General features: G+C 48.4%; 55 protein-coding genes (2 of these 55 only partly in view). 21 read left to right on the top strand and 34 right to left on the bottom strand.

Annotation, left to right across the window (positions count from 1 at the left end; all coding sequences use genetic code 11):
• Positions 1-497, top strand: the end of a protein-coding gene (locus LHL18_RS04490) for an HPP family protein (protein ID WP_226765935.1). The gene continues 658 nt to the left of window position 1, outside the view; the window shows 497 of its 1155 coding nt (coding positions 659-1155); the start codon falls outside the window, past its left edge; its stop codon occupies positions 495-497.
• Between the two features lie 3 nt (positions 498-500).
• Here the strand turns inward: LHL18_RS04490 and LHL18_RS04495 are convergent, their stop codons facing one another.
• Positions 501-2462 (bottom strand): methyl-accepting chemotaxis protein, encoded by a 1962-nt coding sequence (locus LHL18_RS04495; protein WP_226765936.1) that lies wholly within the window; start codon positions 2460-2462, stop codon positions 501-503.
• A 185-nt stretch (positions 2463-2647) separates the two neighbouring features.
• Between LHL18_RS04495 and LHL18_RS04500 the strand changes: the two genes are divergently transcribed.
• Together LHL18_RS04500 and LHL18_RS04505 are read left to right on the top strand one after the other, a co-directional pair.
• The gene (locus LHL18_RS04500) at positions 2648-3052 is read left to right on the top strand and encodes a ribonucleotide reductase subunit alpha (RefSeq protein WP_226765937.1); all 405 of its coding nucleotides are present in this window, start codon (positions 2648-2650) and stop codon (positions 3050-3052) included.
• Between the two features lie 416 nt (positions 3053-3468).
• Complete coding sequence (locus LHL18_RS04505) at positions 3469-4161, top strand: hypothetical protein (RefSeq protein ID WP_226765938.1); 693 nt, start codon at positions 3469-3471, stop codon at positions 4159-4161.
• Positions 4162-4259: 98 nt separating this feature from the next.
• Here LHL18_RS04505 and hemN read toward each other — a convergent pair whose 3' ends face one another.
• Together hemN and ubiT are read right to left on the bottom strand one after the other, a co-directional pair.
• Positions 4260-5621 carry an oxygen-independent coproporphyrinogen III oxidase gene (gene hemN, locus LHL18_RS04510; RefSeq protein ID WP_226765939.1) on the bottom strand — a complete coding sequence of 454 codons (1362 nt, stop codon included), beginning with the start codon at positions 5619-5621 and terminating at the stop codon, positions 4260-4262.
• Between the two features lie 153 nt (positions 5622-5774).
• Entirely contained in the window at positions 5775-6266 is a 492-nt protein-coding gene (gene ubiT / locus LHL18_RS04515; RefSeq protein ID WP_226765940.1) for a ubiquinone anaerobic biosynthesis accessory factor UbiT, read from the bottom strand.
• 113 nt (positions 6267-6379) lie between these two features.
• Between ubiT and ubiU the strand changes: the two genes are divergently transcribed.
• From ubiU to mog, 3 genes are all read left to right on the top strand, one after another.
• Entirely contained in the window at positions 6380-7372 is a 993-nt protein-coding gene (gene ubiU, locus LHL18_RS04520; protein ID WP_226765941.1) for a ubiquinone anaerobic biosynthesis protein UbiU, read from the top strand.
• A gap of 4 nt (positions 7373-7376) precedes the next feature.
• Positions 7377-8249 carry a U32 family peptidase gene (locus tag LHL18_RS04525; protein WP_226765942.1) on the top strand — a complete coding sequence of 291 codons (873 nt, stop codon included), beginning with the start codon at positions 7377-7379 and terminating at the stop codon, positions 8247-8249.
• Between the two features lie 236 nt (positions 8250-8485).
• Positions 8486-9022, top strand: coding sequence for a molybdopterin adenylyltransferase (gene mog / locus LHL18_RS04530; protein ID WP_226765943.1), 537 nt, complete (start codon positions 8486-8488; stop codon positions 9020-9022).
• A gap of 2 nt (positions 9023-9024) precedes the next feature.
• On the opposite strand, the gene LHL18_RS04535 is transcribed toward mog, so the two are convergent.
• Entirely contained in the window at positions 9025-10761 is a 1737-nt protein-coding gene (locus tag LHL18_RS04535; protein WP_226765944.1) for a protein kinase domain-containing protein, read from the bottom strand.
• 29 nt (positions 10762-10790) lie between these two features.
• A complete protein-coding gene (locus LHL18_RS04540) occupies positions 10791-12287 on the bottom strand; it encodes a NarK family nitrate/nitrite MFS transporter (protein WP_226765945.1) in 1497 nt (498 codons plus the stop codon).
• A 307-nt stretch (positions 12288-12594) separates the two neighbouring features.
• Here LHL18_RS04540 and LHL18_RS04545 point away from each other — a divergent pair, with 307 nt between their 5' ends.
• The 3 genes from LHL18_RS04545 (at position 12595) to LHL18_RS04555 (ending at position 15613) form a co-directional block, all read left to right on the top strand.
• The gene (locus tag LHL18_RS04545; RefSeq protein ID WP_226765946.1) at positions 12595-13908 is read left to right on the top strand and encodes an MFS transporter; all 1314 of its coding nucleotides are present in this window, start codon (positions 12595-12597) and stop codon (positions 13906-13908) included.
• Positions 13908-15110 carry an NnrS family protein gene (locus LHL18_RS04550; RefSeq protein ID WP_226765947.1) on the top strand — a complete coding sequence of 401 codons (1203 nt, stop codon included), beginning with the start codon at positions 13908-13910 and terminating at the stop codon, positions 15108-15110. The genes LHL18_RS04545 and LHL18_RS04550 overlap by 1 nt, the downstream gene beginning before the upstream one ends.
• A gap of 113 nt (positions 15111-15223) precedes the next feature.
• On the top strand, positions 15224-15613 hold the full coding sequence (locus LHL18_RS04555; protein ID WP_226765948.1) for a putative zinc-binding protein: 390 nt from the start codon (positions 15224-15226) through the stop codon (positions 15611-15613).
• On the opposite strand, the gene moeB is transcribed toward LHL18_RS04555, so the two are convergent.
• Positions 15610-16404 carry a molybdopterin-synthase adenylyltransferase MoeB gene (gene moeB / locus LHL18_RS04560; RefSeq protein ID WP_226765949.1) on the bottom strand — a complete coding sequence of 265 codons (795 nt, stop codon included), beginning with the start codon at positions 16402-16404 and terminating at the stop codon, positions 15610-15612. The genes LHL18_RS04555 and moeB overlap by 4 nt on opposite strands.
• Before the next feature lie 53 nt (positions 16405-16457).
• Positions 16458-17984 (bottom strand): nitric oxide reductase transcriptional regulator NorR, encoded by a 1527-nt coding sequence (norR, locus tag LHL18_RS04565; RefSeq protein ID WP_226765950.1) that lies wholly within the window; start codon positions 17982-17984, stop codon positions 16458-16460.
• 186 nt (positions 17985-18170) lie between these two features.
• Between norR and ytfE the strand changes: the two genes are divergently transcribed.
• Both ytfE and LHL18_RS04575 read left to right on the top strand, forming a co-directional pair.
• Positions 18171-18887 (top strand): iron-sulfur cluster repair protein YtfE, encoded by a 717-nt coding sequence (ytfE, locus tag LHL18_RS04570; RefSeq protein WP_226765951.1) that lies wholly within the window; start codon positions 18171-18173, stop codon positions 18885-18887.
• 387 nt (positions 18888-19274) lie between these two features.
• A complete protein-coding gene (locus LHL18_RS04575; RefSeq protein WP_226765952.1) occupies positions 19275-19526 on the top strand; it encodes a hypothetical protein in 252 nt (83 codons plus the stop codon).
• A 386-nt stretch (positions 19527-19912) separates the two neighbouring features.
• On the opposite strand, the gene LHL18_RS04580 is transcribed toward LHL18_RS04575, so the two are convergent.
• The 10 genes from LHL18_RS04580 to rppH all read right to left on the bottom strand — a co-directional run bounded on the left by LHL18_RS04580 (position 19913) and on the right by rppH (position 28770).
• Positions 19913-20503 (bottom strand): DUF1989 domain-containing protein, encoded by a 591-nt coding sequence (locus LHL18_RS04580; protein ID WP_226765953.1) that lies wholly within the window; start codon positions 20501-20503, stop codon positions 19913-19915.
• The gene (gene gntA / locus LHL18_RS04585; protein ID WP_226765954.1) at positions 20496-21164 is read right to left on the bottom strand and encodes a guanitoxin biosynthesis heme-dependent pre-guanitoxin N-hydroxylase GntA; all 669 of its coding nucleotides are present in this window, start codon (positions 21162-21164) and stop codon (positions 20496-20498) included. The genes LHL18_RS04580 and gntA overlap by 8 nt, the downstream gene beginning before the upstream one ends.
• Positions 21165-21433: 269 nt before the next feature.
• Entirely contained in the window at positions 21434-22078 is a 645-nt protein-coding gene (locus LHL18_RS04590) for a FlgO family outer membrane protein (protein ID WP_226765955.1), read from the bottom strand.
• 65 nt (positions 22079-22143) lie between these two features.
• Positions 22144-22773 carry a FlgO family outer membrane protein gene (locus tag LHL18_RS04595; RefSeq protein ID WP_226765956.1) on the bottom strand — a complete coding sequence of 210 codons (630 nt, stop codon included), beginning with the start codon at positions 22771-22773 and terminating at the stop codon, positions 22144-22146.
• Complete coding sequence (locus tag LHL18_RS04600; protein WP_226765957.1) at positions 22770-23378, bottom strand: FlgO family outer membrane protein; 609 nt, start codon at positions 23376-23378, stop codon at positions 22770-22772. The genes LHL18_RS04595 and LHL18_RS04600 overlap by 4 nt, the downstream gene beginning before the upstream one ends.
• Positions 23379-23449: 71 nt before the next feature.
• Positions 23450-24283, bottom strand: coding sequence for a thymidylate synthase (locus LHL18_RS04605; protein WP_226765958.1), 834 nt, complete (start codon positions 24281-24283; stop codon positions 23450-23452).
• The gene (gene lgt / locus LHL18_RS04610; protein WP_226765959.1) at positions 24280-25098 is read right to left on the bottom strand and encodes a prolipoprotein diacylglyceryl transferase; all 819 of its coding nucleotides are present in this window, start codon (positions 25096-25098) and stop codon (positions 24280-24282) included. Before lgt ends, LHL18_RS04605 begins: the two co-directional genes overlap by 4 nt.
• A gap of 8 nt (positions 25099-25106) precedes the next feature.
• Positions 25107-25901: a sulfite exporter TauE/SafE family protein gene (locus LHL18_RS04615; protein ID WP_226765960.1), complete on the bottom strand. Its 795-nt coding sequence runs from the start codon at positions 25899-25901 to the stop codon at positions 25107-25109.
• Positions 25902-25964: 63 nt separating this feature from the next.
• The gene (ptsP, locus tag LHL18_RS04620; protein WP_134059455.1) at positions 25965-28223 is read right to left on the bottom strand and encodes a phosphoenolpyruvate--protein phosphotransferase; all 2259 of its coding nucleotides are present in this window, start codon (positions 28221-28223) and stop codon (positions 25965-25967) included.
• Between the two features lie 43 nt (positions 28224-28266).
• On the bottom strand, positions 28267-28770 hold the full coding sequence (gene rppH, locus LHL18_RS04625; protein ID WP_134059457.1) for an RNA pyrophosphohydrolase: 504 nt from the start codon (positions 28768-28770) through the stop codon (positions 28267-28269).
• Between the two features lie 379 nt (positions 28771-29149).
• On the opposite strand from rppH, the gene mutH reads away from it, so the two are divergent.
• Positions 29150-29821 carry a DNA mismatch repair endonuclease MutH gene (mutH, locus tag LHL18_RS04630; protein WP_226765961.1) on the top strand — a complete coding sequence of 224 codons (672 nt, stop codon included), beginning with the start codon at positions 29150-29152 and terminating at the stop codon, positions 29819-29821.
• Here mutH and LHL18_RS04635 read toward each other — a convergent pair.
• The 4 genes from LHL18_RS04635 to LHL18_RS04650 all read right to left on the bottom strand — a co-directional run bounded on the left by LHL18_RS04635 (position 29818) and on the right by LHL18_RS04650 (position 32835).
• A complete protein-coding gene (locus LHL18_RS04635; RefSeq protein WP_134059461.1) occupies positions 29818-30648 on the bottom strand; it encodes a substrate-binding periplasmic protein in 831 nt (276 codons plus the stop codon). The two genes, mutH and LHL18_RS04635, sit on opposite strands and share 4 nt — an antisense overlap.
• Positions 30649-30741: 93 nt before the next feature.
• The gene (locus tag LHL18_RS04640; RefSeq protein ID WP_226765962.1) at positions 30742-31611 is read right to left on the bottom strand and encodes a sterol desaturase family protein; all 870 of its coding nucleotides are present in this window, start codon (positions 31609-31611) and stop codon (positions 30742-30744) included.
• An 89-nt stretch (positions 31612-31700) separates the two neighbouring features.
• A complete protein-coding gene (folE, locus tag LHL18_RS04645) occupies positions 31701-32384 on the bottom strand; it encodes a GTP cyclohydrolase I FolE (protein WP_226765963.1) in 684 nt (227 codons plus the stop codon).
• A gap of 97 nt (positions 32385-32481) precedes the next feature.
• A complete protein-coding gene (locus LHL18_RS04650) occupies positions 32482-32835 on the bottom strand; it encodes a DUF2750 domain-containing protein (RefSeq protein ID WP_134059465.1) in 354 nt (117 codons plus the stop codon).
• A gap of 156 nt (positions 32836-32991) precedes the next feature.
• On the opposite strand from LHL18_RS04650, the gene ettA reads away from it, so the two are divergent.
• Positions 32992-34653 (top strand): energy-dependent translational throttle protein EttA, encoded by a 1662-nt coding sequence (ettA, locus tag LHL18_RS04655; protein WP_134059467.1) that lies wholly within the window; start codon positions 32992-32994, stop codon positions 34651-34653.
• Positions 34654-34701: 48 nt separating this feature from the next.
• Here ettA and LHL18_RS04660 read toward each other — a convergent pair whose 3' ends face one another.
• Positions 34702-35445 carry a substrate-binding periplasmic protein gene (locus LHL18_RS04660; RefSeq protein ID WP_226765964.1) on the bottom strand — a complete coding sequence of 248 codons (744 nt, stop codon included), beginning with the start codon at positions 35443-35445 and terminating at the stop codon, positions 34702-34704.
• A 264-nt stretch (positions 35446-35709) separates the two neighbouring features.
• Here LHL18_RS04660 and LHL18_RS04665 point away from each other — a divergent pair, with 264 nt between their 5' ends.
• Complete coding sequence (locus LHL18_RS04665) at positions 35710-35967, top strand: hypothetical protein (protein WP_134059473.1); 258 nt, start codon at positions 35710-35712, stop codon at positions 35965-35967.
• 64 nt (positions 35968-36031) lie between these two features.
• Here LHL18_RS04665 and LHL18_RS04670 read toward each other — a convergent pair whose 3' ends face one another.
• Entirely contained in the window at positions 36032-36385 is a 354-nt protein-coding gene (locus LHL18_RS04670; protein ID WP_134059475.1) for a VOC family protein, read from the bottom strand.
• 128 nt (positions 36386-36513) lie between these two features.
• Entirely contained in the window at positions 36514-36666 is a 153-nt protein-coding gene (locus tag LHL18_RS04675) for a hypothetical protein (protein WP_166670488.1), read from the bottom strand.
• Positions 36667-37078: 412 nt separating this feature from the next.
• Here LHL18_RS04675 and LHL18_RS04680 point away from each other — a divergent pair, with 412 nt between their 5' ends.
• Positions 37079-37918: an alpha/beta fold hydrolase gene (locus LHL18_RS04680; protein WP_226765965.1), complete on the top strand. Its 840-nt coding sequence runs from the start codon at positions 37079-37081 to the stop codon at positions 37916-37918.
• Positions 37919-37959: 41 nt separating this feature from the next.
• Here LHL18_RS04680 and LHL18_RS04685 read toward each other — a convergent pair whose 3' ends face one another.
• Complete coding sequence (locus LHL18_RS04685; RefSeq protein WP_226765966.1) at positions 37960-39156, bottom strand: amino acid aminotransferase; 1197 nt, start codon at positions 39154-39156, stop codon at positions 37960-37962.
• A 38-nt stretch (positions 39157-39194) separates the two neighbouring features.
• The gene (locus tag LHL18_RS04690; RefSeq protein ID WP_226765967.1) at positions 39195-39887 is read right to left on the bottom strand and encodes a GAF domain-containing protein; all 693 of its coding nucleotides are present in this window, start codon (positions 39885-39887) and stop codon (positions 39195-39197) included.
• A gap of 155 nt (positions 39888-40042) precedes the next feature.
• Between LHL18_RS04690 and yciH the strand changes: the two genes are divergently transcribed.
• Entirely contained in the window at positions 40043-40438 is a 396-nt protein-coding gene (gene yciH, locus LHL18_RS04695) for a stress response translation initiation inhibitor YciH (protein ID WP_343834607.1), read from the top strand.
• A gap of 47 nt (positions 40439-40485) precedes the next feature.
• On the opposite strand, the gene LHL18_RS04700 is transcribed toward yciH, so the two are convergent.
• From LHL18_RS04700 to LHL18_RS04715, 4 genes are all read right to left on the bottom strand, one after another.
• Positions 40486-42168, bottom strand: a complete 1683-nt coding sequence (locus tag LHL18_RS04700) for a M28 family metallopeptidase (protein ID WP_226765968.1) — start codon at positions 42166-42168, stop codon at positions 40486-40488.
• 64 nt (positions 42169-42232) lie between these two features.
• Entirely contained in the window at positions 42233-43537 is a 1305-nt protein-coding gene (locus tag LHL18_RS04705) for an amidohydrolase family protein (RefSeq protein WP_226765969.1), read from the bottom strand.
• An 11-nt stretch (positions 43538-43548) separates the two neighbouring features.
• Complete coding sequence (locus LHL18_RS04710) at positions 43549-46656, bottom strand: amidohydrolase family protein (RefSeq protein ID WP_226765970.1); 3108 nt, start codon at positions 46654-46656, stop codon at positions 43549-43551.
• A gap of 21 nt (positions 46657-46677) precedes the next feature.
• Positions 46678-49635, bottom strand: coding sequence for a bifunctional diguanylate cyclase/phosphodiesterase (locus LHL18_RS04715; RefSeq protein WP_226765971.1), 2958 nt, complete (start codon positions 49633-49635; stop codon positions 46678-46680).
• 109 nt (positions 49636-49744) lie between these two features.
• Here LHL18_RS04715 and LHL18_RS04720 point away from each other — a divergent pair, with 109 nt between their 5' ends.
• Positions 49745-50194 carry a c-type cytochrome gene (locus tag LHL18_RS04720; protein WP_226765972.1) on the top strand — a complete coding sequence of 150 codons (450 nt, stop codon included), beginning with the start codon at positions 49745-49747 and terminating at the stop codon, positions 50192-50194.
• A gap of 25 nt (positions 50195-50219) precedes the next feature.
• On the opposite strand, the gene LHL18_RS04725 is transcribed toward LHL18_RS04720, so the two are convergent.
• Positions 50220-50870 (bottom strand): cytochrome b/b6 domain-containing protein, encoded by a 651-nt coding sequence (locus LHL18_RS04725; protein ID WP_226765973.1) that lies wholly within the window; start codon positions 50868-50870, stop codon positions 50220-50222.
• A gap of 55 nt (positions 50871-50925) precedes the next feature.
• Here LHL18_RS04725 and LHL18_RS04730 point away from each other — a divergent pair, with 55 nt between their 5' ends.
• The 4 genes from LHL18_RS04730 (at position 50926) to LHL18_RS04745 (ending at position 55288) form a co-directional block, all read left to right on the top strand.
• Positions 50926-53271, top strand: coding sequence for a penicillin acylase family protein (locus LHL18_RS04730; protein WP_226765974.1), 2346 nt, complete (start codon positions 50926-50928; stop codon positions 53269-53271).
• A 180-nt stretch (positions 53272-53451) separates the two neighbouring features.
• A complete protein-coding gene (locus LHL18_RS04735) occupies positions 53452-54606 on the top strand; it encodes a chorismate mutase (protein ID WP_134059514.1) in 1155 nt (384 codons plus the stop codon).
• A 119-nt stretch (positions 54607-54725) separates the two neighbouring features.
• Positions 54726-54971, top strand: coding sequence for a type II toxin-antitoxin system CcdA family antitoxin (locus LHL18_RS04740; RefSeq protein WP_134059517.1), 246 nt, complete (start codon positions 54726-54728; stop codon positions 54969-54971).
• Entirely contained in the window at positions 54971-55288 is a 318-nt protein-coding gene (locus tag LHL18_RS04745) for a CcdB family protein (protein ID WP_134059520.1), read from the top strand. Before LHL18_RS04740 ends, LHL18_RS04745 begins: the two co-directional genes overlap by 1 nt.
• Before the next feature lie 110 nt (positions 55289-55398).
• Here LHL18_RS04745 and gloA2 read toward each other — a convergent pair whose 3' ends face one another.
• The 3 genes from gloA2 to LHL18_RS04760 all read right to left on the bottom strand — a co-directional run.
• Positions 55399-55794, bottom strand: a complete 396-nt coding sequence (gloA2, locus tag LHL18_RS04750) for an SMU1112c/YaeR family gloxylase I-like metalloprotein (protein ID WP_134059523.1) — start codon at positions 55792-55794, stop codon at positions 55399-55401.
• 192 nt (positions 55795-55986) lie between these two features.
• A complete protein-coding gene (locus LHL18_RS04755; protein WP_134059526.1) occupies positions 55987-56961 on the bottom strand; it encodes a tetratricopeptide repeat protein in 975 nt (324 codons plus the stop codon).
• A gap of 96 nt (positions 56962-57057) precedes the next feature.
• On the bottom strand, positions 57058-57671 hold the 3' end of the coding sequence (locus LHL18_RS04760; protein WP_226765975.1) for an MBL fold metallo-hydrolase RNA specificity domain-containing protein. 793 nt of this gene lie beyond the right edge of the window; only the last 614 of its 1407 coding nucleotides appear in the window; its start codon lies off the right edge, out of view; it ends in the stop codon at positions 57058-57060.

A 57671-nucleotide genomic window follows, 5' to 3' on the forward strand; every position in this document is an offset into this window, starting at 1 on the left:
TTGAGCGCTTGTACCATCAGGCACAGCTGCATGCTTATCAGCGAAAAAGTGGCGAAGTACGTTGCGGTGATATCATGTCGCGCGATCTTATCACCGTAAAACCGGATACTGCAGTGGCAACAGCCTGGCAATTGCTTCGCAAACACAAAATCAGCATGTTACCTGTGGTAGATGATAAACAACATTTGCTGGGTGTTATTTCAACCGTCGACTTTCTGAAAAACCTGAAAGTGCCGCATTACTGGGGGCTGTTGCGCCATGTTAATCAGCTATTACTGCGCAACAAGCACAGCAGCCAATACAAACGCAATGTAGCTGATATCATGGTTAGCAAGCTGACGGTGGCGCATGAACATGAGCATATTGCTGCACTGGTGCCTGTGCTGTCTGATCAGGGCTTACACCATATACCGATATTAAATGCGCAGCAGCAACTGGTGGGTGTTATTACCCAGTCTGATCTTATCGCGGCGTTGTTTAACGCCACACTAGCCTGATGCTCAGGCCAGTTTAAAGCGCGCGACCGTCAGTTGTAACTGCTCAGCTAACCGCGCCAATTCACTGCTGGTGCTGGCAGTTTGCTCTGCACCAGCACAGGTTTGCACTGCGACATCGCTGATATTGATAATTTTTTGGTTTATCTCTTCGGTCACTGCCGCCTGCTGCTCTGCAGCAGAGGCTATCTGAGTATTTTTGTCATTAATAGTTTTAATATCCTGCAACAGCAAAGCCAGAATATCACCGGTTTCCGCCACTTTATCCCGTCCTTCCTGCGCCTGTTCCAGACTGACTACCATCGCATCAGATGCTTGCTGTGCTCCCTGCTGTAGCCCCTCAATCATTCGTTGAATATCGCCGGTAGACTGTGCCGTACGCTGCGCCAAGGTACGTACTTCGTCAGCAACGACTGCAAAACCACGGCCTTGTTCACCGGCACGAGCGGCTTCTATCGCAGCATTAAGTGCCAGCAAATTTGTTTGCTCGGCAATACCGCGAATAACATCCAGCACTGAGGTAATAGCATCACTGTCGTGCTTTACCTTATCAATCACATTAGCAGTACTTTCAACCTGCCCCGACAATCGCTGAATAAGTGCAACAGTTTGTTGCAACCGATCTTGCCCCTGTATCGCAGCGGCTTGCACACTGTCAGATAACTGCGCCGCTTGTGATGTACTGGCTGCCACATCCCGCACCGTAGCATTCATTTCATGCATGGCCGTTGCTACCATTTCGGTATCTTGTTGTTGCTGCTGCACACCTTTGCTGGTTTGCAATGTAACAGCAGATGACTGCTCTGCCGCTGTCGCGACTTGCGTTGTTGCGTCACCTATTTCAACAATAACCTGTCGCAGCTGCTGCGCCATATTGTTGGTGCTATCGGCAATGCTGCCAAATTCATCTTCGCCACTATACTGACAGCGGGCGCTCAGATCCCGTCCGGCAAGGGCAGCTATGGTATTTTCAACACTACAAACAGCATCAGCAATGCTACGTATTGTTTTAATCGCTATCACTGCAAGCACGATACCTAACAGCGCGATAACACCCAATAGCAACCAAAGTTGCCGGTTTGATTGCTGGTACAATTGCCCCGCCGCCGACGCTATATCAGCATTAAGTTCAGCTTCAAAAACCGACATTTGTGCCAAACGTTCGGAGGCTAAATCAAACCATTGACCGTCATCTACATTGAGAGGCTCGCCTTGAGTGGTGGTAAAGCCAAGCTGCTGTATACGGGATACCTCAGCAAAACTGCTATGCTGCGTTATCAGCTGCCAGGCATGTTGTTGCTGCGGGCGTAACATACGAACAAAATTCTCACTAAAAGCATGGTAGGCGCCTAAATTGTTACTAAAGCGGATAAGTAACTCTGTACTGAAGCTGCCCCGGCTAAATACCAGGCCTAAAATGGCACGTTCCCGCCCTGCCCGCTCTTTCAATTCAATAAGCTGGTTTAACGTGGCAAGCTGCCGTGCCATGTCCTGCTGTGTCAGCGTCGCTTCCAGTTGGTGATTCTGCGTTATCATCGCGGTGATTAATGCCGTATAGCGCTCAGCTGAGATGCTATTGCTCAACGTAAATTGGTCAATTTGATGGCGTAGCTCAGGCAGTTGTTGCAGTTGTTGTTGCAAAGCAACCAGCTCTGGCTGTTGCAAAGCCATAAAAGCTTGCAAGTGAAGGTCAGTTTGCATACGCAATTGGCGTAAACGATCAGCGAAACGTGCACCTGCACTGGCCAGATACACACCACTTGCGCCCCTTTCAGCCTGCAAAGTTGCAACCAGTTTATTCATCGAGACAGACGTATCAATTGCCTGCGATACATATTGCGCCGTTCGAACGTGCTGCCAGTTAAGATACAACAGATCCATAGCCAGCAAGACTGCAGCTATCGCGGGTAACAAGAGTAACAACATCAGCTTACGGCGAAGTGACAAATTGCGGATAAGGTGTTTCATGGGCATGTCTCAGGGTGAAAATAACCACCATTTTAGGTAAAAACCACCCAACCACTAAGCAAGCAAAGGTGGCTACTGCTTTGTGGGTAGATACCATCTTCATTTTGGCCAATATCTGCTATCAATCTGCTTTGATACACTAGGTTGATACGAATGAAAGAAACCTCGTTTTAAAGGTATTTCATATGAATATTGAATCTTACGCAGATCTCATCATCGCCGCTCAGCAGCAAACTGAACCGCAGCGCTTGTTATTTGTATTCGCCAAGGCAGAACTGCCAAATGGGTACACCGACACGCAAAAACAAAATTTTGAGCAAGGCAACGGTGGCGCCCTGGCGCCGGTGTTATGTGTCGATAAGTTACCGGAAGAAGTCAGCGATTTTTCCAACCTGGTGCTTGAATCCAAAAACACCGGCATTGACTGGGATATTGCTTTCGTCTCTGCCCTGGGTGGCCGCGGTGGCTTTCCGCCAAACAGCGACGAAGCTAGTCAACCACTGAAGATGATGACAGAGAAAATTCAGGGCGGCATGATTGCTGATTTTCTAACCTTTGATAAAACCGGCGAGTTAGTGGCGTTGTATTAGAACGGCCACCAACTATCACGCAATCAATCACTGAAATGTGATGCAAAACGTCCGCTTTGAGGGATTGTAAAGGTCAGCTTAGTTTAAATCTGCCCCTAATATCCAAGATCGCGGAAGCATGCAGTACCCCTACACCAGACAAGACAATGTGCTGACACTAACGGCGGATGGTGAGAAAATTAGCTGGCAGATCGTTAGCGAAGCGGAACATCGCCTGTAAATCCCTACGCCAATTGGGAAATACGTACTCTCTCGTTAAGTATCGACAATAGCGCTTTGGGTACGGATTAGTTCCCTTTCTTGTCAAATGTTCCTTATTCCACACATAAAGTGTTATTGTACTTTTTTGAGAAGATGGGCTTTCGTGCGAGCTTAAAGTAAGTCAATTTACTGATCTTTTTAAGGAAACCAAGCAATTGCTACCAGATTATAGATCTGTAGATAGACTGAATTTTTTCTGTACTGGGCTAAGCACTTTTTGCCACAATGCAAAAAATAAACTTGAGCACGTCAAAAAAGCATATTTATTGGTTGGCTCAACTTGGGAAACCGAGCTGTCTAAAATCGATAACAAAATGATTTATGCTGTTCAGAAAGCTGCAGACGAAGATGAGCAATACTATATAGGTGAAAGCTTTTCATTGGATTTCGCGAGAATTAATGAATTTGAAATAATTCATCGACATTCAATTTTGCTCACCCTTCAGAATACACTGGAACATTTCCTAGATGAGCTGTGCCAAGTCGTAGCTTATACAATGAACAGCCCAATCAAGCTTACTGATCAAAATGGTCATGGCATCCCTCGCGCACTGAAATATCTAAGTAAAATAGCAAAATTTAATTTAAAGAGTGTTCAGCAGGAACGTCAAATTGTAATGAGTACTCAACAGATTAGGAACTTAATCGTACATGCAGGTGGCAAGATACCTGAAGATAAAAAACATAAATCAGTGATATTAATAAAAAATTCTATTTACTTTAATGGCATACCAGGACACTACATAACAATCAAACCTGAGTTCATTGAATATTACATAGATATTTTAGTGAGTTTTTTTGAAAAATTGCATTTTGAAATTCAAGAGTTTATGGAAAGAGCGTCTTGAGTCGGCTGCTATAACTATCTGTTTTTTCTATGCAATTTGTTGAAATTATCTCGCAAGTAAATCGGCACAAAAAGGCAGCGTAAAGCTGCCGAATCCACCTATACCACTTTAGAGTAACGCTGCTGTCCCTGAGTTAAGTAAGCATCAAAACAGGCACAGATGCTGCGAACCCATAGCCTGCCGCTCTCAGTCACTTTAATGCGCTCAGCATATACTTCAACCAAACCATCTTCCATAAAGGGCTGTAAGCGTGCTAACGCCTCGGCGAAATATTGCCAGAAGCTGTTAATACGCCACTTTTGGTTAAACTGCTCGACATCAAGCTCGAAATGGCAGATGAGCTGGCTGATAAGCGCTGCACGCAGTTTATCGTCACTATTGAGACTAAAACCGCGCTCTACCGGTAGCTGGTTGGTATTGATAGCCTGATAATATGCCGGCAGATCTTTAGCGTTTTGCCATAACACACCGCTTACCTGGCTGATACTGGATACGCCCAGGCCAATCAGTGCGTCCTGCCCTGCGGTGGTATAACCCTGGAAGTTACGCTGCAGTTTACCGGCTTGTTGCGCTTTAGCCAGTGCATCATCGGGCCGGGCAAAATGGTCCATACCGATAAACTGATAACCCGCGGCAACAAAGCAGTTTATGGCCAGTTGCATCAGTTCCAGTTTCAACGTGGCATCCGGCAGGCTGGCGTTATCAATTTTATGCTGGGCGGCAAAGCGTTCTGGTAAGTGGGCATAGCTAAACAGTGAAATGCGATCCGGGTTCAGACGGATAATTTCATCAACCGTTTGTGCGAAGCTGGCCGGATGCTGAAATGGCAGGCCGTATATAAGATCAAGGTTAATCGACGTAAAACCCAAGGTCCGGCTTAACGCCACCTGATGACGAATAAGATCAGTATCCTGTACCCGGTTGATGGCAATTTGCACTTTTTCATCTAAATCCTGCACACCGAAGCTAACGCGGTTAAAGCCCAGCGTACGCAAATGCCGTAGCTTTTCATCACTGCAACTGCGCGGGTCAATTTCAATACTGATTTCAGCATCACTGTTAATGGTAAAGTATTTGTGCAACAGCGCCATTAGGCGGCTAAGTTGCACTTCTGTCAGGAAAGTGGGTGTACCGCCGCCCAAATGCAACTGAGTAATGCGTTTATCACTCAGCAGTGGCGCATACAGCGCCATCTCTTCTGCCAGCGCATCAAGATACGTGTCCGCTTTATGCTGATGTCGAGTGATCACTTTATTACAACCACAGTAGTAACACAGCTTATGGCAAAACGGGATATGCAGATATAAACTCAGTTCAACCGTACTTTGTTGTATTGTCTGAAAGATTTGTTTGCAGTCAAAGTCTTGGCTTAACGCCAATGCAGTAGGGTAAGACGTATACCGTGGGCCATTAATATTGTATTTACTGATGAGCTTCGGGTCCCAGCTAACTGATGTCATAATTACCTCTGTATACCCTTCGTCTTTCAAGATGCACGGTTGTTGCTGCGTTCACTCACCCCAATCACTTAGTACAGCTAAGCTCATGGGGATTCGCTCACTTGCCGCCTACGTGCATCTTAAAATCCATTGGGTATAGATCTATAGCCATTATCAAGGTGTTTGTATCATTTGTTGCTGTGACAGCCATGTCAGGCTGCGAGACAAAGCTGCGGGTAAACGCTCCGGGCCTATAGCATCAAGCAGGTTTTTGCAGTACAAGCCGAGCTCAGTATCACCTAACATGTGTAAACGGCGGCGGAAAAAAAGTGTATCCGGGTCGACCTGATTACTTATCATTGCAATAAAATCGGCAAACTCAGCTTTTAACAGTAAATCCTGCTGTGTCGGGTTAAGTTCTATCTGTAATCGGTTGCGATTAAGCCTGATACCAAATTGCAGGCCAATATCAGACACAGCAACAACCACCTGTTTATTGCCCATGAACGCCAGCTCGTTTTGCTTAAGTTCGCTATGAAAAAAGCGGTTCAGGCTGCACTCTAGCATTTTGCCCTGAACACTACCGGGCACATAACGGGTAACCCGATGCATCATTGTGGGTAGACCCGCTACCAACTTGTGATTAACTCTTTTAATATCAAACATATATGCGCCTTACGCTTCACTGTGCCTCTATAATAAAACCACAGTAAACACGCGTTGGCTATTCCCTGTCGGAGGTAGCTACGACGCCTAAACCTCAGGTCGAAAAGGTAAAAATGGAGTTGCTTTGCCCAGCTGGAAGCATGCCAGCATTGAAGGCAGCCATAGAACATGGCGCTGATGCCGTATATATCGGCTTAAAAGACGACACGAATGCCCGCCATTTTGCCGGGTTAAATTTTGACGAAGCAAAGTTAAAAGAAGCTGTGCGTTTTGTGCATTTACATGGCAAAAAGTTGCACGTTGCCATTAACACTTTCGCACATCCGGATAACTATCGCCGCTGGCAACACGCAGTAGAATTAGCAGCTAATGCCGGTGCAGATGTGCTGATCCTCGCCGATATTGCCATGCTTGCCTATGCTGCTGAACGCTTCCCGCATATAGAACGCCACCTGTCTGTACAAGCGTCGGCCACTAATGCCGCTGCGATTAATTTTTACCGTCAGTTTGGTATCAGCCGGGTAGTACTGCCCCGTGTATTATCAATACAACAGGTAAGAGCGCTGGCCAGAAGTTGCGACATTGATTTGGAAGTGTTTGCGTTCGGTAGCCTATGCATCATGGCTGAGGGTCGTTGTTACTTAAGCTCTTATATGACCGGGCAGTCGCCCAACACTGCCGGTGCTTGTTCTCCCGCAGCTTTTGTAAACTGGCAGGATAACGACGGCATACTGGAATCGCGTTTAAATGGCATTCTGATAGACCGTTTTAGCCCGGGTGAGAACGCTGGCTACCCCACCTTATGTAAAGGCCGTTTTAGTGTCGGGGCAGATACCTATCATGCTCTGGAAGAGCCAACCAGTTTAAACACGCTGGATTTATTACCGCAGTTATACGCGGAAGGTATTAGCTCGCTGAAAATTGAAGGCCGCCAGCGCAGCCCGGCATATGTGGCGCAAATTACCAAAGTATGGCGGGCCGCTATTGACGCGGTAATAGCCGCACCAGATCACTTTAGCGTACAGGCAGATTGGCAACATGTGCTTGCCAGTCTTTCTGAAGGCAGCCAGACCACACTGGGTGCTTATCACCGGCAATGGAAGTAACAGCATGAAATTTTCACTTGGCCCTGTGCAGTATTTTTGGCCCAAAGATCAGATGCTGCAATTTTACCGAGAGGTAGCAGATAGCGATTTTGATATTATTTATCTGGGTGAAACGGTATGCAGCAAACGACGGGAATTAAAATTTGATGATTATTTCGCAATAGCTAAAACCTTACACGAGGCAGGCAAACAGGTATGTTTATCATCTATGACCTTGTATGAAGCGCCCGGCGAACTACGGGAGTTACGTAAGTACATTGATAACGGTGAATTTTTAGTTGAAGCCAACGATGTTGGCGCCATCAGTATGTTGCAGGAAAAAAACCTGCCGTTCGTAGCGGGCGCGGCGATTAATTGTTACAACCAGCATACTTTGCGTCAGCTTATCAGTATGGGACTTAGCCGCTGGGTTATGCCGGTAGAACTGTCAGGTCAGTGGCTTGCAGAAATACTAAGCCAAAGCGTTATTGCTGATATACGCTGCTGTTTCAATACCGAAGTATTTGCCTTTGGCCACTTGCCGCTGGCCTGGAGCGGCCGCTGCTTCACTGCCCGCTCAGAAAATCGCAGTAAGGATCAATGTGAATTATGCTGCATTAATTATCCTGCTGGGCGCGAGGTAAAAAGCCAGGATGGCACAGATGTGTTTGTACTCAACGGTATTCAGACCCAATCAGGCTTTCGCTACAATTTGGTGAACCAACTCAATACTATGGCGGATACAGTTGATATAGTGCGGTTAAGCCCACAAGTCGAAGGTACCTTTGACTGGCTGGCGAAATTTAAGGCCAATATTAACGGGGCAGCACCGCAGCAACTTAGTGTAACTGACAGTAATGGTTACTGGCTAAATTTAGCCGGAATGGCGACTGGTTAGTCAGTGACGGAACAAATGGGGCTGACGAAAAACTTAACTGAGAATCGACTTACCCTAAGCTAACCGTTGCAGGCCAGGATGCTGACAAATTCGTCAGGAACGAATTTGAACAGCTGAGCTGGTCCGTAGGATAAACTTCATGGATGAAGTTTATAATCGAGCCCCCAGGGATGGGTTTACGGCGTGTTGGCGTGGGTAAGTCGGTTCGATTGATGCAACAAGACGCAGGATTTCGAATGACTACACAAAAGGCCAAAATTGGCATTGTTACAGTAAGCGACCGCGCCAGTGCCGGTATTTATGAAGATATCTCTGGTAACGCTATTATCGATACGCTAAAAGATTATTTAACCAGCGACTGGCAGGCCGAATACCGCTTGATCCCTGATGAACAACCACTAATAGAACAGACACTACGTGAGCTGGCGGACGAAACCGGCTGCTGCTTAATTGTCACCACAGGCGGCACAGGCCCGGCAAAGCGTGATGTAACACCTGAAGCGACCGAAGCAGTATGTGACAGAATGATGCCTGGTTTTGGCGAGCTGATGCGCGCTGAGTCACTAAAATACGTGCCAACCGCCATCTTGTCCCGCCAGACAGCGGGGTTACGTGGAAGCAGCTTAATTATCAACCTGCCAGGTAAACCCAAAGCCATTCGTCAGTGCCTCGATGCCGTGTTCCCGGCAGTGCCTTATTGTATCGATTTGATGAACGGGCCTTATCTTGAGTGCAATGAAGCAGTGATTAAAGCATTTCGGCCGAAAAGCTGACATTAGCGCCGAAGCAAAAACAGCCATACCACCAGCAACAAGGTAATAAACCAAAAGCTGGATAACAATTGCCAGAACAGCAACGGGTTGGTTTTGTGCTCCTGCTTGACTTCTTCGTGCAAAAATGCCGGATTGGGTTGCTGTAAGTCAGTCAGTAATTGGCTGATACTATGATAGCGTTGCGATAAATCCAGGCTGACACCTTTTTGCAGTGCCCGATCAAACCAGGTAGGGATCACAGCATTAAACTGACTTGCATTGTGATATCGCAGTTTATCGTAGTCCGAAGCTGTGCGGCACTCTTCGACTGCGTTGCCATAAGGTAAATGACCGCCGCTGAAGAGTTCATAAGCTATAGTGGCCAGTGCATAAATATCGCCCTGTACGCCAGAATTGTGTCCTAGCAAGTAATGCGGATCTGAATAAGCTGCGGTTCCCAACGCAGCCTCATGTTGCAAAGGGCTGTATATTTCAGCCAGTCCGGCAATAAATACCGAACCAAAATCAACAATTTTTAATCTGCCATCTGACAGATACATGATGTTGCCTGGCTTTAAATCCTGATGTATCGCGCCCATGCGGTGAAAGGCGGTAAGCCCCCCGGCAATCTGTTTTACTAACTGTATCGCTACCGCTGGTTTTAATGGCTTAGGTTGTTGTTCAAACCAGCTTTCCAAACTTTGCCCCGGTAAATATTCCATTAAATAGTACAAGAAGCTGCGCGGCCTTGTTTGTCGGATCACGCTGACAACATATTCTGATGAAATTCGAAGCCCAATCCATTCTTCACGGACAAATCGATCAATATAGGCCGTATCGTCCTCATAATTTAACGAAGGACACTTAAGCACAAACTGAATTAGGCTTTCTTCGTCTTCAACCAGATATAAATGGCTGCGGCTGCTGGCAAACAACTCTTTGATGACTTTATAGCCATCTAATTTCATACCTACCGATAATGCCGGTGGAAAAGGTAAACGATTCAGATGCTCGCTCAAATCTTCCAGACTTTGCGTTGCCACCGCACTGACCTCTACCAGAATGAGGCTGACATTGTCGTCAGCGCCGTTGGCTAAAGCCTGTGTTTTCAGTTGCTGAGCGGTAGCTGCCAAATCTGAGGCCTTAGTAACCACAGCTTGTAGTATGTCAGGCCTGATAAAATCGGAAATACCATCTGAACAGAGCAAAAATCTGTCGCCAGCTTCTATCTTCACGCTGCCTGTTTGCAGTTCGATTTTCGCGTCCATGCCCAGCGCCCGGGCCAAAAACTGACGCTGTCCGGATAAAGTAGTTGTATGATCGACACTCAACTGACTAAGAACACCTGCACGCCAGTGATATAAACGACTATCACCGACATGAAAAAAGTACGCGGTTTGCGACTTTAACACCAGAGCAGTAAAAGTAGTCAGATAGCCTTTTTGCTCATAGGTAAACTGGTGACTCAATGCATACAACTCGTTGTTTATGGTTGCTAACAACTGCTGCGCACTATAAGAGACAGACCAGCTATCCGGCGTTTGATAGTACTCTTTACAAAACCGTTGTACAGCCGTAACACTGGCCTGCTGTCCTGCTTCTGCAGTGCTAACACCATCGGCCAGAGCAAAACAAGCACCTTTAAAAGTTAACAGGTGAGCATCGCCCGGCACTTCCATTGCGATAGCATCTTCATTCGCCAGTTTAATGCCGGCATCAGTCACACCACCGTACTGAAGCTGCAATTGTGCTGCACTCACCTGTATATCCTTACGTATTGCCTGCATCACTAACCGACATTAATGCGATGCACTGTACCGTCTTCACCGACCTCAACAATATGGCCTTTCGGGTCTTGCAGAAACATTACTGCAACAAGGCCTATTAATGCTGAAGCAGAAATTACGTAGAAGAACATGCTGTAACTGACATAACTTAGCACCGTCAAGTACACTACAGCGCCAACATTACCATAGGCTCCCGCCATACCGGCAATTTGCCCTGTCATACTGCGTTTAATCAACGGCACTATGGCAAATACAGCACCTTCACCGGCCTGAACAAAGAAACTACATGCCATGGTGGCCAACACGGCAAGCGGGATCCACCAGTGGCTGTCCATCATGCCCATTAAAAAGTAACCTGCAGCCAAACCACCAATTAAGATAAGCATGCTTTTGCGCCGGCCAAATTTATCAGAGAACCAACCACCCATAGGCCTTGATACCAGATTCATAAAGGCAAAACCTGATGCCAGCAACCCCGCTTGTACTGCGCTTAAACCCTGGAACGTTTCCAAAAAGTACAATGGCAACATAGATACCACAGCCAGTTCAGAACCAAAGGTGGCGAAGTAGGCGATATTTAATATGCCCACCTGCTTAAAGCTGTATTTATCTGTCTCTGGTACCCCTGCACGCAGATGCTCAACGTTAATCCGCCAGGTTTGCTGTGTTTGCACGACAAAAAGAACTATCAAGCCTGCCCACAGTGCATACATCATATCTACCGAATATAAGTTCACACCCGCCGGTGACAAGCGCCAGGCCAGCATTGCCAATGCCAGATACATAGGGATATTCATCGCGATTAAGCCGTACAACGCTCCCCAACTGGTTACCAACATGGCGCCGGTTTTTTTAGGTTTAAAGTACACAGAGCCCTTGGGCGTATTGCGGGCAAATTTATAAAATACCAAGGCATACACGGCGCTGATTACACCCACTGAAGCTATGGCGTAGCGCCAGCCATCTTCACCACCAAATGCTAATGCCAAAGCTGGCAAAGTCATCGCTGCGGCTGCCGAGCCAAAATTACCCCAGCCACCGTAAATGCCCTCCGCAGTGCCAACCTGATGATGTGGAAACCATTCTCCCACCAGTCGAATGCCAACCACAAAGCCGGCGCCGACAAAGCCCAGTAGAAAACGGAACAGTGCCAGTGCTGAGTAGGTATCAGCGAAAGCAAAGCCGATACACAACAGTGCAGAGATAAACAGTAACAAAGAGTACATGATGCGCGGACCATAGCGGTCAACCAGCATGCCAACCACTATGCGTGCCGGTATCGTGATAGCGACGTTTAAAATAAGCAGTGCTTTGATCTGGGTGTCGCTCAGTGCCAATGCCTGTTTTATATGAATTAGCAGCGGTGCGTGCGCAAACCACATTACAAAGGTCAGAAAAAATGCAAACCAGGTCAGATGCAGCATTTTTATCTTTTGATCAGCCAAATTTAGCAGGTTTAACCTACTGCCACCGTGTTGTGCTAAAGCAGGGCCAGCCATAACATCCTCCAAAGGATCAACATTAAATTGCTGCAAGTGTAAACAGACCAATAGGCAAAATCATTGATGTAAGACAATGCAAAAATCTATTTTTAAGCAATAAAAACAACGTGATACCTAATAGTAGGTAGTCGCAATATTGCCCCAAATGCCCAACACTTCAGAGCGTCATACCTACTTCGGTGTAATAGCAATTCGATTCTTCGGTGTTTTAACGCTTTTGAGGTACACCTTCGTTGTCGCATTTTTACGCTTGCATTAGCGCTACACTGCTAATTGAAAAAGAATTCTGTTAAATGGGGTATTGATGACAGTCCCAACCTCACTGACGCAAGCCACCTATAACGGGGCAAACCGGGCATTACTACTGGCAACGCTGGCGTTCTCTGCTTGTTTTTCTGTCTGGACACTCTATGCCGTAATGGGGATAACATTACGCCAACAACTGGCATTAAGTGCTACTGAATACGGTATTTTGCTCGCAGCACCAATTCTTACCGGCGCCATATTCAGGCTCCCCATGGGTATGCTGGCAGACAGTTTCAGCGCCAGAAAGCTATGGCTATTGCAGATGCTGGCGGTGATCCCAGCACTCTTGCTGCTACCATTTGCCGACAGCTTTAGCAGCTATTTGTTGCTTGGCTTTTGGTTTGGTATCAGCGGAGTTTCGTTTAGTTTGGGTGTGCGTTATGTAAGCCAGTGGTTTGCCTCGAGCCGTCAGGGGCGCGCTCTTGGATTGTTTGGCATAGGCAACGCGGGGGTCGCCATTACCTTTGTTTTGGTGCCGTTTGCGATTGAATACGCGGGCTGGCAATGGGTTGGCCCGATATATGGCGCAGGTATGCTGGTGATCAGTCTGCTTTTCGCATTATTGGCGCCTGCTGAACCTATATTGCAAGAGTCGTGGATCAATAAAAAAAAGCTGAAACAGCTATACAAAGATGCCCGTATCTGGCGCTTTTCACTGTATTACTATTTTGTCTTTGGTAGCTTTTTAGCTCTGTTACTGTGGTTACCGCAATACTACATGCAGGCTTACAGTATGAACGAGCAGCAGGCTATGGCGTTTACGCTGTTTTTTGCGGCTACGTCTTCTATGGTTCGGGCACTGGGAGGTTGGTTTGCTGACCGTTATGGTGGCCGAGCGGTCAATTGGAGTGTGTTTTGGGTGTGTATAGTGTGTTTGTTTTTTCTAAGCTATCCCCCAACGACATTAGTGATCCACGGTTTGGAAAAAGATGTGCACCTTGAAATCAGTATCAATGTCTGGTGGTTTACCTTGCTCATTTTCATTATCGGTGTAGCACAAGGTTTTGGCCGTGCAAGTGTATACAAGGTAATCCACGACTACTACCCAAATCATATGGGCAGTGTCGGCGGTTTTGTCGCCGCTATAGGAGCGCTCGGTGGCTGTACACTACCAATATTGTTCGGAGTCGCTCAGGATGTACTGGGCATAGTTACCGGTTGTTTTATGATTTTATACGGTGTTTTGGCGATGTGTATGATTACGATGTTTTTTGCCAATCAGGCTGCGCAGTACCAGCAAAAGCTCGCTGCAGCACGTTCAGACAACTTCTTGCTTGATGATAGAGACGCTTTAAACTGCGAGGATAAATAATGCAAATTACCGATCTGGCAACAGAACAAAAGCTGCTACCACTTTTACGCCAGGCTTTTCGTCCTATGTTCTTATTTGGTGCCATATTCAGCACTGTCGCCATGTTACTGTGGGGACTGGCGCTGGCAGGCCAGATAAAACTCACGCCCTTCGCCAATGTGCTTTTTTGGCACAGCCATGAAATGTTATTTGGTTTTGTCAGTGCTATCGTTATCGGCTTTTTGCTCACGGCAGTACAAAACTGGACCGGGCTTAGGGCACCACATGGAAACAGCCTGCTTTTTATCAGTCTACTGTGGCTGAGTGCGCGACTGCTGCTGTTGTTCGGCCAGGACTTACCACTGTACCTGGTCGCCAGCGTCGATCTCAGTTTTCTCCCCGTATGCGCGTATTTACTGGCCCGACCTCTAATACAGGTTGGGCAACAACGTAATTTGTTCTTTGTGCCGGTATTGTTATTACTTACTACATGTAACGCGTTGATGTACATTGGCGTTTATACAGAACGCTACGATTTCGTGCAGTTAGGCAGCCAGAATGCGGTCTGGCTTATCACCTTGCTGATGGCGATAGTCGGCGGCAGAGTACTGCCAATGTTTACTGCCAACGGCACCCAAACCAAAAAGGTCGAACCCATCCTGTGGCTGGATCGCCTGGCTCTTGCTTCACTGTGGCTGATTTTTGTTGTTCACTTTTTTGCGTTAAACCGGTATTTACCGACTGCAACACTCAGTGCCCTGTTTGCGGTTAGTGCAATATTAACCTCCTGGCGTTGTCTGCGCTGGAAAATCTGGATCACCTTTAAAGTGCCGCTACTGTGGTCACTGCATTTAGCGTACTGGTGCATACCGCTGGGTCTTGCATTATACAGCGCCCGTTATGCCGGTTTTAATATCAGTAACAGCATAGCGCTGCATGCGTTAACTGCCGGTGCTATGGGTAATATGATTTTAAGCATGATGGCAAGAGTTTCCCTGGGACATAGCGGGCGAATGCTCAAACCTCATGCCGTAATGTCTTTGGCATTCTTGTTGGTATTGGCAGCTGCAGTTAGCCGCACTGCACTGATCTGGCTGTTTCCATCACACACCATGCAGTGGTTATGGCTTGGCGTTGGTGGTTGGATACTGGCTTACCTGCTGTATGTGTTGGTGTATTTTCCGGTGTTAACCACTCCACGGGCCGATGGCCGACCGGGTTAACACCGCTGTTACCTCTGAATAGGTAACCGTACAGCGGCTTTGATATACATCAATAATGCAACCGGCACGGCACCTACACTAAGACCATGTTCACCACATAACGGGGTCTTAGTATGGATGATGATTACGCAGATAAACCATTGGTATATGCCTGTTCAGGTTGCTCTAATGTCGCGCAGTTAGCAAACGATTTGGCGGTAGTGCTCGACCGCGAAGGATCAGCACAAATGTCCTGTATTGCCGGCGTTGGCGGTAAAGTAAAACAATTGGTCAAAATAGCGCAATCTGGTCGCCCTATCATTGCAGTAGATGGCTGCCCGCTTAACTGTGTAAAGCAAACCCTTGCCACAGTAGATGTAGTACCTACCTGGCATATAGAGTTAACGTCTCTGGGTTATAAGAAACGTGACCACGAAAACTGCGGATTAGGTGATGCCTATCAACTTCTGCATATGGTGCATAGCGATATACTGCCGCAGGCAGCAAAATCACGCACGGATTAGCGGCATTCCAATTGGTCATACCCAGCCTGGCCGCATACAGTGCACTTTGGATCCTTGCCCAGTCTAAACTGCTGCCACTGCCCGCTTAACGCGTCGAACAGCTGTAACTTGCCATATAGAGGCGTTCCCACGCCTGCGAGAATCTTTACTGCTTCTAATGCCTGCATTGTGCCAACGATACCTACTACAGGGCTCAAAATACCTGCTTCCATACAGCTAAGCTGCTGTTCACCGAATAACTGGCTTAAACAGTGATAACACGCCTCATCGCCCTGCATACTGAAGCTGGCCACCTGCCCTTCAAGGCGAATAGCGGCACCCGACACAAGCGGCACTTTAGCGTTAACACAGGCAACGTTTATGGCATTGCGGGTGCTTAGGTTATCTGTACAATCAAGCACTAGTGAATACTGTGGCACCAACTTCGTTAATTCGTCTACAGTTAAACGCTGCTGCAAGGTATTTATTGCAATCTCAGAATTTAGCTGACGTAAGCTTGCTGCAGCCTGCGCTGATTTACTTTGGCCAATATCGGCTTCGCGATACAGTATTTGCCGCTGTAAATTACTACTATCGACGGTATCATCATCTACCAGGGTAATAGTGCCAACGCCACTGGCCACAAGGTAAGGTGCTGCCGCGCAACCGAGCCCGCCCATACCAATCACCAGCACCTTGCTTGCAAGCAGCGCCTCCTGCCCTCGAAAATCCATCGCCGGTAACATTAGTTGGCGGCTATAGCGCAAAGCCTGTGCGGTACTGAGCATTTGTGCTTTTTCAGCTGCAGTCATATCTTTTATCCTTTATCGCAGCGAGTTGTTCTTTAACGCTGCACAATTTGACACTATTTTAATCCCAGTCGCTGGGCTAGCTTGTGTAAGTTGCTCGGATCAACCTCCAACTGGCGGGCTGCCAGCGACCAACTGCCATCATGTTGCGCCAGCGCTTGCTGTATCATCTGCCGCTGTAATTGGTTTACTGCAGGTTTAAGCGCAATACCATTGAACGCAGAGGTATCGTTCTGCTCGTTGTGTAGCAGCGTTGCCGGTACCGAATCAATATCCAACAGTATAGCTTCGAGCGTAACAATATCGGCACGACTGGCTCCCTGGCTAAGTGCTTTAATGGCTGCCCGGCTTATTACATGCTCTAACTCCCGGACATTACCCGGCCAGCTATAGCTCATCAATGCCAGCTCTGCATCCATAGACAACCGCAGCGCTCTGAGCCCCAGGCGGCTGCGGTTCAATTCAAGAAAATGCCCCGCTAACAAGGGTATATCTTCTGGCCGCTCACGCAGTGGTGGAATAGGTAAAGGGTAAACAGACAACCGGTGATACAAATCGGCTCTAAATTCGCCGTCTTTAACCTGCTGCTTTAAATCTCGGTTTGTCGCAGCAACCAAGCGTACGTTTACCTGTCGTGTTTTATCTGAGCCAAGCCGCTGTATTTCACCGTTTTGCAGCACCCGTAGCAGCTTTGCCTGCACAGCCTGAGGCAATTCACCGACTTCATCGAGAAATAAAGTGCCGTTATCCGCTGCCTCAAATCGTCCTGCCCGTTCAGAATGAGCTCCTGAGAAAGCCCCTTTGCAATGCCCAAACAACTCACTTTCCGCCAGGCTTTCCGGCAGCGCTGCACAATTGATATATATCATGGCTTGTTTCGCCCGATTTGAATTACGATGCAAATGCCGTGCAAAAAGCTCTTTCCCAACACCCGTTTCTCCAAGCAGCAAAACCGGCAAATCAGAGGTGGCCACTACACTAAGCTCTTGCAAGATTCGCGTAATTGCAGGACTTTGCCCGATTAATTCATACCCTTGCTTCACCCGAGGCTCAAATGATTGCTCATCGGTCTGGTGGTTCAACCTTAGCGCGCGGTTTGCTTGCTCTAACTCTGTCATGCGCACTGCCGCTTCAACCAGCAAACTGTAACGTTGCAGTTCATACACTGCTGCAGGTGAAAAACTTCCAGCTTCCAGTGCATCCAGCGTTAGCACTCCCCAGCATCGTCCCTCGACATACAGAGCTATACCCATACAATCATGCACCGGCAGAGCGGTTCCGGGTTGCTCGGCAAGCAAGCCATCGTAGGGATCAGGTAATTCAGATTCAGGCTCAAAGCGAACCGGGTTTCTGCTAGCCAAAATTGCCGCAAGCCTAGGGTGCTGCGCTACAACAAAACGTCGCCCCTGTGCATCACGAACAAGCCCATGTAATGCTACCGGCTTTAATACATCGTGCTCGAGTCGCAGTAAACCAACCGCACCGCAGCTGAAATGGCTGCGTAGCGTACTGACCAAACGCTGCAATCGCACAGCTGCAGGCAGTTCGGTAACTAAATCGGCAATTAAGCTTTCTTGTAGCATGGTACTTTTTACCCCTAGGTGCTTTTTACCCTTCGCTGGCCGGGTGAAATGTACCATACAGCAAAATAAAGCTATATAAATCAAAGGTGGTAGTTTTGGCCTGGCTCTTGCTCTTTGTTGCTGGAGATTAAGTGATTAAGCACATCACGGGTGTGCTAACAGAAACTATTAAGTCAGGAGTGTTTTATGAATTCGGTAGCCGTCTTACCTTTACTAGAGCAATCGCTTGGACAATTGGCAACCAGTATTGCCGGCGCCACGGCAATATTCCATCAATATAAACTGGATTTCTGCTGCGGTGGTAAACAAAGCCTTGCCGACGCTTTGGCCAAAAAGCAGCTTGACCCAGCCGCAGTGCTTAGCGAGCTTCAGCATCTGCAACAGCAGGATAATAGTTTTACCGATTGGCGTGCCAAACCGGTCAAAGAGCTGATTGCCTATATACTGGAGCGCTTCCATGAACGTCATCGACGCCAGTTACCCGAGTTAATTCGCCTGGCACGTAGAGTAGAACATGTTCACGCCGGCGACCCGCAATGTCCAACAGGGCTTACTGATCATCTTGATGACATGTACCAGGAATTAGAAAGCCATATGATGAAAGAGGAGCAGATCCTGTTTCCGATGTTAGCCGGCGGCATTTATCCATCAGGGCCAATCAGCGTGATGGAAGAAGAGCACCTGCAACATGGCGATGCGCTTGAAGTACTAGACAAGCTTACCAACAATATCACGCTACCAGCAGATGCCTGCAATACATGGACAGCGTTGTACCTTGGATTAAAGGAGTTAAAAGAAGACTTAATGCAGCACATACTGTTGGAGAATGAAATATTGTTTGTGCAGCCAAAAGCAATAGCAAAAGACGATGACCGCCAAATGTGCTGTGGCAGTTGCCAATAGTTGACAATTATTCGTTAATTTCAAACCGTACTGCATTTATCAGGTAGCGTCCGCAATTATGGTCGCTACCATCCGTTGATATAAACTATGTCCAAGACGCTGTAAATAGCAGTTCATATTGAGATTTCAGCACTACCACGTACATTCTGGACTCCCTCTAAGCTTAACGAATTTAATAAATGTCCAGCAGATTGGAGAAAGCCCATTGGATTTGGTCAAATTTGTTGAGCGCTCTGAAACGCAACGAATTTAAATGAAATAAGGTCCCATGCATTTTCAATAAAACATGTCGCCAAAAAATATAACTATAATTCTGCTTGCGCGATTAATACTCTTCAAATACGGTCGACAACCTAAGCTCAGGCAATGCAATAAGAAGCCATCGCCATGAGCCAAGACACAACGCTAAACGTGACTGAACAGCAAACCAATGAATTGCGTTACCTGTACAAGGTTATGCAGGCTATTAAGATTTTAGGGGAGCAGCCCAGCCTGAATGTGGTGGCTTACGGCAAATTATGGCGCTACGGCGACTTACTTAAAACAGCCGTGCGCTATGCCGAGCTTGCAGAATTACATGGCAATGACACCAGCGCTTTTAAGCACTGGTTCATTAGAGACGTCATGATGTTTCAGTAGTATGGTATCGAGCTGAGAGTTAGCTAATATTTAGTACGCTTTCGCGCCAATTTATTGGCAATTTTTATCAGCGCACATGAAAACGGTGGTTTTAGGTGCGTAGGGCCCCACCAGAAAATATGTCTGCGAAATTTAGCGTCTATTTTCGCCAAAATAGCACCCTAAATTCTGCTGCAAAAAACGAAAAAATCTGTCCGACTGATTCGCGTTATCGATTGACCATTCGACTGCTTTATCACTATATTAGGCATGCGCGACTGAAGTCGCGCAGCGCATAAAACATAACTTAACGTTTTTGCACCACAGGTTGCACCACAGCTTTTTAAAATATGGCGCTAACCCTTGGTATATCTGGATGTTCGATTCCTGCTGGGGCAGCCAGTAAGTTACCGCTTTTTATCTAACACTTCATAGTTAATCGGCTTATAGGCAAAATTGTTTGACTGCCCGGCAGAACAGGCTGTTAAACCGACTATCATATCCATTTTTGCTTCAAACACAGTATAATCGCCAGCCTTACTACGCGGTGGTAATACTTTTATTCTGCCTTTCGCATCAAGCTCAACATGCATAAATGTATTGAAAGTTGTTCCGATCAAATGTTCAGGAATTCCGTACTCTGAAAAAGCACTGGCTAAATTACCATAACAACCTGGTACGGCTTCTTCATCTGGGTAAAAATGTCTGAATGTATCTTTACTACAGGGAGTAAGCAGAAAGTCATGGCTCTGAACTTTATCTTCAATCATGTTAAACATTATATTGCTGTAGTTTGAATACAATTTACTGCCGCAGCCAAATTCTACCGACTCGTTATAATCCAGTGAACGACCAGACGAGAGATACTCGCTAAAATCATGCTGATTAAAACAGTACAAGTCGGCAACCTGCTTGCCTTGCGGATCTATCACCTTTAACAGCTGCCCCGCCTTTATGGTAAAAGCTACACCACTACGTGGTGGTATCACGTTAATCATGCCTTCTCCTTAACTTAAATGGGCATTGCCACTTATCACCTACTGCACGGCCACTGTATTGACAGGCTTCTGATTGCTCACCATGATCAGCCAGGTTTGAATTACGCCCGCCACAAAACTTAGCATCATTTTTACGGATCTGATTTCTCATACTCTGGAACTTGTGTTCGTTTTTAAGGGCCTGAAACTGGCTATGTAAATTAAACACGATTGACGGGTAGCGAAACTGCCGCGAGCGACGATTGCTGTGGGGGTTTAAACCAATAATGAAAAAAGCTTCACCGCCTAGACTAAAACTAAAGTTCTCATTTTGCGGGTTGCTGCTAACACGGCTATCCCAGTTATACTTTCTACAATCCCGCTGATGAAGTGCCTGCAGGCGGACCCACAACGCCTGTTCAAAACCAATATCACTGCGAACATTACAATCAGTAAAAACACAGACAAAACTAAAAAAAATGCGACGCTGCTGGTTGTAGCGCTGAATAAATGCATACAAATCGTCAAGTAATATCGCGTCTTCGCGGGCACTACTGATGTCTGTAAATTGGTGTAGCTCAATTTGCTGTTTGTTGCGGGCAACTTTAGCCCCAACACAGGGGTAGCCGTCCTGGCATAAAAAAGCGTTAAACTCCGAGACTAGTTCAGCATCTGCAATCATATCTGACGCCTCCGTTTTGAAAGGTAAACCACGCCCATGGCGTACCCGGTGGATTATTGTCATCTACAAAAGCGAGATACATGCCAGTTGCCCAATCAAACAGCAGACAAACACACACATCAGATAAAACAAATATAATCAAAAACTTATTAACATTGCTTTTTGAAGGTTACAGTAACGAGGCAGTCGCCTCGTTTATGCTACGGTAAATAATACATTTAGGCTGTATGTTTTTCGCGGGGGGATTCTTACTGCTGCAAAGCCTCAAATCAATACTCCGTGCTCCACTCTGCGTAAACCGGATTGGTCATCGTTAACACAAAATCCGGGATATGCAACTGAGCACTGCCAATAACCGCTTTAGTGCGCATGTGCATCACCCTTGCGTTGACAACAAGACCGGCACTATCGCGTAATATGGTGCCGGCCAGCACATAATTTACCTGCTGTTTTGTATCAAGATAGCTACCACGGCTGAACACCAGATCACCCGCTGGCGTAACACGGATCTGGCGGGACAATTTGATGTCGGCAACAGGGATACCCAAGCGTTGCATCTGATAATACATATGCTCAGCCAGCTGGTTACCTACCGCAGTGGTATTGCTAAGTTGCTGATCAAATTCTACAAAGGTTGAAATGGCAACAGGTTGCTCTGGCAGCATGTACTGCATAGATTGCAGCAGCTGAAAGGCCAGATCGGCAGCGTAATCAGATAAAGGTTTTGTCGGCCGGGGTGGATAATCGGTGGCAGACGGCAAGTAATTGCCACCCGTTGCAGGCAACATTGCAGAATCTTCATTGCTGTCTGCAACGGGAGACGGCATACAAGGTATGCAACTGTTTTGATACTCAGGCAGCAACTGGCAGCCCGATAATACTACGACTGCCGCTAAGCATATCCCTACTTTCATTTAAACCTCTGTCTGCATCTGCACTGTGTACAGTATCGGCAACGACCGAGGTTTTCTTTAACGGCTTATCCTTGTTTTAACTGTAATTTGTCGTTACCGGTATTACTGATAACAGCACTAACCACAGACTCAGGCACAAAAGTGCGCGCGGCAGATATGACCTGCTTGGTGTCTATGCGGATCAGTCTGGCATTAAGCAATACACCGCTTTTATGTGCTGTCATTGTGCCTGTAACAACGAAGCGGATCGGCAACTCAGCACTTAGCTCGTTGAAGTCGCGGCTTAAGGCAAAATCGCCTGAAGGTGTCACACGAATATAATCCGTCACTTTATAGTCCAGCACAGCGACGCCAAACTTGAGTAAGTCGTACATTATCGCTTCGCTCAAATGATTACTCAGCACTGAGCCCTGATCCAAGCCGCTGTCGACATAGGTAAAGTCAGTCACACCAACCATGCCTGTCTCTTCCGCTGCTCTGTGATTGGACATTAGCTCGTGTACTAAAGCCCTTGAGTATTCATTAATTGTCATCATCGGCTGTTTATCAGCATTCACCTGCTGACTCGGTAATTGATAAGCGGATGTGGCAAGACGGTCGGCTTGCGGTTTTGCACTGACAACCTGACGGTTCTGCTGTGACGCGCAGGACGCTAACAGTATGGTGCTGCCCAGCAGCATTAATGCATATTTCATTTTGTCTCTCCTGACATTGAGCGCCGGTATAGCATATCGCCTTGCTGGACGACCTGCCGCTGCCCCCACAACACGTTTGCCGGTATATAGCCGCTGGCTGCCGCCAGTACTTTCTGATTAGCAACACTGATAAGACGGGCATTCAGCATGTAGCCGTCTTCCATGGGTGTATAAGTGCCGGCCAGTAACGTATCAGCATCGCTTGCTGCGCTGATATCTTCGAGCTGACGCGACAGCGCCTGAGCATGATCATCGAGCAATAAAAGCTGCTGCCTTAAGCGGTAATCGAAGACTGTAAAACCATGCTGGCGGGCATGCGTTAACATGCTCTCACTAAGCTGATTAGCCAGTTGTTTTTCTGCTTCATCGACAGCGCTTAACGACAAACTATTGACCGGAACAAAACTGGCAACCGCTATTTGCGCCGCGGGCTGCATTACGCTACCAGCATTAGGCAGCTGCGCAAACAGATTGTCGGCCAGCTGCTGAGTATAAACATGCAGCGGAAACTCACTTAGCTCCGCGGTTGTCGTGACTGGGGCTGCAGGCTTTACGCTGCAGCCGCTGGCAGTCAGCAATACTACTACCCAAATTAATATTTTCATAAGCAACCTCAGCTTCTGTACTGAAAACGCTAAGCAATTTACAGGCCAGAAGCATCGGCAAGCTTTTGACGCTATATCGCTACCGGCGCTTTTATGTGCGGGTGAGACTGATAATTTAACAGTGTAAAGTCATCAAAAGTAAAATCGAAAATATTATCAACAGCCGGGTTTAGCTGCATTTGCGGCATAGGAAAAGGCTCACGAGCCAGCTGTGTATTCACCTGTTCCAGATGGTTCAGATATAAATGCGCATCACCAAAAGTATGCACAAAATCGCCCGGTTCGAGCTTACATACCTGCGCGACCATCAAGGTTAATAGCGCATAACTGGCAATGTTAAAGGGTACGCCCAGGAAAATATCTGCACTGCGCTGATACAACTGACAGGATAACTTGCCGTCATTAACATAAAACTGAAACAACGTATGGCAAGGCGGCAAAGCCTGCTTGCCCTGCGCCGCGTTTTCCTTGGGTGAAACCGAGGTGTCCGGTAATAATGCCGGGTTCCAGGCGCTGACAATTAAACGACGCGAGTCCGGCGTACGTTTAATATCTGAAATCAGCTGGCTTATCTGGTCTATGACGCGGCCATCAGCTGCCTGCCAGCTGCGCCACTGCGCACCATAAACCGGCCCTAATTCGCCAGACTCTGTCGCCCATTCATCCCAGATAGACACACCATTATCTTTTAAGTACCCAATATTGGTTTCACCTTTTAGAAACCACAGCAATTCATGAATAATCGAGCGCAGATGGCATTTTTTGGTGGTTATCAGCGGAAAGCCTTCCGATAAGTTAAACCGCATCTGATAACCAAATACACTGATCGTGCCTGTACCTGTACGGTCTGTTTTTTTGTGGCCATGCTCTAGCACGTGGCGCATTAAATCAAGATACTGCTTCATGCTTTAGAAACCTGTTTTTCTGCTTGTGGGTGCCTGGCAAAGGCATAAATAATCAGCCCGGTACCGGCAATAATCATTGGCAAAGACAACCATTGCCCCATCGACATACCGGCAGACAGTACGCCTAAATGGGCATCCGGTTCGCGGTAGAATTCGACAAAAAAGCGTGCACAGCCATAACCTGCCAGAAAGACACCTCCCAGCGTACCGGTAGGCGGGTTAAAACGGCGTACCAGCATAATAATGCTAAACAGCACTATGCCCTCAAGTGCAAACTCATATAATTGGGACGGGTGCCGCGGCAAAGGCCCCGCGCCTGGAAAAAGCACGGCCCAGGGCACATCTGTCGGCCGACCCCACAGCTCAGCGTTAATAAAGTTACCAAGCCGGCCTGCAGCCAACCCCAGTGGAATAAGCGGTGCAACAAAGTCACCCAGTTCGAGATAACGTTTGTTATTGCGCCAGGCAAACCAAGCCATGGCACTGAGTACCCCTAATAAACCACCGTGGAATGACATGCCGCCGGTCCAGATCTTAAACAAATACACCGGATCGCTGATAAACAGCTCAAACTGATAAAACAACACATAGCCTATACGCCCGCCCAGAATAACGCCTAAAAAGCCAATAAACAGTAAGTCACTCACTTGCTGCTCAGTCCAGCCTGAACCTGGTTTTTTCGCAGCGCGGTTTGCCAGCCACCAGGCCAGGGCAAAAGCAACCAGATACATAAGACCGTACCAACGCAAGCTGACCGGCCCAAGCGAAAAAATAACCGGGTCTATTTGCGGAAACGTAATATAACTTGCAGACATAACTTCCCTTAACTCAGAATCATCTTAGCGGCGATAAGCAGCAACAATATGCCAAACACCCGTTTAATTGTCAGCACCGGCAGCCGCTGGGTCAGTTTAGCCCCTAAAGGCGCTGTAAACGCCGAGGTACAAACAATCCCCAACAGGGCCGGCAGATATATATACCCAATAAATCCCTGCGCCAACTGATAATGTTGCCAGCCCGCTATGACATAACCAAGCGAGCCAAATGCCGCTATCGCAATACCGCTGGCAGCGGCACAGCCGATAGCACGACGCATATCAACCGAGTAGTAATTCAGCATAGGTACGAACAGGGCTCCGCCACCAATGCCCAGTAAGCTGGCAACTCCGCCGAGCCCGGCAGAAATAATCGCCAGATAAGAGGCGCCGGGCAGTTGTTTCTTGCCGATGGCAGAACGTGACCCCAGCATACGCAGCGCCAGTATCAGCACCGCTATACCAAACAGCATTTGCAGTACACCGGGGCTGATATAGTGTGCAAGATAAGCCACCAGCCAGGCCCCTGCCGCAGCGCCAACCATAATAGCTGTCGCGGTTGCCCAGGGCACATTACCCCAGCGGTGATGCGCCAGAACTGAAGAGGTTGCGGTGAAAATAATAGATGCCAGCGATGTAGCGATAGCAACCACTATTGCTTGCTCCGGCGCGACGATATCAAAGCCTGGCAATAACATAAGCAGTACCGGCACGACGATTAAACCACCGCCAATACCCAGTAAACCCGCGAGAAACCCCACTACCGCCCCAAGCACCAATGTAATAGCAATAATAGCTAACACGACTCTCTCTTCGTTATGCAGGGCGCTGTAGTATAACAATGAGGGAAATATAACGGCACGCGCTTAAGCCCGTAACTGACTTAACAGCTGCTTTTGCTCTAAAAAGCGCTGGATCTGTAACCTGACATGTTTAGCTGATTGACAGGCCAGAATTTCCGGTAGTAACAGCGCCAACTCAGACATCTCAACCCGGCGTAATAACCATTTAATTTTTGCCAGGTTACTGCTGTTCATACTAAAACTGTTATAACCCATTGCCGCCAGCAGTAATACGCCGCCGGGCTCACCGGCAAGTTCACCGCAAACGCTAACCGGGAATTGCAGCCCCTGTGCCTGCTGCGACAATTGATACAAAGCCCGAAGCACTGCCGGATGCATTGCATCATACAAACTGGCCACCCTGGGGTTATTACGGTCGACGGCCAATAGATACTGAGTTAAATCGTTAGTTCCCACCGAACAGAAATCAACTTTGCGTGCAAGCTCTGGCAACTGATACATAATGGACGGTACTTCAATCATGACACCAATTTTGGGCTTGGGCAGTTCAATAGCCAGCTCATCACTCACCTCAAAACTGGCTTGCTTTATCAGCCTGACGGACTCATCCACTTCAGCCAGATCGGAAATCATTGGTAACAATATATGCAGATTGTCCAGTGCCAGATTGGCTTTTAACATAGCGCGGATTTGCACCAGAAATATCTCCGGATGATCCAGCGTTAAGCGAATACCGCGCCAGCCCAGAAACGGGTTTTCTTCGGCCAGACTAAAGTACGGCAAAGCTTTATCGCCGCCAACGTCCAGGGTGCGCATAATTACCGGTTTATCAGGGTAGCTTTCCAACACTTTGCGGTACAGCTCGATCTGCTCCTGCTCTGTCGGAAAGCGGCTGCGCATAATAAAAGGAAATTCAGTACGGTATAAACCGACACCGCCGGTATATTTCGGGTCTGTGGTCTCAAGCTCTATTGCCAGACCAGAGTTAACCATCAGGCTAAACGGCGCTCCACAGGATGAGCAGGATTCCAGGGCTATTTCTGCCTGGTAGCGCGCATTTAACGCAGCATCTTCTGTAATAAGTCTTTGATATTCATGACAGATAGCCTCGATTGGGGATAACAGTATCTGCCCCTGATAGCCATCGACTATCAAGCGTTGGCCCTGCCATTGCAGCAATGGCAGCTCGCTTACCCCCATCACTGCCGGAATACCCAGAGCACGCGCCATAATAGCCGCATGCGAATTAACAGAACCTTTTAACGAAACTATGGCTACCAGCTGTTCGCGTGGCACCTCGGCCAGCATGGTCGCCGTGACATTGTCAGCCACCAGCACCACTTTTTGTGGCAGTTTTATTTTGCGTTGCTCGGTATCTAACAGGTTATTTAGCACCCGCTGTCCCAGATCGCGGATGTCAGTGCCTCTTTCACGTAAATAGGCATCATCCATATCGTCGAACTGACGGGCAAACTTTTCCACCACCCGCTTCAGAGCGCTCTTGGCACACCAGCCTTCTGCAATCTGCTGTTCAATTTCCCGGCCAAGGCTCGCCGCATCCAGTAGCTGATGGTACACATCAAAAATGGCCAGAGCATCTGGCGGCATATGGCCACTCATACGCTCAGCCAAGCGGTTAAACTCTGCTTTGGTTATTTTTACTGCGCGGTAAAAATGCGCCAGCTCTTTGTCTGGATCATCAGCCCTTTTAAGCGAAATAGCATTGAAGTCGTTTGCCGGCTCCAGCACAAATGCCTCACCTATGGCAATGCCCGGTGCGCCGGGCAGCCCTTTCATCTGACTCGACTGGCTTTGGCTTGGGCTACTCTGGCCAACGGCCTGACGCATCTCAGCATTGGCCAATACCGACGCCAGCTGCGCAGCAAGGGTCACCAGAAACGATTCCTCGTCCTCGCTAAACACACGCTCAGCAGCTTGTTGAATGGTCAGTACGCCTAACACTTTACGATGATGGATGATGGGGCAGCCCAGGAAAGCAGAAAAACGATCTTCGCTGACTTCAGGTGTCACTTTAAAACGGGGATGAAGATGGGCTTTGGCTAAATTAATAGGCTCTTCACGTTGCCCTACCCAGCCAATCAGGCCTTCAGAGAAGCCAATAGCAATATTACCAATAGCTTCGGGGTTAAGGCCGTCTGTCGCCATCAACATAAAATGTTGTTGGTCGTAGTCGGCAAGGTACACTGAGCAGCACTCTGTTGTCAGCGCCTGTTTTACACTCGAGACTAAGCCAGCTAATGCGTTTTGAAGCACCGGCTCTTGTGCTACATCCTGAACAATTCGCCTTAACTGGCCTAACATAAGAGCCTCTTTTTCAGTCTAGCTAATTGCTTAACTTGTGTTGCTAACTCTTTTTCTTACCTTCGCGGCGGATAAACGGCAAAGCGACCGGGGCAAACTCTTTCATGACTTTTCGGTAAACTTCGCGTTTAAACGCGACCACTTGTCTAACCGGATACCAGTAGCTGACCCAACGCCAGCTATCAAATTCCGGATGTGTGGTTTTAAGTAAGTTTACATCCTCGTCAGCACAGGTCAGCCGAAGTAAAAACCACTTCTGCTTCTGGCCAATACACACCGGGTTACTGTCCTTACGAATTAAACGCTTAGGAAGTTTGTAGCGTAGCCAGTGCTTAGTGGTGGCAATAATTTCCACATCATTAGCACTTAACCCTACCTCTTCGTTTAATTCACGAAACATGGCTTGCTCCGGCGTTTCGCCGTCGTCAATACCACCCTGTGGATATTGCCAGGAATGCTGACCATACCGTTTTGCCCAAAACACCTGTCCCTGGTGGTTACAAATCACTATGCCGACATTGGCCCGAAACCCTTCGGCATCGATCACACAAACCTCTGGCGGATCTTAAACAATATGCAAAAGATTCTTTCATAAAGTCGGGGCTTGGGCAAACGGTATTTTCACCACACCTTTTACACACTTATCCACAATAATGCTTACTAACCGCACCTCCATGTGCACTTCTTCACAGCTCATGTTGATAACGCTGTGCAAAAACTACTTTTAACCACTGAATAACTAAGAACAGAGGAATATCACCTTATAACGAGCCCTGCCAGATATGTTTAATATCAACAACTTACACAAGATAGTAAGGTAATAATCTGCCGTGCTGGCTGTGTGCAAGTTAGTTTGCTGCGTTTTTAAGCAGCCAAAGCAGCAGAAAAATGTTAACGTATTCCTATATTTGCTGATTATTACAACCATGCACTCATCTCCGGCGTCATTAGCTGAACTCCAAGCCCGTAGCCAGGCATTAGCAGGCTTAACGCTGGGCCAGATTGCTGCCCAGCTGCAGCTGCAGGTACCTGCCAACCTGCAAAAAGACAAAGGCTGGGTCGGCCAGTTATTGGAACAATCGCTGGGTGCCAGCGCAGGCTCGAAAGCTGAGCCTGATTTTCCTCACCTTGGTGTAGAGCTGAAGACGTTACCTATTGATCGCGATGGAAAACCACTCGAGAGCACTTATGTTTGTGTCGCGCCTCTGACAAATGTCGGCGGCTTACACTGGCATGACTCCTGGGTGTGCCGAAAACTACAGCATGTACTGTGGATACCGATCCTGGCAGAACGGCAGATCCCATTATCCGAGCGAATGGTTGGTACGGCATTTTTATGGCAACCCAATGTGCAGCAGCAGCAGGAACTGCAGCAGGACTGGGAAGAATTGATGGAGCAAATTACATTGGGCGGCGTTGCTAATATCCGTGGCGCCCAGGGTAAACACCTGCAGCTCAGACCCAAGGCAGCCAACAGCCGCGCACTGACAGATGCAGTAGGCGCTCACGGCGAGCCGATAAAAACCTTGCCCCGTGGTTTTTATCTCAAAGCTACATTCACCGCAAGCTTACTGGCACAGCAGTTTGCGCCGGGTTAATGGCTGTACTTTTCCACGATACGGCTATAACTGCCATTATCACGCAGTTGTGCCAGGCCGGAGTTGAATTGCTCTACCTGCGTTGGTGAAACCGACTCCTTACTAAACATAACGTAAACATCTGAATTACCAAGGCTAATACTGTGAGGCTGTATATATTTGTCCAATCCCTTACGGCGCAGAATTGACGCACCGACAAAGCTGTCTTCCAGCAAGCCGTCAATTTCCTCATCCAGCAAACGGGCCATATTTAACTCACTGATAATAGCGCCGACAAATTTGCTACGCTGAGCCTCATCGGCATATAAAGCTGCAACTTCATCTCCATAGTAATACTCATTGACCACGCCAACCTTATGACCATCGGCCAGAAATGCGGCTAAATCAGTATAAGGCAGGTTAGCCTGGTCTTTACGTACATACAGCTGAAATCTTTCCTGGCGGTAAGGTTCAGAAAAATAAGCAAAGGTTTCGCGGTCATCTGTTTTAGACGCGCCTAACACAAAATCGACCTCACCTTGTTTGAGCAACGTCAGCAGCTCCAGCCAACTGCCCTGAATTACATTCAGGCTGCAATCCATGTTATCCATCACGGCCTGCACTATCTCAACATCCAGGCCAGCAACAGTATTACCAACCGTCATGTACTGATATGGCTCCCAGGCGTCCATGCCAAGCGTCAACTCACAGTCATTCTGTTCAACGGCAGCAGGCGCCGCAACGGCTGACTGGCTTTGCACTACAGGTTGGGTTTCATTTTGATGGGCTGGTTTACAGCCGGCTAGCATGAGCACTACAACAACGACCACTGGTATGTAAGTTTTCATATTACACCTTAAGGCGTTACTGGTTTGCTCCAAGCTTAGTGCATAACAGTTCACTTCGCCGCTTTAGCGCAATAAGTCAATAAAACAGTACAGTTATGTTTCCACTGAGTCGTAGCCTCTGCCCTCTTTCCCTGTTACTGATTGGCGTTTTGGGGCACCGAACATCACTGTCAGCAGCTGTTTGCCCGATTTACTCTGCCTGCCATCGCTTAACATACGCCGCCACTCATAAAAGGTGATAAGCAATGGATTGTCGGAATTGAAATCGTCAGTGATACCATAGCGGCAGGGATCATCGTCCTGTTCAGGCACAAAGGTGCCAAACAGCCGGTCCCAGATAATCAACACACCCGCAAAGTTTTTATCGATGTAACGGGCGTTACAGGCGTGGTGTACTCTGTGGTGAGACGGCGTATTGAATACCCACTCCAGCATACCAAGCTTTTTAACTGCCTGAGTGTGAACGAAAAACTGAAATGCCAGATTCAGCGCCACTACTGCAAATACCAGCGTGGGTGCAAAACCAAACAAGATCATCGGCGTCCAGAACAACCACATACCGGACAACGGATAAGTCAGGCTTTGCCGTAGCGCTGTGCTGAAATTCATCAGGCGCGAGCTGTGATGTGTAACATGCGAGGCCCACAACCAGCGGACATGATGCGATGCCCGGTGAAACCAGTAATACAAAAAGTCCTGCAATAAAAATGCGATGGCAATGTTGCCGGCGCTGAGTTCTATTTCGAACAGACGATACTGATGCAGCCAGATAAAAAACGGCATCAACAGCAGAAGTGCCAGCATGTCACTGCCCTGATGCAATAGTGCCAGCACAGCATTAGCAGCGCTGTCTTGCCAACGATAACGTGCGGGTGTCAATTTGCGAGAGCTGAACCATTCCCAGGCAATAAAGCCAAGAAACAATGGGGCGAGTGCAAGTAATATAAGTTCGACCGGGATCATCTGATGTTGTCCGTACGCTTTGCCTTATACCGATGTTACTGCAAAGCCGGATCGAACTCTACAGAGTTCCCGGTTTGGGGTGGGCTGGCTTAGAACCGGGCCAAAAACTCTGCCCGAGTGCGACCATCTTCTTTAAAGATACCGCCCAGTGCAGTGGTCTGGGTTTTCGAGTTAACGTCCATAACACCGCGGGATTTAACACAGTAATGCACCGCTTCCATCGTCACCGCAACATTGTTTGTTTGCAGTAACGTTTGCAGCGCAACCAGGATCTGCTGGGTTAAACGCTCCTGAACCTGAGGCCGCTGTGCGAAGAAACGTACAATACGGTTAATTTTAGACAAGCCAATAATACGCTGGTCCGGAATATAGGCGACAGTTGCACTGCCATCAATGGTGACAAAATGATGCTCACAGGTACTGGTGAAACTGATATCTTTCACTTTTACCATTTCCCTGACCTGCATTTTATTTTCGATCAGCGCCATTTTTGGAAAGTTGCTGTAATCCAACCCGCCAAAAATTTCATCAACATACATTTTCGCAATACGATGCGGGGTCTCATTAAGACTGTCATCGCTAAGATCCAGCCCGAGAGTTTTTACCACCTCAGTCATCAGAGCGTTAATTTTGTCGTACTTCTGATCCCGCGACAGGCCATTGTCCACCATAGGGGTTTCAAGCCCCTGAGCTTCCAGTGCACTGCGAACTACCTTTGCTTCTTCTGATAACATAACTTCTTCCAACCCGACGTCGATTACCGTTATACGCACCGTCAAAGCCGCTAGTTTACGGGGAATGTCATTTTTTTGCCATTTTTATGATTGGTTCCGGCACCACAGCTCAGGCTGCGGGCCGGATAGCGGCGGGCTATTGCACTAACGACAAGGCTTCAAGCAATTCCCGTGGTTCAACTTCAGGGCCATTTAAACTATCATCCCAGTTGGTTCCAATCAGGACGCCATCGTCATACATCTCTTTTAACCAGCCTTCACAGAAAACATCCAGCGGAATAGCTTCAGGTTTATATACTGCCCATTCATCAGAGCAATGCGCTTTAGCCGATGCTTCATCAGACCAGAAAGGCATCACATCGGTGTCTTCAAACTCGACAGACTCTACGACTAATAAATCTTCACCATCGGCAAGGACATACACTACGCCGTGAGTTTTGGCTTCTTCAACAAAACGCTGAAAACTCGGATCTTGCGCAAACTGACTCATAATAATTTCCACCCGCTAAGCTATTTTCGCTATTAGACCAGAAAGCAGCGCGCAAAAGCGAGTTTTATCTTTGCACTGCCGGCTCAGTCTTTCCCTGCCCGCGGAAAATAACGTACAATTGCCTCCACTTACAAAGGCAACATTAAGCGTGATTTTATGGCTCAGTATATATACTCGATGTATCGCGTATCTAAGGTGGTTCCACCTAAGCGCACTATTTTAAAAGACATTTCGCTGTCTTTCTTTCCGGGAGCCAAAATTGGTGTTCTGGGTTTAAACGGTTCAGGTAAATCCACTTTACTGCGCATTATGGCTGGTGTGGATAAAGAATTTGAAGGTGAAGCCCGTGCTCTGGCCGGCACAAAAATTGGTTACCTGCCACAGGAACCCGAGCTGGATCCGAACAAAACCGTCAAAGAAGTAGTGGAAGAAGCGGTCGCTGACGTAAAACAGGCTTTTGCCCGGTTAGACGAAGTGTACGCCGCTTACGCAGATGAAAATGCTGATTTTGACGCCTTAGCCCGTGAGCAAGGCGAGCTTGAAGCCTTAATTCAGGCCAAAGATGGCCACAACCTGGACAACACACTGGAGCGCGCTGCTGACTCTCTGCGATTACCGCCCTGGGATGCCAAAATTGAACATTTGTCCGGTGGTGAGCGTCGCCGGGTAGCTATTTGCCGCCTGGTGTTAGAGCGGCCAGATATGCTATTGCTGGATGAACCCACTAACCACCTCGATGCTGAATCGGTGGCATGGTTAGAGCGCTTCCTGCACGATTACCCGGGTACAGTGGTGGCCATCACCCACGATCGTTATTTCCTTGATAACGTTGCAGGCTGGATTTTAGAACTGGACCGCGGCGAAGGTATTCCATGGGAAGGTAACTATTCGAGTTGGCTGGAACAGAAGGAAGCCCGTCTGGCACAGGAAGAAAAATCCGAAAATGCCCGCCAGCGTTCTATTAAACAAGAATTGGAGTGGGTACGCACTAACCCTAAAGGCCGCCATGCCAAGAGCAAGGCACGGATGGCGCGCTTTGAAGAGCTGCAAAGCCAGGATTTTCAAAAGCGCAACGAAACCAACGAGCTGTTTATTCCACCAGGGCCACGCCTGGGTGATAAAGTGTTGGAAGTTAATCACTTGCGTAAAACCTTTGGCGATCGCGTGCTGATTGATGATTTAAGTTTCAGCATCCCCAAAGGTGCGATAGTGGGCATTATCGGCCCTAACGGCGCCGGTAAATCGACGCTGTTTAAAATGATTAGTGGTACTGAACAAGCCGATGCCGGCGAGATCAGTGTCGGTGAAACGGTGCATATCGCCAGTGTCGATCAATTCCGTGACAGCATGAACCCGAAAAACACCGTCTGGCAGGAGATCTCTAACGGCCAGGACATGCTGCAAATTGGTAGTTTTCAGATCCCAAGCCGGGCTTATGTTGGCCGTTTTAACTTTAAAGGCAATGATCAGCAGAAGTTTATCGGCGAGCTGTCCGGTGGTGAACGTAACCGCGTGCATTTAGCAGCGCTGTTAAAAGCCGGTGGTAACATGCTGTTACTCGATGAACCGACCAACGATCTGGACGTTGAGACACTGCGGGCACTGGAAAACGCTATCCTGGATTTCCCGGGCTGCGCTATGGTGATCTCGCACGACCGCTGGTTCCTTGACCGTATCGCCACTCACATTCTGGATTATCGCGATGAAGGCAAGGTTAACTTCTTCGAAGGTAACTACTCCGACTATGAAGCCTGGCTAAAAGCCACCTACGGTGCAGATGCGCTGCAGCCTCATCGGATTAAGTACAAGAAAATCTGATACAAAAACGCCCGTTGCTACGGGCGTTTTCTTTTCTATTCTGCATTATCAGCGTTCTTGATAAGACGATGACATGACCTGTTGATAGCGCACGGTTTGCGCAACCTTACTGTGCGCATTCTGTAGCTGCTTTACTACGTTCTGTGATGTCGTCAAACTGGCAGCCAGCCATGTCTGCTGTTCAAGCTGTGGAATTGCATAAATAAAATTTACATCACGCTTTCGCAGCCCAAGTGCTGCCAACATACCATTTAACGCTACAGGATCGTCTATCACCAGGTCGACTTTACCATTTAGCAGTAACTGCCAGGACTCGGCAATATCAGCAACCAATACCAACTGCACGCCAGGGACAAAGCCGTTATCAATCAGAAAGTCAGCCGACAAATCATCCCTTTGTACCGCCACAGTATACCGCTTGGCATCCTCAACAGAGCTAAGCTTGATGTCGCTTCGATGGGCCAGCCCAACAAAACCAAGCTGATATGCTGCGACAGTACCTATCCACTGAAACTCAGTTTCACGCTCGGTTGTGCGGGCCATATTGTATATCAGTACATTGGGTTGGTTACGCGCGATACGAAAAGCCCGCGCCCAGGGATACAGCTCGATTTGAGCACCGTAACCTGCTTCAGCTAATATTGCCTGCACAAGCTCAGTACTTAATCCGGCTACCTTGCCATCAACTAAAGTTTGGTGTGGCGGCGACAACTCAGTGACAACACGCAAGGCTTCCTGTGCTGTCGCACTGCAGCAGAACAAAGATCCGACTAACAGCAAAGTTCTTAGCATAAGGCCCCGTGACTACCTGCTACTGAGCTGAATAATAGCGTAGTTTTGTTGCTATGCCATCGATCTTGCGACACGAAGAATTTCACTAATTATTAGTCAAATTTGTTACTTCATAGAATCAAATTGACAACACCATCAGTTACTCAATTAACCACATCAATAAAATTCATTTAAAAACATGCAGTTAAAATAAATAAAAATATGGCACAGCCTTTGTAATAGAAAAAGTGTTGTTATCACTAACCTAAAACCAAGGATTTAAAAATGAAAACTGTAACTGCACTTATTCTGACTACTGTTATTGCAACCGGCTTTACTGCTTCAGCCAGCGCCAATAGCATTACTGATACCATCAGTGACGCCGTTAGCACACAATTGACCGAGTTGAGTGCAAACATCAAGCAGCAAGCTAAGGCTGCATTAGAGCAAACAGCAGCAGAGTTGTTCTTCTCTACCGGCAGCAAACAGGCTGAACAGGCAATAACACCGGCAGTTAGAACAACTGATACCGATAAAGAGTAACAGAGGTCTTATGTGGTTTTTCGCCAGGCGCTTACGTCAGTTGCAGTACGTAAGCGCATTCTGTTTACTGCTCTGACCACACCGCCAGTTCATTACCATTGGGGTCGGTGAAATGAAAGCGTCGCCCGCCCGGGAATGAAAATACCGGCTTAACTACTTTACCACCAGCCGCCACAATCTTACTTTCAGTCTGAGCAAGATCTTTGCTGTAAAGCACTACCAAAGCTGCACCATCTGCAACGGCAGAATGCGTTTTAGCGCGGTAAAAACCGCCATCCAGTCCAGAATTTGCAAATGCAACATAGTCCGGCCCGTAGTCAGCAAATACCCAGCCAAATACCCGGCTGTAAAACTGCTTTGTTGCAGCCAGATCAGCCGCTGGAAGCTCAACATAATTTATCTTTTCATGCCCACTCATTATTTCGGCTCCCGTCCCGGTTAACGTCAACTACTGTAAAACAAGCTTATGACAGGAACAAGCAGCATAAAAAAGAAAAGCCACGCGCTTTTCAGTGCGTGGCTTCTGTCAAACCTCGGAGCCGCGATTTACTTTGTAACCACCATCGCACTGATGTTCAGTGTCTGGCCCATTTTTGCCAATAAACGGTTTACTTTACGCGCCAGTAACACCCAGGCAAGAGCATTGCTGCGTTTCGCGGTAACATGGTGTTTCTCTGCTGCAGTATTTAATGTTGTCATGCTTCACCTCTGTGATTAGCTGTGCTGATATGTTGCACATTATGCCGTTTTTTTGCACAGCTCACGAGCGAGATTAATTGCAACCAAGGCATTAGTTTTTCTTATCAATAAATATTTTCTTATTCATTTAACATTCACCGGGCGGTCATAGTAAGCAAAGTCGCTCAGGCAATACAAATTCGCTAATTATGCAATTTAAATAAAAATTTATTCAATAAGTGCGAAAGAATCAGGTAAAACCAAGCCTGTTTCAGCCTCATTTCGCTAGCATGGCATAGCAATCTTTGGTTAGTTATTCTAATTAAAAACTTATTAATGCTATGCACATTAGTACTGCAGGCACACTTTAATAATGCTGACATCGGCTGCTCTGTGTTAACGTACCCATACGCGCAAATAACCAAGTCATTTCATGCATTATCCGGTTAGCTTTTCCGTTGCCCAATTGCAATTGGCAGCACTAAGTCAGCAGCCTTCACCGCTAAGTACTAAGCCCATATTATGTCTGCATGGCTGGCTGGATAATGCAGCCAGCTTTATCCCTCTGGCGACAAAGTTACCGGACCTGCCAATATTAGCACTGGAGTTTCCTGGCCATGGTCATTCTTCGCACCGTGGCGCAGATGCACACTATTATTTTTTTGACTGGGTACAGGACTTGGTTGCATTGTGCCGCCAGCAACACTGGCAACAACTCACTATTGTCGGTCATTCGATGGGCGGAATGGTAGCGACTGCGCTTGCCGCGGCCTTCCCTGAGCTAGTTGAACGCTTGGTATTAATCGACAGTTTAGGCTTTATCACTGATGTTCCCTCAAACACAGCAAAACAACTCAGAGATGGTATTAGCTCCCGGCTAAAACCGGTATCACGTAAGCCCTGCTATAGCTCTGTAGCAGAGGCTGCAGCAGCCAGACAACGCCAAAGCGATTTTGGTATCAGTGAAGCCTTGCTGCTGGCACAGCGCGGCACTGTTCAAACTGACTCAGGGCTAACCTGGCGTGCTGATATGCGTCTGCGCCATAGCTCGGTATACCGTTTATCACCAGCCCAGGCAGAAACATTGATGCGTGCTGTGCAGTGCCCTGTGCTGGCAGTGATCGCAGAAGACGGGATGATCACTGAGCGAGCGTCACACGCTGCGGGTTGTTTTGCCAATCTGCGGCGGGTAAACGTTAAAGGTGGGCATCACTGCCATATGACTCAGCCAGAGGCAGTCGCACTGGCAATACATCACTTCTTGCAGGCATAAAAAAACCGCAGCACGCTGCGGTTTTCACTAACTTATTCTGCTTAGCCTTTCAGTACTGCGGCTACCGACCTGGCAAAGTAATCAATATTGCTATGGTTTAGGCCGGCAATGCTGACACGGCTTGAATCAACCATATAAATACTAAACTCGTTGCGCAGACGGGCGATTTGTTCTTTATTGATACCGAGGAAGCTGAACATACCGTGTTGACGCGTGATGAAGCTGAAATCCTGCGTCACGCCTTCGCCAGCCAGTTTATCAATAATCAGCTGACGGTAGTTGTTGATACGATTACGCATTTCGGCAAGTTCCTGGTGCCATAACGCAGTAAGCTCTGCGCTATCGAGAATGTTGGCAACGATAATCGCACCGTGAGCCGGTGGCATTGAATAAATGCTACGTACCACGCTTAACAGATTGACCCGGGCGATATCGCTGATTTTACTGTCAGCTGAAACCACAGACACAGCACCAATACGCTCACGGTATAAGCCAAAGTTCTTTGAACAAGAGCTACATAACAGCATCTCGTCAACAGTATCAGCCAAATAACGCAAGCCCCTGGCATCCTCATCCAGCCCGCTGCCGAACCCTTGATACGCCATATCGACCAGTGGTGTGAAACCGCGCTCTTTTGCCAGCTGAGCAAAACGCTGCCACTGGGCAAAGGTTAAATCCATGCCGCTTGGGTTATGGCAGCAGGCGTGCACTAATACCACATCACCTGCAGGTACTGTTGCCAAATCAGCAAACATGCCCTCTTCATTCAGGCCTTTGGTACTGTAATCGTAGTAAGTGTACTCTTTAACATTCAGGCCAGCAGCTTTGAACATTGAAATATGGTTAGCCCAGGTTGGGCTGGTTACCCAAATAGTCGCATTAGGGTTAGCTTTTTTAATAAACTCTGCTGCTACGCGCAGCGCACCAGTACCACCCGGGGTATGCGCAGTCGTAACGCGGTTTGCCAGCAGTACTTTGTGGCCCTGACCAAACGCCAGCTTCTCGATATGGCTGTTGAAACCCAGATCGCCCGCCATACCAATATAGGTTTTACTGTCTTCATTTTTCAGCCGCAGCGCTTCAGCTTCTTTCACGCATTTCAATACTGCAGTGTGGCCTTGCTCATCTTTATAAACACCAACACCGAGATCGACCTTGTTTGGGTTAGGATCTTCTTTGTACGCCGCCATTAGGCCTAAGATCGGATCTGTGGCCACCGGTTGTAACTGAGCAAACATAGTGTTCTACCTGATTAAAGTTGCATGAAAAACTGCGCTTAAGGCAAATAAGCCGGTATGGTTAAACATACCGCTACCAACAATGCCATCGCATCAGCAGTAAAAACGTTCTTATTAAAATCTTCCGCATCGACAATGCCGATTATTTTGCCTGATTGATTATACAGAGGCAAACACGCTTCAGCCTGTACCTTGGGATCGCAGGTGTAATATTCGCCACCAGTCCCCAGATAAGCGGCAACATCATTAATGACTTTAGCTTTGCCGGTTAAACCAACGGTACTGTTATTACTGATTTTGGCAAACTCGCTGTTCAGCGGGAACTCGGCGCGTGATGCAGCACCGTAATATGCCAGTTTAACTAATACCGGTTCACCCGCCACATTGCTGCGCGCCTGATAAATACCAAACCAGTCAAGCGCAGAGTGCTGCTGATAATATGCTGCTACAGCGCTAAGCTTTTGCAGCGCTTTCTCGTTCTCAGCTGTCTGCCCGCCCAGTATCGCGCTCAGATCATAAGGCTCATCAGCTAACTGACCAAACAACGAGCAAGCGCCACCTTCGCCGAGTTCAGGTACCTGGTATTGCCACTTTATCTCTGGTACTGGCTCAGTGGCGATAAACTGCTGCAGTTGCACCTGGAACTGCGAAACTTTGGCGCTGATATCACCAAACTGCAGTACTAAACCAGAGTGATGAAGATAATCGGACACCGACAACGTAACAGACATTTATATAGCCATCCAGATTTCTAAAATTGAGCAGCATTCTATCAGAAGCTGTTAAAAAACCAAGCCAGAGCAGCATCAGAAACAGAAATTGTTGCCGCAGCAGCACTGGATGTTTAAGCTGACAACATTGTAAAGCAAGCACTACTGATATAGTTATGGCATCAAACAAAATTTCACTGGCCGACTGGCAGGCAAAAATGAACCCGGGCGCCAGCAAGGCAGCACCAACTGGCGACAATCTGGTTTACAGCACTGAATCTGGCCGTATAGACAATAAACCGCAGGTGAAAGCCGTTGCTGAAGCTTACGCCGACGGCGCTGTACGTATTCGGCGCGAAACCAAAGGGCGCGGCGGTAAGGCCGTGCTGACAATCAGCGGTATTGCCAAACCCAACGACGAGTTAGCCGCGCTGGCCGCCAAGCTGAAAAAGAAATGTGCCTGCGGCGGTGCAGTAAAGGATGGCGTAATTGAAATACAGGGGGATAAACGCGAGCTGGTAGAGCAGTTGCTGCAAGCCGAGGGTTATAAAACTAAATGGGCCGGTGGCTAATTAGCTTCACCACCGGTAGTAACACATCGAGCTGCTGCATTTGAAATTCAGTTTGCGGACTCACGATTATACGGCTTGCCAAAAACCCCGTTAAAGAAGCTTTGTTTTAACCAGTAAGGCCGCTGCTCAGTGTTAGCAATATCCAGTGCAATATTGTAATTAATATTGGCAAACACAGCGCCAGCATCGTAACGGATAGCACCGTAATCCTTAATCAGGCTGGGAATATCATCCGATGGTTTATGGTAATGTTTGGCAAAAAAGCTGCCCCAGATTTTACCGCCGTCCTGCGCTGGGTCCTGCGACTTAAAGCCGGTCATTAAAAACACCGCCGGCACGCCTTTTTTCACCAACGTATAGTGGTCTGAGCGGGTAAAAATAGCCTGCTCCGGCATTGGATCCGGGCTTAGTGCTATGCCTTCTTTTGCTGCTGCGCGCTCTACCACTTTGCCAAGTGACGAATGATTAGCACCAAAAGCAACCATATCAGCAAACGGATACAACAGTACCGGCATATCCAGATTCACGTTAGCGACCAGCTTCTCGATTGGCTTTGTTGGGTTGTTAGCGAAATAATCTGCGCCCAGCAGGCCCTTTTCTTCCCCTGTTACCACCACAAATAAAATAGAACGCTTTGGTGCCTGTGGTAACTGGCTGAATAGCCGTGCAGTCTCGAGTAAAATCGACACACCGGCAGCGTTATCCATAGCGCCGTTGTTAATCTTATCGTCGGTACGTAAATCATTGGCCAGGCCGATGTGATCAGAGTGCGCCGTGATCACCACGTACTCGTCTTTCAACACCGGATCAGAGCCCGGCAGCATGGCAATAACATTAGGGCTGGAAATTTGCTCGTGTGTTGAGCGCCGGCTTAGCGATGCGGTTACGCCCAGTTCAAACCCGGCAGGGTTCTGTTTATTCTCCAGTTGGGTAAAGATATCCGCCAGCGAGTGCTCAGCCTTAGTAAACAGGGCAGCTGCAGCATCAGGGTGCACATAAGCACCGGCTTTTAAATCGGGGTAACTGTCTGCCGGTGTGCCGTCTGCCTGCAGCCACTCCATGCTAGGGGCATTTAAATACAATAAGCTGGTGGCGTACGGCCGCGTTTTTTCCTGTTTAGGTGTGTGTATGGTGATAATTCCTACAGCGCCACGTTCAGCGGCCAGTTTGGTTTTCAGGCTGTTTAAGTGCGCCGCTTCTTCACTTGGCAGGCTATCTGGCCGGCCTGCCAGCAACACCACTATTTTGCCTTTCACATCCAGGCCAGCATAATCATCCAGCGCAAACTCTTTTGATACCAAACCATAACCGGCAAACACCAGCGGCGCGGTAACATCTGTTTGCGGGTATTGCATGCTTGGGCCGGTAAAGAACGCTTTCGGGTAACTGAGTTCAGTGTCTTTACCATCAACATGCAGCGTAAAACTGGCGCTATCCTGTGCTAAACGCGCTTTGCGCAGCGGCACGCGCTGAAAGTAACTGCCGTTTTCACCCGCTGGCAACAAACCTAATGCCTGTAACTGCGTTGCTATATATAACGACGCAATTTCATGCTCTTTACTGCCGGTTTCACGGCCAGCTAACTCGTCTGAGGCCAGAAACTGCATATGAGCTTCTATGGCTTTAGCACTGGCTGCAGGCTGCACAGCAGCCGATTTTGGCGCAGTACTGCTGACGCAACCGGTAACGGCACTGAATGCCAGTGCCGCAACGATCAGTTTGAATTTCATCTTATTTCCTTAAAACAGCAGTGCCAGCAAAGGCTGGCACTGACATTACTTATCCGGTGACATATCAGTTGATACGCTGCCGGTACTTATCATGCAATTGCTTATGACGATTGTTCAGATCTACCGCCCTGCCATCTATCCACAAATGAGTAACCTTGTGGCCCAGATAATCAAAAATATCGCCGTCTGATACAACCAGGCTGGCCGCTTTGCCTACCTCAATACTGCCAATTGTATCGGCAACACCGGCAATTTGCGCAGCATTAATGGTAACAGAACGTAACGCCTGCTCCGGGGTTAAGCCGTAACTAATCGCCTGCCCTGCAGCAAACACCAGGTTTCGCGTATCCCAGTAGCCATCCAATGACAAGGCATACTGTACACCTGCATCCTGCAATACTTTAGGGGTAATAAACGCCTGACGGAAATTTTCATCTACCCTGGTTGGCAAGCCATAAGGCGCGGTATAAATCACCGCAACCTTAGCAGCAGCCAGCTCATCTGCCATGCGCCAGCTATCACGGCCACCGACAATTGTCAGTTTCAGACCATACTGCTTAGCCAGCAACATAGCCTGGCGAATTTGCCGCTCATCATCAGCATGCACAAACAGTGGCCGCTCACCTTTAAACACCGGCAACATCTGGTGCCAGCGCGAATCGACACCGTGGTTTAACCCGGCTTGCTCGGCGTCATAATAAGCTTTAGCATCTTTAAAATGTTGCTGCAGCGCTTCAAGCTGTTCTGCATTAGCTTTACGCACCTCATCAGCCGGTTTAGGGTTCCAGCGCGAGCCCAGCGTACTGGCATTAGGCCAACGCACGTGCAGGCCGGTAGCGTCAGCCACTACTGCATCCTGGTAATTCCAGGCATCCAGCTGCATCAGACTGGATTGCCCCATCAGCATGCTTCCAGACGGATACACCATGGCATAAGCAAAACCATTGCTGCGGATAGTGGGTATCACCTCAGAGTCAGCGTTGTAAGCGACTTTAGCCCTGATGTCAGGGTTGGTCTGGGTAACCTCGGTAGAGTCATCGGTTGAACGCACGGCTTCAATCTCGATTAAGCCTAACTGGTTAGCCAGTGCAATTAACCCGGGGTACAGGTGTTTGCCGTCAAGCGCCATTACTGTTGCACCTTCTGGTGCAGCTAAATCTGTGCCGATCGCCGCAATCTTGCCATCTGCAATCAAAACATCAGTGTCGGTGCTAACGCCCGATGTGACACTGTGTACTGTAAGGCCAGTCAGCAGCACCGGAGTGGCAGCTGCTTTGCCCGGCACTATATCATGAGCCAGTACCTGGCCTGCAGCCAGGCTGCCAGTCAGCGCAACAAACAAACTTAAACAGGTTTTAGATAGTTTCATGCTGTTGCTCCTTAATGTGAATGGCCGTGAAGGTGTAAATGGTTGCTGATTTGCCACCAATCGCCCTGATCTTCACAGTGCCACTCGGGCTCATCCTGCTTGTAGCCATCTTTATCACCGGCTTTAGCGTCGTCATCTGCCATCAGCACTTTTTGAATTAATGCCGCTCTTTCAGCTTCAAGCTGCTGCTGCAATTGCTTATCGGTGTCGATATCAAAATACTTGGTACCGCCAATCCAGGTTTGTTGCGCCTGGCTGTACACCGATAACGGGTTGGTATTCCACAGCACAAAATCGGCCTGCTTACCCACTTTGATTGACCCGGTCACGCTATCTATTTTCAGCTGTTTAGCCGGGTTAATGGTGACCATTTTCAGTGCATCATGCTGGCTCATACCGCAGTACATGACCGATTTTGCCGCTTCCTGATTCAGCCTGCGCTGCAAGCCGGCGTCATCCGAGTTAATACTGACCAACATACCTTGCTCTGCCATCAGGCAGGCGTTGGTCGGTATGGCGTCCTGTACTTCCATTTTGTATGCCCACCAGTCAGCAAAAGTCGAGGCACTGGCACCATGCGCCAGCATTTCTTTTGATGTTTTATAGCCCTCAAGAATGTGGGTAAAGGTGGTAATGTTAAAACCCATTTCATCTGCCAGTTCAATCAGCATCAGAATTTCAGAAGCAACGTAAGAGTGCGTGTGAATAAAGCGCTGTTTATCCAGAATTTCAACCAGTGCCTGCAGGCGATAATCAATGCGTGGCGGTGCAACATCTTCACGCTGACGCTTTGACAGCTTGTTATAGGCTGCTAATTTGGTTTTATACTCTTTTGCCGCCTGAAAGGCGTCACGGATAGTGGTTTCAACACCAATACGGGTTTGCGGATAACGTGACGTAAACGCATCGCCCCAGTTAGATTGCTTAACGTTTTCACCTAACGCAAACTTTATGCTTGGCGGTGCCGACTTCATTTTTAAGCCTTCGGCTGTCTCGCCCCAGCGGAACTGAATAACCTGAGCCTGGCCGCCAATAGGATTGGCACTGCCATGCAGCAACTGCGCTGTGGTGGTACCACCTGCCAGGCCGCGATACAGATTAATATCCTCAGGGTTAATCACATCGCCAATCCGTACTTCAGATGTTACCGCCGCAGTACCTTCGTTGACGCCGGCTTCAATAGCGACATGCGAGTGCTCATCGATAATGCCGGGGGTTAAATGCATCCCCGTTGCGTCAATTACCGCAAAACCTGATGGTGTGCTAAGGTTTTTGCCAATTTTGTCAAACTTACCGTTACGGACAATCACATCGGTCTGCTCCAGTATGCCGTCTTGCTCAGCAGTCCAGACCGTTGCATTTTTAATATGCACATTCTGCTGTTTAGCCAGCTCAGGCAAGCCATAGGCCCGGTTAGGGAAAGTCATTTTTGACAGCATAGTACCAGCTGTACTCTGTGGCTTTTTCGCTTGCTGAGATTTGCTCTGTCCGGCAGTTTGCCGTTTGGCACTGACGCTTTCAGCGCGGGTCGCAATTTGCCACTTACCCGTTAATACGTTGTCAGTTAAGCGACCACTAAACTGGGCAACCTGCGCACTACCGGTTAAGGTTTTTAACGCCAGATTAAACTGCAGTTGCTGCTGCTGAGCTTTCACATCGGTTAGTTTCACTGCTTCGGCATCAACTGCTGTAGCGGTGCCGGATAATTTATCTCCTGCTCCAGTCAGATTTACCGTAATAGCTTTACCGGCGACTGTCAGCTGGTAATCGCCGGCAAACTCAACCGGATTAACGGTTTCAACATTATGCTGCTGACCGCGGATCCAGGTAGCCACTATGTTGCCGTCAGCAAACAAATCACCGTCTGCCAGTACGATATCGGCCTGATAGCCCGGTGCAATTTTACCCAACCGATCTGCAACACCGGCCAAACGTGCCGGCTCTGTGGTCAGTGCCGCCAGCGCTTTGTCTGTCGTTAAGCCCTGTTTTACCGCCTTACGCAGATTAGGCCAGAACTGTTTTAACTCTTTTAAGCGGTAAGTTGTCAGTGCAAAAGGCACGCCCGCCTGCGCCAGTGCTGCAGCATTGGCTGGTGCACGCTCCCAGTGACGTAAATCAGCCAGGCTGACATCCAGCTGGTCAGCAACTTGCTCAACTTCAGGCGCAGCCGGGAAATTCAGTGGTAGGATAAGGCTGCGGCCACTGGCTTTGATATCCGCCAGCCGCACGTATTCGTAGCCGGAACCCACCATAGCCACATTGTTTAACTTAAACTCATTAAATAACTGATTAGCGCGCAGTAAAGAGCGATCATCGTTGGTTTCAAACACGACGCCGGCTTGTGCAATGTTACTAATGCTTGCAAGAGCGGCATTGAACTCTACCGGTTCGTTGAAATAGCGCACATCCGTTTTGCCATAGGCATTGTTATACCAATTGGCGTCACTTAAGGTCTGGCGGATAAGCGCTATGCTACCCATCAGTGATGAAGGGTAACTTTGTTTTGACGTGCCTTTATCAAAGGCCATAAATTGCGGGCCACTGGCTTTTAACACCAGTTCATTTGCCAGGCCATCGCCTAACGAGCTAACAAATGCCTGACCACGAAAGATGCCATCAAAACGGGCCGATTGCGCTGCAGTAAAACCCAGCTTACGCAGTTGCTCAGCCGCTTTGGCATCTGGTTCAAATTCCGTTACCCAATCTTTTTCGGCGTGAATAGCCGCATTACTGGCGTTGCCACCTTTGCGTTCATTAGTATACACCGGCGCATCGCGATAGCTGCCGCGCTTGGCTTTCTCTGCCGCAGCGATACCATACTGCGTATAGGGGTCAATAAAACCGGGATACAGGGTATAGCGGCTGGCATCAATCTGCTGGTAGCCCGCCGGTACCGTCACTTTAGTGCCCACAGCACTGATACGACCATCCGCAATCAATACCGTTGCCTTTTCCTGCTTTTTACCAGGCTCGGTATAGACGGTTGCACCGGTCAGGGCGACCAGGTTAGGGGTTTTATCAATAATGCCTTGTATCGGTGTGGTCTGATCGGCGTGACTGCTGCCGGCAAAAGTAGCCAGCAGCGCAGCGCTTAGCAGCGACAAACGCTCTGAGGTCATAACATGTTCCTGAATTAAGAATTAACTGTTAATTACATAGTTCAGGCGGCTAAGCTCTTGCTCAGCCAGTGGCATACTGAAGTAATACCCCTGAACCTGGTAGCAAGCATTTTTTCTTAAAAATTCAACCTGTTCGGCAGTTTCTACCCCTTCAGCCACCACACGCAGATTCATCTTCTGTGCCATAGCAATAATCGCAGCAACAATATCCATGTCGTTACGATCATCCGGGATATCTTTGACGAACGAGCGATCTATTTTCAGCTCGTCTACCGGAAAACGCTTTAAATAACTAAGCGAAGAATAGCCTGTACCAAAGTCGTCGATAGATAAAGACACACCCAGACGTTTTAACTGATTTAACTGGTTAATAGCCGCATCGGTGTCGCCCATCAGCATACTTTCGGTAATTTCGAAAATAACACTGGCAGGATCGGCGCCGGTTCGTTGCAGAATCCGGGCAACAATTTCCGGCAAGTTATCATCGTTAAACTGGCGTACCGACAAATTAATCGATAACGAGACGTTATAGCCCCGGCTGTGCTGACGCGATAAAAAGCGGCAGGCTTCCCAGATGATCCACTCGCCAATCTGTACGATTAAACCCGTGCTTTCTGCCACAGAAATAAAGCGCAACGGCGGCACCAGCGTATTGTCCGGCCGTAACCAACGCAGCAGGGTTTCGTAGCCGATGATGGTATTATCGCGAATATCAATTTTTGGTTGATAATAAAGTAAAAACTGATGCTCACGGATAGCCTCACGCAGTTGATTTTCAATCAGCAGACGCTCATTTGCCGCTTCATTCAGATCCGGGCTAAAGAAGTGGAAGGTATTTTTACCCCGGGCTTTGGCTTCATACATCGCCAAATCAGCATGCTTTAACAGTAGTTCTTCTTCTGATGCATCTTCAGGCGCTACTGTAATACCGATACTGGCGCTTATTGATACTTCCTGATTACCCAGCTTCACCGGTGCCGCAAAAGCCTGTTGCAAGTTGGCAGCAATAGCCGATGCCTGTGAACGATCTTTAATGCCGCTAAGAATAACGGCAAACTCATCGCCGCCCAGACGCGCTATCGTATCTTCCTCCCGCAACCGGCTGATAAGACGCTTGGATATCTCTTTTAGCAGCTCATCGCCGGCGTCGTGCCCCAGTGTATCGTTGATCCGTTTAAATTCATCCAGATCGAAATACAACAATGCAAAGTTGTAATAGCCGCGATGCGACATCGCAATGGCTTTGCGCAGCTGGTCACGGAAATAGCTGCGATTGGCCAAACCGGTCAGCACATCGTAGTACGCCAGTTGCTCCATCTTTTTCTGGCTTTGCTTAATAAAGGAAATATCCTGCATCGCACAAACGTAATTGGTTATGCCGCCTTTATCATCACGGATCGGCGCAATCGCCAGCGATACCCACAACTGACGTTGCTGATGCTGCAACAGCATATCTCCGCGCCAGTGGTGCCGTTCAGCCAGTGTTTGTACAATCTCTTCGCCGACATGATGCATCTCTTCAGCAAACAAGCTGTTTAGCGGCTGGCGCAGATGATCATCCGTGCCACCTAGCATTTCCATTAAAAACGGATTGATATATTCAATGTTCAGAAACTGATCGGTCAGCACAATGCCGGAACTGGAAAAAGATACCGCTTTACTGAGCTTACGGGCTGAACGCTCTGCGGCTTCTTTTTCTTCAATCCGTTCATTCAGACCGCTGACTAACTCAGATATTTCCTCTGACATACGACCAAAAGCCTGATTCAAAAGGCCTATTTCATCATGCTTATTGTCCAGCATCGCATGTTGTAAATCGCCGCGTGACAGGCGGTTTATTGCCGCTGAAAGCCGGTTTAACCGCTTCAGTACAAAGTGATATATCACCAGTTGCAACATCAACGCGACCAGTAACGCCACCAACAAAAACGTCAGCAATAACTTGCTGCGAAACTCATCCAGTGCCGTCAGCACCCTGGATTTCTCTGCATAAACAGCGACGTGCCAGTTAAGTCGGCTGACCGGTGCTGACGAAATAAGATAGTCAGGAAGAACGTCTATGACCGTTTTTCCGGCACCATTGTGCGAAGCGACAGCAACGGCATAGTGTTGCAGAGCCTGATTACCGGGTTTGATACCGGCATACAGCGTATTCATTGCCGGAGTATCGGTTGGTTTTTGTTGCTGTGCGCCAAATACCATGCCTTGATCATCAAATAGAAACGCACTGCCCTGCAGCACATTATCTGCCATTGGCAGCTTTTCCAGAATGTCATCAAGAATATAATCCGAGCCTGTTACACCAATAAATTCATCATTGATATACACAGGAATAATCAGACTGGTCATCCATTTTTGCCAGATATCATCATAATATACCGGCGTCCAGCGCGGTTGCCGGGCCGGATTTTGTTCCGGTGTCGCTATCTGATAAAACAAATCTTTGTGAAAATCATGCGATACCTCTACCTGCATTGCCCAATCTGATGGCGAAATGCGGATAAACTGCTCTTTGGCAATAAAATAAAAATTAAAAAAGTCGTGCAACATCAGTGGCGATAACTGCTGCCAAATCAGAGCGGTACGTTCAAACATCGCGGCTGTTCGTGCTGTGTAAGCATCCACTGCAACGAAGGCACCGGAAAAATCATCCTGCACACGGATACTGCCATCTGCCAGCGCAGTCAGACTTTTACTACTATTCAGACGTTGTAAGCCAAGCGAGCGCGCCACAACCTGATTAGCTGATATCGCCTTTTGCTCTTTTTGCAAAACATCGTGGTCCAGCTGCCGGGCGTAGCGCGCAGCCTGCTGCTTAATGACCTGTTGCTGCTGTTCCAGCGTAATGCTTTCCTGCAGGCTCAAGACAACATAACCGACGGTAAAGCCGGCAATGACAATAGCCAGAAAAACCACCAGTGCGAACTTGCGCCCCAGCGAATCCATGCCTTGTGGTTTAACTAAATTAACGTCCTTCACTCACTCTGCCTGATTACTAAAACTATATGATTATTGGCAAGATATCGCTTTCTGTTAAGATACGACCTCATCATTATTGCATGTAAATTCATCAAAAGAGAACGATACAATGAAAAAACCCCTGCTCGCCGCTTTATTACTGTCACTGACATCTGCAGCTTATGCCGGCAGCGCCTTTACTGATGCCAAAGACAGCATTACCTACCGTCAAGCTGCTTTTCAGATGATCCGTCATAACATGGCTGATATCTCAGATATGTTAAAAGGGGATGTAAGCTACGATGCAGCGCGTGCCAGCAAACGCGCCGCCGCACTGGCCACCTTAACGACCCTGCCGTGGGAAGCGTTTAGTGTACCTGGCGCAGAACAGGGTGGCGGTGACGCTAAAGCGGCAATATGGCAAAATCTGCAGGATTTTAATAGCCGTGGTGAAAAGCTGGCAGCAGACGCCAAAGCATTACAACTGGCGGCAGACAGCGGCGATCAGGCCGCTTTACGCAAGGCCTTTGGTACCTTCGCCCGTAACTGCAAAGCCTGTCACGACGATTATAAAAACTAAGCTTGTAAGCCCCCGGTGCTGCTGCTCACAGCAGCGCCAACAATGCCCCGCCCTGCCACCACAGTAATACAGCCAGTACAGCGGCAAACACAATAAAAAATACAGTACTGTTGCGAAGCTTAGGTTTTTGTTCAGTTGTAATAGCGTCTTTGCCGGTTAGCATCACTGCCAGTACATTGTGCAGCCGCACGCTGTGCCACAGCGCCGCGACAATGTGTACCCCAATGGCCGCCAGCAGAATATTAATATTAATGCTGTGAATATCAGACGCTATCTCCACCCAGCTGCCGGGTAAAATGCTGACCAGGGGCCCGTCACTAAGATAGCTGTTATCAAAAGTAGCCAGCCCACTGACTAACTGAATGCTAACAAGTAGCAGCAGCAACACTATCATATAAAACGACGCCGGATTGTGTCCGGCCACGGCAACCGGGTGGCGTAAATAATGTATGGCTGCAACCGGTGTTGCAGCAAAACGGCTAAAGCGGGCGCTCTCACTGCCAATAACACCCCATATCAAGCGGGCAATAACCAGCGCAGCTAAGGTATAGGCCAGCAGCTGATGCTGGGCCATCAGGCCTTCTTCACCGGTATACCAAAGTGCTGCAATCAGCAACACCTGACTCCAGTGGAAAAAACGTACAGCGACGTCCCATACTTTTACTTTCTGTGACATTGTGTCTGGTCTCCGTTATGCTAAGTTTTTGATTTTATACCAGAGAAGAGCAAAGATGAATTGGTGGAAATGGCTGCTTAGCGTCTTAGTATTGCTGCTGACCTTATCGGCTGCGGCAATTTATTCCCTGCTGTACCTCAGTTTGCCGGATTATAACGGCACGCTTAGCAGCAGTATAAATAATACTGCCCGGCTGGAGCGCGATGCGCTTGGCTACCTGAGCGTACATGCAGCCAACCGCAATGATGCAGCGTTTGCGCTGGGGTTTGCTCATGCCCAGGAACGCTTTTTTCAGATGGATATTTTAAGGCGCAATGCCGCAGGCGAATTAGCTGAATTATTTGGTGAGCGGGCGTTAAATGCGGATAAAAACTTGCGTAAACATCGCTTTCGCCAACGCGCCCGACAGGCATTAGCCGCGCTGCCTGAACCTGAGCATCGTTTGCTGTCAGACTACAGCCGAGGTGTTAATGAAGGTCTGAGTGCACTGTCGCTGAAACCTTTTGAATACCTGCTGCTGGGCCAAAGACCAGCTAGTTGGCAAGACGAAGATTCCTTTTTAGTCATTTACTCGATGTATCTGGATTTACAAAGTAGGCTGGGCCGCGACGACTATGCGATGACGGTACTCAAGCAAGCGCTGCCGGGCGACTGGTATCAGTTTTTACAACAGCATTCCGATGTCTGGCAGGCTGCCCTCGATGGTAGCCGGATTGAGCCGGTTAATCTGCCAGAATCTGACTACCCGTCACTACTACGTCAGCCAGATATGGCCTGTAATAACTGCCTGTTGATGGACAGCGCTGATATCGGCAGTAATAACTTCGCCGTTGCCGGCAGTTTAACGTCGCATGGCAGCGCTATTCTGGCTGACGATATGCATTTGGGGATCCGTGTACCGGGCACCTGGTACAAAGCCCAACTCAACTGGCGCGAAAATGGCAACATGCACACCGTAACCGGCCTGACATTGCCCGGCGCACCTGCCGTTGTTGCCGGTTCAAATGGTGCCTTGGCCTGGGGCTTTACCAACAGCACTGCCGACTGGCATGACCTTGTCGCGCTGACATTATCCGAAGATGGTAAACGCTACCTTACTCCTGATGGTTACAAGCCACTGATAAATCTGTATGAGACCATTAAAATTGCCGGCCAGGCCGATCAAACCATTGAATTGACAGAAACCCAGTGGGGCCCGGTAGTGCAGTTTGGTGATAGTCCGCTTTATGCGCTGCGCTGGGTTGCGTATGACGATATTGCGGTGAATTTTCGTTTAATGCAGTTGGAACAAACACAGACTGTAGATCAAGCGTTGCAACTGGCGCCGAAAGTGGGTGTACCTGCGCAAAACTTGCTGGTTGCTGATAGCCGCGGTGATATTGGCTGGAGCATTATAGGCCCTATCCCAAAGCGGCAGTTGAATGACTTTGATACCGCGCAGGACTGGAGCGATGGCAGCCAGGGCTGGCTTGGCTATTACAGCCCGGAGCAACAACCGCAGCTTAGCGGCAGTGAGCGCTTATGGACAGCCAACGCCAGAATGATTGGCGGTGAGGCCTATCAGCTGATTGGTAACGGCGGTTACGATTTAGGCGCCCGGGGCTGGCAGATCCATCAGGGCCTGAATGCACTGCAACACGCTGATGAGCAGGCGTTGCATCAAATCCAGCTGGATAATCGCGCGTTGATGCTGCAGCGCTGGCGTGACCTGTTACTGGAAGTGCTGGACAGTGAAACCGTAGAGCAGCATCAGTTGCAGTCTTACCGCCAGTATATTGTCAGCAGTTCGCAGCGCGCTGCGGTCGATGATGTTGGCTACAGTCTGGTAAGAGCCTTTCGCCTGCAATTACTGCAACTACAGTTTGCTCCGCTATCGGCTTATCTGGAACAGCATGGCGCACGCAGTCAGGATTTAAAATACCCGTTGGAAGCACCGATGTGGCAGCTGCTGCAACATCGGCGCCCGGACACCTTGCCGCCGGGCTTTAGCGATTGGCCAGCCTTGTTGCTTGCAGCAGTACTGCAAAGCAAAACAGAGTTGGAACAACAATACGGCAGCTTAGCGCAAAGTCACTGGGGCGCCCTGAACGAAGCCAGAATTCAGCATCCGCTGGCATCGGCCATTCCGCTATTAGGTGATTGGCTGAACATGCCGGCAACACCGATGAACGGCGACCGCCATATGCCCCGTGTACAGTTGCCCGGTTTTGGTCAGTCAGAGCGCATGGTCGTCGCACCAGGACAGGAACAACTGGGTATACTGACCATACCGGCAGGCCAGTCCGGCCACCCGCTGTCGCCGTTTTACCGGGCCGATCATCAGTACTGGTTAAATGAGGTTGCGTTGCCCTTTTTACCGGGTGAGAAAAAATATCAGCTGTTGCTAACCCCACAGGGTTGACTTTAGCCATCCAGACGGACTATGTTAGCAGCCATGAAAACTGTATTTAGCGCACTCAGCTTTTTTAGCTTTACCACCTTATATGGGAGGCGGTAAGCTGCGCGCGCAGTAAAACCAGAAAACCTCCCCTTGTGGGAGGTTTTTTTTTACCTGTTTAGCACACAACCTGAGATATAAAACATGGAACTGGATGAAATACGTCACGCCATCAGCGATACCGATCAGCAACTGCTGGGGCTATTAGCCAAAAGGCGCCAGCTGGCGTTGGCCGTAGCTGATGCCAAGCTGGCACAGAACAAACCGATACGCGATCAAAAACGTGAGCAGGAACTGCTGGTGTCTCTGATAAGCCAGGGCAAACCGTTAGGATTAGACGCCCAGTACGTTACCCGGCTGTATCATGTGATCATTGAAGACTCGGTACTACAGCAACAGGCAAAAATTCAGGGCCAGCTTAACGGTACCGACAGCCCGGCGGTACGGGTAGCCTTTTTGGGTGGTCAGGGATCTTACAGTTACTGGGCAACCCAAAAATACTTCACCCGCCGCGCCGAGCGCATTATTGAACAGGGCTGTGACAGCTTTAATGAAATTGTGCAGGCAGTAGAAACCGGCCACGCCGACTACGCTGTGTTACCAATAGAAAACACCTCGTCAGGCAGTATCAACGAAGTTTATGATTTACTGCAGCATACCCGTTTATCTATCGTCGGCGAACTGACCCACCCTATCGCGCATTGTTTACTGGGTTTGCCAGGCACCGATTTAAGCAAAATCCGCCAGGTGTGTGCTCATCCGCAGGTTATTGCGCAGTGCAGCCAGTACCTGCAAGGCTTGTCACAAGTGAAAATTGAATACTGTGACAGCTCATCTGATGCTTTCACCCGTATTAAACAGCAACAAGACCCGACTGTCGTTGCCATAGGTGGCGAAGAAGGCGGCCAGTTGTATGGTTTGCAAGTACTTACCCGCGATTTAGCTAACCAGAAAGATAACGTCAGCCGTTTTATTGTCGTGGCACGTAAACCTGTTACCGTGGCCAAAGCCATACCGGCAAAAACCACCTTTATTATGTATACCGGCCAGCAGCCAGGTGCACTGGTAGATGCATTGTTGGTACTTAAACAGCACGGTATCAGCATGGCAAAACTGGAATCACGGCCGATAAACGGCAACCCGTGGGAAGAAATGTTTTACGTTGACGTATTCGCTAACCTGAGCGATTACGCCATGACCCGCGCACTGGAAGAGCTGAATAAAATTACCAAGTTTATTAAGGTATTAGGCTGTTATCCCAGTGAGGATATAGAACCAACCCAGGTTACTGCCGGCTGATAAGCTGGTTAGACAGGGGCCTGAAGCCCCTGTCTAACCAAATCTGCATCACAGTATGTACCTTGCGCCTTACCTTTTATGCGCATAAGCTATGCACAAATCTGGTATGGAGTGTCGCAATGAACCGTGCATACAACTCTCAGGCGCCCAAAAAGCCAACCAATGTAAGTATAAACAGCGACTTACTGGAAAAAGCTCGCGGCCTGAATATCAATCTGTCCGCCACGCTGGAGCTAGCGTTAGCGGAGCAACTACGCAGCGCTCAGCGTGCAAAATGGCTAAGCGATAATAAAGACGCTATTGCAGCTTACAACCAGTTTGTTGAAACGAACGGCACTTTTAGTGACAGTGTCAGTAAATTTTAATGGCGCAGTTTATCGCTTACGCTAATAGTAACCCGGTTACGCAAAAGCAATATCCGTATTTGCTGGATATTCAAAGTGACTTATTAAGCGAGCTGAAAACTACAGTGGTGATACCGCTGTCGCCCACCAAACTGGTTGCCGCTATCAGCCTGAGCCGGCTTAACCCGGCCCTGACATTAAATGGCGAACAGCTTACTGCCATGACACAGGATCTGGCGGGAATTGATCGCCGTCAGCTCGGCGCAGCAGCGGGCGATTTATCAGACTATCGCAGTGAAATTATCGCCGCACTGGATTTTGTTATCTCGGGTATTTAGCAGCAAAACCATCTTACTTATAACCAGTTTGTTGAAACCTTTTTGAAGAAACGGTAAAGATTGTAGCTTACAGTGAAGCTGCTGGGCGCAATAATGCTTCCTGAGGTTAATCAGCGCTGATATAACTCCAGCGGCAGGCCGTCGGGGTCTTGAAAGAAGGTAAAAGCTTTGGCGGTAAACTCGTCGGTGCGGATGGGTTCTACATCAACGCCGTTTTGCGTTAAGTAATCGGCAAATTCTGCGACGTTATCTACCACAAATGCCAGATGACGCAGCCCCTGTGCTTCAGGCTGGCTGGGCCGTGGCGGTGGATTGGGAAAGCTGAACAGCTCAAGCTGATTGCCATTGGGCAAGGCTAAATCGAGTTTCCAGGAATCGCGCGCAGCGCGGTAGTTTTCGGCCAGTACTTTAAGCCCTAAAAGTTCGGTATAAAACCGCTTTGAAGCTTTGTAGTCGCTGCAAATTATCGCAACGTGGTGAATAGCGTGAAGCTGTGGTCTGCTCATAAGAAAAGCCTGAAGTTAGTCTAATACCAATCAGTTGAACTTGCGGGCGCCATCAGTTTGCCCACACCAACACGCCGTGAACCCAATCCCTGGGGACTCCTCTCAGCCCATCCAGGGCTGAGACGGTTGGCTTAGGGCAAACCGATTCCGCTTAAATGCTCAGCATTATGAGATTAGTCAGGCCTTAGTTTATCAGAGCAGCTTTTGCAGCTCATCTTTTAGCTGCTTATCCTGGGTAGAAGCCAGTACAGGTTTAAGTAGTAGCTCGGCTTTATCCTGCTGCTGTTGCGCGATATACAGTTGCCCCAAACGCAATTTAGCCCAGTCGATATTATCTGCTGTGGGCTGTTGTTCAATAAACTGCTGCAAAGCACTGATACCTTTATCATGATCAGTCTGCCCTTTTACCGCTGATCGGCCAATCTGATACAGTGCCTGCGCTTTTGCATCCGCGGCTTCATCATCATCTGCTGGCATCGTCAGCGCCTGCTCAAATAAAGAGATTGCTTTGACATGTTTATCGGCACGGGAAAAGGCAACGCCGCGCTGTAAGTAGCTTTCAGGTCGCTTGCTCAGTAGCTCATCTTCTGCCAGTAACGCAGTAAATACCGCATCATCGGTTAAATCAGACGCGTTCAACGCCAGTAAAGCGCCCTGCAGCGGATCTAGCTGTTTTAATTTCTGCGCCAGCTTTAAGGCTTCTGCTTTATCACCACCGGCAATACCTGGCGCCTGATTCAGAAAACTGCCAAGCGCTATGTAGCTGCGCGGGTTATCCGGTGACAGCTCAAGTGCAGTCTGATACGCCTTCTTACAGCGCTTGGCGTAGCCCAGGGCACTGAACATGCTGGCATCGGCCGCCAAATTACAACTGACTGTAGCGTACCAATGCTGATAGTCGGCATTGTTCGCATCATATTTAACGGCTTTCTCCAGTAGCTCTTCAGCCTGCTCGGTGTTGTGCAATAGTGCTTCAGTTTGCCCCAGCAACGCCAACAGTTCAGCGTCCTTGGTTTTTTTCGTTACCAAAGGCGACAATAAAGTGTGTGCAGCAGTATAGTCCTGCGCGTGCCACAGCACTTTAACCTGCGAGGAAATATCGGCAGCGCCGGCCATTACGGCCTGACTTAACAATAGCGGCGCAATAAACATAAGGCATTTTTGCATAGTGGTTCCTGGGGTATAGGGTAAGTTGTTTAACCACTATAAGGTGCTATTTGCACTATGCCTATGTGTAAAAAGTAACAAAATGCATCTGTGTCATTACAGCTCAATAACATCACCCTTGGCTGGAATATTTGCCTTAATACCCACATCAGCAAGTTTCTGTTGCAATATCTGCTGTGCTTCAGGTTCGCCATGCACCAGGTAAAAATCAGGTTGCCCGCCTATAGCTTGCGCCCAAGCCAATAACTCTGCCTGACCGGCATGTGCTGAAAAACCGCCAATGGTGTGCACTTTGGCTTTTACAACGATATCCTGGCCAAACAGCCTGACCCGCCGCTCGCCATCAACCAGGCGCCTGCCAAGTGTGCCCATCGCCTGAAAACCAACAAAAATAAGATGATTCGCACTTTTCCACAAATTGTGTTTTAAATGATGCACAATGCGGCCACCGTTACACATACCGCTACCAGCAATAATAATGGCGCCGCCGCTTACCCGGTTGATCGCCATCGACTCGTCAACACTTTCTGTCAGGCGCAGCATGGGCAATAAATCCTGTAACTGCATGCCTTTTTTAAAGCCAATAGCGGCCAGATCTTTCTGGTCCAGGCACTCCAGATAGTCGTTATAAATATTGGTAATATTGATAGCCATCGGGCTATCGAGAAAAATCATCCGCTGTTTTAACCGGCCCTGATGATGCAACTGTG

Source organism: Rheinheimera aquimaris (assembly GCF_020531985.1).
GTDB lineage: Bacteria > Pseudomonadota > Gammaproteobacteria > Enterobacterales > Alteromonadaceae > Alishewanella > Alishewanella aquimaris.

Bases quoted from the DNA above. Each gene is read 5' to 3' on its own strand.
- LHL18_RS04495 (WP_226765936.1), bottom strand. From the start codon at position 2,462: ATGAAACACCTTATCCGCAATTTGTCACTTCGCCGTAAGCTGATGTTG.
- LHL18_RS04500 (WP_226765937.1), top strand. From the start codon at position 2,648: ATGAATATTGAATCTTACGCAGATCTCATCATCGCCGCTCAGCAGCAA.
- hemN (WP_226765939.1), bottom strand. From the start codon at position 5,621: ATGACATCAGTTAGCTGGGACCCGAAGCTCATCAGTAAATACAATATT.
- ubiT (WP_226765940.1), bottom strand. From the start codon at position 6,266: ATGTTTGATATTAAAAGAGTTAATCACAAGTTGGTAGCGGGTCTACCC.
- ubiU (WP_226765941.1), top strand. From the start codon at position 6,380: ATGGAGTTGCTTTGCCCAGCTGGAAGCATGCCAGCATTGAAGGCAGCC.
- LHL18_RS04525 (WP_226765942.1), top strand. From the start codon at position 7,377: ATGAAATTTTCACTTGGCCCTGTGCAGTATTTTTGGCCCAAAGATCAG.
- mog (WP_226765943.1), top strand. From the start codon at position 8,486: ATGACTACACAAAAGGCCAAAATTGGCATTGTTACAGTAAGCGACCGC.
- LHL18_RS04540 (WP_226765945.1), bottom strand. From the start codon at position 12,287: ATGGCTGGCCCTGCTTTAGCACAACACGGTGGCAGTAGGTTAAACCTG.
- LHL18_RS04545 (WP_226765946.1), top strand. From the start codon at position 12,595: ATGACAGTCCCAACCTCACTGACGCAAGCCACCTATAACGGGGCAAAC.
- LHL18_RS04550 (WP_226765947.1), top strand. From the start codon at position 13,908: ATGCAAATTACCGATCTGGCAACAGAACAAAAGCTGCTACCACTTTTA.
- LHL18_RS04555 (WP_226765948.1), top strand. From the start codon at position 15,224: ATGGATGATGATTACGCAGATAAACCATTGGTATATGCCTGTTCAGGT.
- moeB (WP_226765949.1), bottom strand. From the start codon at position 16,404: ATGACTGCAGCTGAAAAAGCACAAATGCTCAGTACCGCACAGGCTTTG.
- norR (WP_226765950.1), bottom strand. From the start codon at position 17,984: ATGCTACAAGAAAGCTTAATTGCCGATTTAGTTACCGAACTGCCTGCA.
- ytfE (WP_226765951.1), top strand. From the start codon at position 18,171: ATGAATTCGGTAGCCGTCTTACCTTTACTAGAGCAATCGCTTGGACAA.
- LHL18_RS04575 (WP_226765952.1), top strand. From the start codon at position 19,275: ATGAGCCAAGACACAACGCTAAACGTGACTGAACAGCAAACCAATGAA.
- LHL18_RS04580 (WP_226765953.1), bottom strand. From the start codon at position 20,503: ATGATTAACGTGATACCACCACGTAGTGGTGTAGCTTTTACCATAAAG.
- gntA (WP_226765954.1), bottom strand. From the start codon at position 21,164: ATGATTGCAGATGCTGAACTAGTCTCGGAGTTTAACGCTTTTTTATGC.
- LHL18_RS04590 (WP_226765955.1), bottom strand. From the start codon at position 22,078: ATGAAAGTAGGGATATGCTTAGCGGCAGTCGTAGTATTATCGGGCTGC.
- LHL18_RS04595 (WP_226765956.1), bottom strand. From the start codon at position 22,773: ATGAAATATGCATTAATGCTGCTGGGCAGCACCATACTGTTAGCGTCC.
- LHL18_RS04600 (WP_226765957.1), bottom strand. From the start codon at position 23,378: ATGAAAATATTAATTTGGGTAGTAGTATTGCTGACTGCCAGCGGCTGC.
- LHL18_RS04605 (WP_226765958.1), bottom strand. From the start codon at position 24,283: ATGAAGCAGTATCTTGATTTAATGCGCCACGTGCTAGAGCATGGCCAC.
- lgt (WP_226765959.1), bottom strand. From the start codon at position 25,098: ATGTCTGCAAGTTATATTACGTTTCCGCAAATAGACCCGGTTATTTTT.
- ptsP (WP_134059455.1), bottom strand. From the start codon at position 28,223: ATGTTAGGCCAGTTAAGGCGAATTGTTCAGGATGTAGCACAAGAGCCG.
- mutH (WP_226765961.1), top strand. From the start codon at position 29,150: ATGCACTCATCTCCGGCGTCATTAGCTGAACTCCAAGCCCGTAGCCAG.
- LHL18_RS04635 (WP_134059461.1), bottom strand. From the start codon at position 30,648: ATGAAAACTTACATACCAGTGGTCGTTGTTGTAGTGCTCATGCTAGCC.
- LHL18_RS04640 (WP_226765962.1), bottom strand. From the start codon at position 31,611: ATGATCCCGGTCGAACTTATATTACTTGCACTCGCCCCATTGTTTCTT.
- LHL18_RS04650 (WP_134059465.1), bottom strand. From the start codon at position 32,835: ATGAGTCAGTTTGCGCAAGATCCGAGTTTTCAGCGTTTTGTTGAAGAA.
- ettA (WP_134059467.1), top strand. From the start codon at position 32,992: ATGGCTCAGTATATATACTCGATGTATCGCGTATCTAAGGTGGTTCCA.
- LHL18_RS04660 (WP_226765964.1), bottom strand. From the start codon at position 35,445: ATGCTAAGAACTTTGCTGTTAGTCGGATCTTTGTTCTGCTGCAGTGCG.
- LHL18_RS04665 (WP_134059473.1), top strand. From the start codon at position 35,710: ATGAAAACTGTAACTGCACTTATTCTGACTACTGTTATTGCAACCGGC.
- LHL18_RS04670 (WP_134059475.1), bottom strand. From the start codon at position 36,385: ATGAGTGGGCATGAAAAGATAAATTATGTTGAGCTTCCAGCGGCTGAT.
- LHL18_RS04675 (WP_166670488.1), bottom strand. From the start codon at position 36,666: ATGACAACATTAAATACTGCAGCAGAGAAACACCATGTTACCGCGAAA.
- LHL18_RS04680 (WP_226765965.1), top strand. From the start codon at position 37,079: ATGCATTATCCGGTTAGCTTTTCCGTTGCCCAATTGCAATTGGCAGCA.
- LHL18_RS04685 (WP_226765966.1), bottom strand. From the start codon at position 39,156: ATGTTTGCTCAGTTACAACCGGTGGCCACAGATCCGATCTTAGGCCTA.
- LHL18_RS04690 (WP_226765967.1), bottom strand. From the start codon at position 39,887: ATGTCTGTTACGTTGTCGGTGTCCGATTATCTTCATCACTCTGGTTTA.
- yciH (WP_343834607.1), top strand. From the start codon at position 40,043: ATGGCATCAAACAAAATTTCACTGGCCGACTGGCAGGCAAAAATGAAC.
- LHL18_RS04700 (WP_226765968.1), bottom strand. From the start codon at position 42,168: ATGAAATTCAAACTGATCGTTGCGGCACTGGCATTCAGTGCCGTTACC.
- LHL18_RS04705 (WP_226765969.1), bottom strand. From the start codon at position 43,537: ATGAAACTATCTAAAACCTGTTTAAGTTTGTTTGTTGCGCTGACTGGC.
- LHL18_RS04710 (WP_226765970.1), bottom strand. From the start codon at position 46,656: ATGACCTCAGAGCGTTTGTCGCTGCTAAGCGCTGCGCTGCTGGCTACT.
- LHL18_RS04720 (WP_226765972.1), top strand. From the start codon at position 49,745: ATGAAAAAACCCCTGCTCGCCGCTTTATTACTGTCACTGACATCTGCA.
- LHL18_RS04725 (WP_226765973.1), bottom strand. From the start codon at position 50,870: ATGTCACAGAAAGTAAAAGTATGGGACGTCGCTGTACGTTTTTTCCAC.
- LHL18_RS04730 (WP_226765974.1), top strand. From the start codon at position 50,926: ATGAATTGGTGGAAATGGCTGCTTAGCGTCTTAGTATTGCTGCTGACC.
- LHL18_RS04735 (WP_134059514.1), top strand. From the start codon at position 53,452: ATGGAACTGGATGAAATACGTCACGCCATCAGCGATACCGATCAGCAA.
- LHL18_RS04740 (WP_134059517.1), top strand. From the start codon at position 54,726: ATGAACCGTGCATACAACTCTCAGGCGCCCAAAAAGCCAACCAATGTA.
- LHL18_RS04745 (WP_134059520.1), top strand. From the start codon at position 54,971: ATGGCGCAGTTTATCGCTTACGCTAATAGTAACCCGGTTACGCAAAAG.
- gloA2 (WP_134059523.1), bottom strand. From the start codon at position 55,794: ATGAGCAGACCACAGCTTCACGCTATTCACCACGTTGCGATAATTTGC.
- LHL18_RS04755 (WP_134059526.1), bottom strand. From the start codon at position 56,961: ATGCAAAAATGCCTTATGTTTATTGCGCCGCTATTGTTAAGTCAGGCC.